35 protein-coding genes and 2 riboswitches (1 of these 37 only partly in view) are annotated in these 45,701 nt (G+C 45.4%); of the genes, 9 read left to right on the forward strand and 26 right to left on the reverse strand.

Annotated elements, in window-relative coordinates:
- Positions 1-809 carry the 5' portion of a TonB-dependent receptor gene (locus tag QE357_RS24610; RefSeq protein WP_309713888.1) on the reverse strand. Its footprint begins 1,558 nt before the window's first position, so the window shows 809 of its 2,367 coding nt (coding positions 1-809); the start codon lies at positions 807-809; its stop codon lies beyond the left edge, outside the window.
- 167 nt (positions 810-976) lie between these two features.
- Positions 977-1,238, reverse strand: a riboswitch (cobalamin riboswitch).
- A 109-nt stretch (positions 1,239-1,347) separates the two neighbouring features.
- Positions 1,348-1,620, forward strand: a riboswitch (cobalamin riboswitch).
- A gap of 93 nt (positions 1,621-1,713) precedes the next feature.
- On the opposite strand from QE357_RS24610, the gene QE357_RS24615 reads away from it, so the two are divergent.
- The 4 genes from QE357_RS24615 to QE357_RS24630 all read left to right on the forward strand — a co-directional run bounded on the left by QE357_RS24615 (position 1,714) and on the right by QE357_RS24630 (position 6,335).
- A complete protein-coding gene (locus QE357_RS24615) occupies positions 1,714-2,331 on the forward strand; it encodes a cytochrome c biogenesis protein CcdA (RefSeq protein WP_106635969.1) in 618 nt (205 codons plus the stop codon).
- 43 nt (positions 2,332-2,374) lie between these two features.
- Positions 2,375-4,516 (forward strand): TonB-dependent receptor, encoded by a 2,142-nt coding sequence (locus QE357_RS24620; protein WP_309713892.1) that lies wholly within the window; start codon positions 2,375-2,377, stop codon positions 4,514-4,516.
- A 215-nt stretch (positions 4,517-4,731) separates the two neighbouring features.
- Positions 4,732-5,103 (forward strand): DMT family protein, encoded by a 372-nt coding sequence (locus QE357_RS24625; RefSeq protein ID WP_106635967.1) that lies wholly within the window; start codon positions 4,732-4,734, stop codon positions 5,101-5,103.
- Entirely contained in the window at positions 5,097-6,335 is a 1,239-nt protein-coding gene (locus tag QE357_RS24630) for an MFS transporter (protein ID WP_309713896.1), read from the forward strand. The genes QE357_RS24625 and QE357_RS24630 overlap by 7 nt, the downstream gene beginning before the upstream one ends.
- A 339-nt stretch (positions 6,336-6,674) precedes the next feature.
- On the opposite strand, the gene QE357_RS24635 is transcribed toward QE357_RS24630, so the two are convergent.
- Positions 6,675-7,094 carry a hypothetical protein gene (locus QE357_RS24635; RefSeq protein WP_309713899.1) on the reverse strand — a complete coding sequence of 140 codons (420 nt, stop codon included), beginning with the start codon at positions 7,092-7,094 and terminating at the stop codon, positions 6,675-6,677.
- 111 nt (positions 7,095-7,205) lie between these two features.
- A complete protein-coding gene (locus tag QE357_RS24640) occupies positions 7,206-7,388 on the reverse strand; it encodes a hypothetical protein (RefSeq protein WP_106635964.1) in 183 nt (60 codons plus the stop codon).
- Between the two features lie 434 nt (positions 7,389-7,822).
- Between QE357_RS24640 and QE357_RS24645 the strand changes: the two genes are divergently transcribed.
- Positions 7,823-8,245, forward strand: coding sequence for a hypothetical protein (locus QE357_RS24645; RefSeq protein ID WP_309713903.1), 423 nt, complete (start codon positions 7,823-7,825; stop codon positions 8,243-8,245).
- Between the two features lie 187 nt (positions 8,246-8,432).
- Here QE357_RS24645 and QE357_RS24650 read toward each other — a convergent pair whose 3' ends face one another.
- The 9 genes from QE357_RS24650 to QE357_RS24690 form a co-directional block, all read right to left on the reverse strand.
- Positions 8,433-8,627 carry a hypothetical protein gene (locus QE357_RS24650; RefSeq protein WP_309713906.1) on the reverse strand — a complete coding sequence of 65 codons (195 nt, stop codon included), beginning with the start codon at positions 8,625-8,627 and terminating at the stop codon, positions 8,433-8,435.
- A 167-nt stretch (positions 8,628-8,794) separates the two neighbouring features.
- Positions 8,795-12,901 carry a malto-oligosyltrehalose synthase gene (treY, locus tag QE357_RS24655; RefSeq protein ID WP_309713909.1) on the reverse strand — a complete coding sequence of 1,369 codons (4,107 nt, stop codon included), beginning with the start codon at positions 12,899-12,901 and terminating at the stop codon, positions 8,795-8,797.
- The gene (treZ, locus tag QE357_RS24660; RefSeq protein WP_309713912.1) at positions 12,894-14,735 is read right to left on the reverse strand and encodes a malto-oligosyltrehalose trehalohydrolase; all 1,842 of its coding nucleotides are present in this window, start codon (positions 14,733-14,735) and stop codon (positions 12,894-12,896) included. Before treZ (QE357_RS24660) ends, treY begins: the two co-directional genes overlap by 8 nt.
- A gap of 2 nt (positions 14,736-14,737) precedes the next feature.
- Positions 14,738-16,864 carry a glycogen debranching protein GlgX gene (gene glgX / locus QE357_RS24665; RefSeq protein WP_106635960.1) on the reverse strand — a complete coding sequence of 709 codons (2,127 nt, stop codon included), beginning with the start codon at positions 16,862-16,864 and terminating at the stop codon, positions 14,738-14,740.
- A gap of 184 nt (positions 16,865-17,048) precedes the next feature.
- Positions 17,049-18,908 (reverse strand): malto-oligosyltrehalose trehalohydrolase, encoded by a 1,860-nt coding sequence (treZ, locus tag QE357_RS24670; protein ID WP_309713918.1) that lies wholly within the window; start codon positions 18,906-18,908, stop codon positions 17,049-17,051.
- Positions 18,909-18,962: 54 nt separating this feature from the next.
- Positions 18,963-20,594: an alpha-amylase family glycosyl hydrolase gene (locus QE357_RS24675; RefSeq protein ID WP_309713921.1), complete on the reverse strand. Its 1,632-nt coding sequence runs from the start codon at positions 20,592-20,594 to the stop codon at positions 18,963-18,965.
- A 38-nt stretch (positions 20,595-20,632) separates the two neighbouring features.
- Complete coding sequence (locus tag QE357_RS24680; protein ID WP_106635958.1) at positions 20,633-21,331, reverse strand: YetF domain-containing protein; 699 nt, start codon at positions 21,329-21,331, stop codon at positions 20,633-20,635.
- Positions 21,332-21,340: 9 nt separating this feature from the next.
- A complete protein-coding gene (locus tag QE357_RS24685; protein WP_309713926.1) occupies positions 21,341-22,033 on the reverse strand; it encodes a YetF domain-containing protein in 693 nt (230 codons plus the stop codon).
- Positions 22,034-22,289: 256 nt separating this feature from the next.
- Positions 22,290-24,413 carry a family 10 glycosylhydrolase gene (locus QE357_RS24690; RefSeq protein WP_309713927.1) on the reverse strand — a complete coding sequence of 708 codons (2,124 nt, stop codon included), beginning with the start codon at positions 24,411-24,413 and terminating at the stop codon, positions 22,290-22,292.
- 184 nt (positions 24,414-24,597) lie between these two features.
- Here QE357_RS24690 and QE357_RS24695 point away from each other — a divergent pair, with 184 nt between their 5' ends.
- A complete protein-coding gene (locus QE357_RS24695; protein ID WP_309713930.1) occupies positions 24,598-26,373 on the forward strand; it encodes a glycoside hydrolase family 15 protein in 1,776 nt (591 codons plus the stop codon).
- A gap of 95 nt (positions 26,374-26,468) precedes the next feature.
- Here the strand turns inward: QE357_RS24695 and QE357_RS24700 are convergent, their stop codons facing one another.
- A complete protein-coding gene (locus QE357_RS24700) occupies positions 26,469-26,768 on the reverse strand; it encodes a hypothetical protein (RefSeq protein ID WP_106635955.1) in 300 nt (99 codons plus the stop codon).
- 162 nt (positions 26,769-26,930) lie between these two features.
- Between QE357_RS24700 and QE357_RS24705 the strand changes: the two genes are divergently transcribed.
- Positions 26,931-27,410: a DinB family protein gene (locus QE357_RS24705; protein ID WP_309713933.1), complete on the forward strand. Its 480-nt coding sequence runs from the start codon at positions 26,931-26,933 to the stop codon at positions 27,408-27,410.
- A gap of 125 nt (positions 27,411-27,535) precedes the next feature.
- Here QE357_RS24705 and QE357_RS24710 read toward each other — a convergent pair whose 3' ends face one another.
- The 7 genes from QE357_RS24710 to QE357_RS24740 all read right to left on the reverse strand — a co-directional run bounded on the left by QE357_RS24710 (position 27,536) and on the right by QE357_RS24740 (position 36,912).
- Complete coding sequence (locus QE357_RS24710) at positions 27,536-29,557, reverse strand: BCCT family transporter (RefSeq protein ID WP_309713936.1); 2,022 nt, start codon at positions 29,555-29,557, stop codon at positions 27,536-27,538.
- Between the two features lie 202 nt (positions 29,558-29,759).
- Positions 29,760-30,185: a response regulator gene (locus QE357_RS24715; protein WP_106638194.1), complete on the reverse strand. Its 426-nt coding sequence runs from the start codon at positions 30,183-30,185 to the stop codon at positions 29,760-29,762.
- A 557-nt stretch (positions 30,186-30,742) separates the two neighbouring features.
- On the reverse strand, positions 30,743-31,162 hold the full coding sequence (locus tag QE357_RS24720; RefSeq protein ID WP_106638193.1) for a response regulator: 420 nt from the start codon (positions 31,160-31,162) through the stop codon (positions 30,743-30,745).
- 229 nt (positions 31,163-31,391) lie between these two features.
- The gene (locus tag QE357_RS24725; RefSeq protein WP_309713941.1) at positions 31,392-32,186 is read right to left on the reverse strand and encodes a DUF2490 domain-containing protein; all 795 of its coding nucleotides are present in this window, start codon (positions 32,184-32,186) and stop codon (positions 31,392-31,394) included.
- A 139-nt stretch (positions 32,187-32,325) separates the two neighbouring features.
- The gene (locus QE357_RS24730; protein ID WP_309713944.1) at positions 32,326-34,719 is read right to left on the reverse strand and encodes a GH92 family glycosyl hydrolase; all 2,394 of its coding nucleotides are present in this window, start codon (positions 34,717-34,719) and stop codon (positions 32,326-32,328) included.
- A gap of 622 nt (positions 34,720-35,341) precedes the next feature.
- Positions 35,342-36,091: an OBAP family protein gene (locus QE357_RS24735; protein ID WP_309713947.1), complete on the reverse strand. Its 750-nt coding sequence runs from the start codon at positions 36,089-36,091 to the stop codon at positions 35,342-35,344.
- A gap of 191 nt (positions 36,092-36,282) precedes the next feature.
- On the reverse strand, positions 36,283-36,912 hold the full coding sequence (locus QE357_RS24740) for a response regulator transcription factor (protein ID WP_106638190.1): 630 nt from the start codon (positions 36,910-36,912) through the stop codon (positions 36,283-36,285).
- A gap of 367 nt (positions 36,913-37,279) precedes the next feature.
- Here QE357_RS24740 and QE357_RS24745 point away from each other — a divergent pair, with 367 nt between their 5' ends.
- Together QE357_RS24745 and QE357_RS24750 are read left to right on the forward strand one after the other, a co-directional pair.
- Positions 37,280-38,281, forward strand: coding sequence for a glycosyltransferase family 9 protein (locus QE357_RS24745; RefSeq protein ID WP_309713951.1), 1,002 nt, complete (start codon positions 37,280-37,282; stop codon positions 38,279-38,281).
- Positions 38,282-38,437: 156 nt separating this feature from the next.
- On the forward strand, positions 38,438-39,574 hold the full coding sequence (locus QE357_RS24750; protein WP_309713955.1) for a hypothetical protein: 1,137 nt from the start codon (positions 38,438-38,440) through the stop codon (positions 39,572-39,574).
- A gap of 108 nt (positions 39,575-39,682) precedes the next feature.
- Here the strand turns inward: QE357_RS24750 and QE357_RS24755 are convergent, their stop codons facing one another.
- The 6 genes from QE357_RS24755 to QE357_RS24780 all read right to left on the reverse strand — a co-directional run bounded on the left by QE357_RS24755 (position 39,683) and on the right by QE357_RS24780 (position 45,655).
- The gene (locus QE357_RS24755; RefSeq protein WP_309713960.1) at positions 39,683-40,288 is read right to left on the reverse strand and encodes a fasciclin domain-containing protein; all 606 of its coding nucleotides are present in this window, start codon (positions 40,286-40,288) and stop codon (positions 39,683-39,685) included.
- Between the two features lie 23 nt (positions 40,289-40,311).
- Positions 40,312-41,049: an SDR family oxidoreductase gene (locus QE357_RS24760; RefSeq protein WP_307144136.1), complete on the reverse strand. Its 738-nt coding sequence runs from the start codon at positions 41,047-41,049 to the stop codon at positions 40,312-40,314.
- A 13-nt stretch (positions 41,050-41,062) separates the two neighbouring features.
- The gene (locus QE357_RS24765; RefSeq protein ID WP_309713965.1) at positions 41,063-43,282 is read right to left on the reverse strand and encodes a hypothetical protein; all 2,220 of its coding nucleotides are present in this window, start codon (positions 43,280-43,282) and stop codon (positions 41,063-41,065) included.
- Positions 43,283-43,360: 78 nt separating this feature from the next.
- A complete protein-coding gene (locus QE357_RS24770) occupies positions 43,361-43,657 on the reverse strand; it encodes a hypothetical protein (protein WP_309713967.1) in 297 nt (98 codons plus the stop codon).
- A 56-nt stretch (positions 43,658-43,713) separates the two neighbouring features.
- Positions 43,714-44,886: a zinc-dependent alcohol dehydrogenase gene (locus QE357_RS24775; RefSeq protein WP_309713970.1), complete on the reverse strand. Its 1,173-nt coding sequence runs from the start codon at positions 44,884-44,886 to the stop codon at positions 43,714-43,716.
- The gene (locus QE357_RS24780) at positions 44,867-45,655 is read right to left on the reverse strand and encodes an SRPBCC family protein (protein WP_309713974.1); all 789 of its coding nucleotides are present in this window, start codon (positions 45,653-45,655) and stop codon (positions 44,867-44,869) included. Before QE357_RS24780 ends, QE357_RS24775 begins: the two co-directional genes overlap by 20 nt.
- Between the last annotated feature and the right edge of the window lie 46 nt (positions 45,656-45,701).

Raw genomic sequence — 45,701 nt, forward strand, 5'->3', positions numbered from 1 at the left:
ATGCGGCGGGTATTAAAGCTCCCGTAGCTGGTCGAAAAATTGGCTCTGAAATCAGCCGTGGGTTGTTTACGAACGATGTTAATGATACCCCCTAAAGCCGAGTGCCCAAAAAGCACCGAAGCAGGGCCTTTTAAAACTTCGATCCGTTCCACATTGGCGAGGTTGGTGTTGGGTGCACTGGTGGAGATGTTATGCCGCTCATCGCGAACACCATCCACCAATAACACAAAGTTGCTGAAACCCCGAATGGTAAAGTGTTGAAAACCACCGTAGGTATTATTGGAACGCACACCCGTGGTATTTTTCATGGCATCGCCCAGATCGTCAATGCCGCGTTGTTCGATGGTTTTGACCGTAACTGAGCTGACTGACAAAGGCAAATCACGAATGGGAACGTCGATTTTGTTAAGGGCTGAAAACGAACGGTTTCGCTGACTGGTAATGGTTACTAACGAGAGCTCGTGCGTTTTTTGATTGAGCTGATAACGTAGTGGCAGACGTTCGCCGGCTTTCACCGTTACCTGAGTTTGATGTGCTTCATAACCTACCCCGCTGACGGTTAACGTATAAGTACCGGTAGGAATGTTTAGTAGCTGAAAACTACCCTCGGCATCCGTGGTAACGCCAAAAGTAGTGGCCTCCAGGCGAATGGAAATGCCGGGTAAGGGTTCTTGATTCTCGGTTTCAACGCGGCCTTCGAGTGAACCGTTTTTTTGTTGAGCGTAACTCTTTAGCCAGACGCTAAGGATAAATGCCAGGGTAGATAAAATGATTTTACTACTCAATCGTGAAGTAGAAGTGGGGAGCATAACTTTTAACAAAAAAGGTTAAAAGCTCTCGGCTTACCTTCCAGTCAATCAGGAACCAGGGAAACAGAAGAAGTCAGTAGAGTTTACGTATAGACGCGACGGTGCATGCACGGCTGTGCCTACCATCCATAAACTCCCCTTTGACGACGCTCTAACCCGTGAAAGCATGATCAGCTAAGAATAAAGGCAGGTCTCCTGACTCGTCCCCTCCCAAACGCCTTCCCATATCCTAACGACACAGTGGCTTTATTGTCAAGGAGTTTACTCAGTTGTCCGTTTTTAGTTTGCCGTTTTCAGTTAATGACCACTGAAAACAGAAAATTGAAAACAGAAAACGGAGCGGAACTTACAGTTGCACGACAGTTCGTGATTTGCACACGATTCCCTATTAATCTGCAGTTAAGCAGAACCTTTTTCCGTGGAAAAATGAAGTAAAGAACTTGAATGAAGGAACAAAAGTAGGGTATAATTCAGCCGTTTATGGACTTACGTTCAATAATAAATTTTCCAGGTGAGGTCTGAACGTTAAAAATAATCGTACTTTCGCGGCTCAATTGGTGCCTTTTCTGCCCGTCAGAAGAAGCTTAAAAGGGAATCCGGTGCAATCCCGGAGCAGTACCCGCTGCTGTAATTTCTACTTAGTTTACAGTTTGCCGTTTACGGTTTTCAATTAGTTTACTACTAACTGAAAACGGCAAACTAAAAACGGACAACTAAGTAAACTCTAAACATTAATGCCACTCCAGCGTGCTGGGGGAAGGCGTTTGGAGTGGAAAGAGCCAGAAGACCTGCCTGTTAAACATACCATTCATGCTTTCGGGAAGAAAGGCAGGAGGCTTCACATGCTTAGGAGGTGTTTCCACCTCTGTCCTGTTTCCCGTGTATACACTCAAAAGGGAAACAAATGATCAATCCTTTATTACTCGATTCGCTGGTGTTGGGCATACAACATTCCTTTGAACCCGATCATATGGCTGCCGTTTCCGTGTTGGCCAGTGAAAGAAAAAAAGGCCAGCTTTGGCGAGTCATCTGGCGGTCTTCGCACTGGGCTTTAGGGCATTCCTTTACGCTGATTCTCTTTGCCTGCCTGATTCTGCTGCTGAAATCCCAGATCTCGGAAGAGGTGGCTTCCTACGTGGAGTTTCTGGTGGGCCCTTTAATGATCTGGCTGGGGGTAGTAGCCATCCGGCGAAATTTTGTTCCGGCACCCATTCAAACGCCGGAAGAGGCCAAAATCAGCCGTTCCTTCGGAGTAGGCATGATCCACGGATTGGCCGGAACGGGAGGAGCCTGTACCGTAGCCTTGACCCTGGCGGCCAAAGATGCCAGCACCGCCGTTTGGATTATTATTCTGCAAAGCCTCGGCATTATCGTAGCGATGACTTTGTACGGTTGCATTCTGGCTTTTTCGCTGAAGCAGGTCGTGCAGCGGGCCGAAAAAGCCCTGGTAATCATCAATTATGCCGTAGGTATTTTCTCCATCCTCATTGGATTCGTAACCCTTTACGAATCTTTTCAGTAATCCTTAGCACTTTTTTCCCCTTTTTCATTTTATATATTTTTACATGCGTTTTACGCCTTATTCGCTGGGACTGGCTCTGCTGGCTCACCAGGCTTTAGCTCAAACTCCGGCTGATTCCAGCCGCAATCTTAATCCGGTGGTGGTAACGGCTACCCGTTCCGAAACCCGACTGGATCGCATTCCCCAAACGTTAAAACTGATTAATCGGGCGGATCTGGACTTAACCCCTGCAAACGATCTGACTGACCTAGTTAAAAAAACGGCGGGCGTACAGGTAATTCAGTATCCGAATCTTTCCTCGGGGGTGGGAATCCGTGGGTTCCGTCCGCAGTTTTCGGGTTTGAATCAGCGGACGTTATTACTCATTGACGGTCGTCCGGCGGGAGCGACGAATCTTTCCACGATTCAGTTATCGGCCATCGACCACATTGAAGTTCTGAAAGGTCCTGCTTCGGCTTTGTACGGTTCACAGGCCATGGGAGGGGTGATTAACGTGATTACCCGTCGTTCGAAAGGAACGCCTACCGGAAACGCTTTTGCCGAATATGGTAGTTTTCAAACGCTTCAGGCTGGCTTTTCTTCGGGGGGTAACCTGACCAGCAAACTCGATTACGATTTATCCTTCGCTTATTTTGAACGGGGAAAAGATTACAAAATCGGGAAAGACAACTGGCTACGAAATGCGTTCGGTTTTAAAAACGCCGTGAAGTATTACGCCAAGGGTACGAGTGAAGAAGTAGATGATCGTCGTGACGATGGTCAGACGCGGCCTTACACCCAATTACAGTATTACTCAGGAGCGTTGCGATTAGGATACCAGATTGCGGAAAACTGGCGGGTAGACGTTCGCGGCGAAAGATTCCAGGCTCGCAATGTTCAATCCCCCGGTGACATTGCTTACGGAATTACGGAAGCCAGTAGTAAGGATGTCGAGCGGGCTTCGCTGGAAGCTTCCTTAACCGGACAAATCGGTGCTCACCAGCCTAGTCTGAAGGTGTTTACTGCCGATGAGGCGAATAATAACTATACCCTGAATGCTTCCGGTAAACCCGTCATCCCTTACCGCTCGAATCGCACGGCAAATGCCTGGTCGGGTTTACAGGTGAAAGATGTGTGGAAGTTAGGACAGCATTCGCTGGTGCTGGGTTATGATTATACCAATGCCTCGACGCAGGGTCGCCGCTGGAGTGATGCCACAACCGAGCGTGCTCCCACGCAGCCCGATTATGCTCTGATTTCTTCGGCTTTTTACGCCCAGGCAACGCTGAACGTTGATAAACTAACGATCCAACCCGGCCTGCGTTGGGATCAGATTACTTTTGATGTCAAGCAAACCCCTTTATTAACGTCGTACCGGGCGGGGAAGAAAACCAATCCCTTCCTGAGTCCTAACCTGGGGGTGACCTATCAGTTGCCTCAGCATTTAAGAATCAAAGCGACTGTAGGGCGTGCCTTTGTAACCCCCGATGCTTACAATGTAGCGGGGTATTCCGAAGCCCGAACCACCGCCGGGAAAATTGCCGTAACCAGCGGAAACCCTGACTTAGCGAATGAAAGTAGCTGGAGCTGGGATGTGGGGGTGGACTACCAGCATCAGGGTTTCTACGCTAATGCAACGTATTTCTCTACCCAGGTGAAAAACCGCATTGCCCGCGTCGTACGGACGGTAAATGAGCCGTTTGGCAATGGGGATGTGATTGTTTCGAGAACTACGTTTATTAATGCCGCCGATTCGGATATAAACGGTCTGGAAGCGGAGGCGGGTTATGACTTTGGTTATAATCAGAAACACGCCCTTCGTCTTTTTGGTAACCTGACAACGATGTTCAAAGCTCAGGAGGTAATTGTCGGAACGGATGAATCCCGGACGGAACGGATGATTGCCAATGTGGCGAAAACCAATGTCAATTACGGACTAGAATTTGATAACCGTAAAAACCTGCGTCTGCGATTAACGGGCCGTTACGTCGGTACCCGCCGCGATATTGATTATACAGATGCCTTGAATCCGGAAATTGAGTATACGCCATTCATGGTGGTTGATCTGGTGGCTGCGTATACGCTTGAGAAAAAGCACACGCTGACTTTGTTACTCAATAACCTAACGGACGAAAACTACTACGAAAAACGCGGTTATAACATGCCCGGTCGGAGTGTTTCGTTACGGTATGCCCTTCAGTTTTAAAGTACTGCTTGTTTTGAGTATGAAAAGGCCTTTCCCATTGGGGAAGGCCTTTTGTCTTAGTAATAAACGTTTGGTAAGGATGTTAATGGTTTGATAGTTAGCTGGTTAGTAGTGATAACGTAGAAATGGCGAGCTTAAAAATGAATTAAAATACGCATTTCCGCTGGCGGATGGCTGAGAAAAAGAGTTCAGTATACAAACTCAAAACTTGAACCATGAAAGGATTAGCTTGTATTGCTCTATTAACCATTTCAAATGCCTTTATGACGCTGGCCTGGTACGGACATTTGCAGGTAAAGCAATGGCCCCAACTGGCGAAACTATCTTTATTCGGCATCATTGCCCTGAGCTGGGGCTTAGCCTTCTTCGAATACGTATTTCAGGTGCCAGCCAACCGTATTGGCTCGGACGAGACGGGAGGGCCCTTTTCTCTCTTCCAATTGAAGATCATTCAGGAAGTAGTCTCCCTGACGGTGTTTACACTGATGACGGTATATCTGTTTAAAACGGATCGACTGGCCTGGAACCATGCCGTTGGGTTTGTCTTTTTAGTAATTGCGGTGTTTTTCATTTTCAAGAAATGGTAAGGTCTTCTACCGTTACTCCGCAGCCTTCCCGGCAAAGTTTGTCGGCACTGGACAAAGCCAATTTTCTACTCGCCGACGTTCGCGATGGTATGGGCCCTTATCTGGCTATTTATCTGATGGTCAGCTTAAAATGGAAGCCTCAGGACATTGGCATTGCCATGTCCGTAATGGGTATTACAACCGTAGTAATGCAAACGCCCGCTGGGATACTGGTGGATCGTACGACACGAAAAAAGTTGTTTACGATACTGGCTTCCAGCTTAATGGCCGTGGCCGCTCTGCTTACCATCCTGCTGCCTAGTTACCCCGTCATTATGGGCGGTCAGGTGTTGATGGGCATTTCTGCTGCCTGGTTTACACCCGCCGTGGCCGCGATCACGCTTGGGCTGGTGGGCCATCAGGCTCTGGATGCCCGTATTGGTCGCAATGAAACGTTTAATCATGCGGGTAATGTTGTAGCGGCATTACTGGCGGGTATAATTGGTTACTTTCTAAGCAGTAAGGGAATTTTCGTGTTGTTGGCCCTGATGTCCGTTTTAAGCAGCTTAAGTATCTGGCAAATCAAGAGCGAAGAGATCAATGACGAGCTAGCCCGCGGCAGTGGGGAAGCCAACGAGAGCGAGGCAAGTCCATGGAAATCATTATTGGCCAAGCCTTCTCTGTTGTTTTTTGCTTTGGCCTGTGTGTTGTTTCATTTTGCTAATGCCGCTATGTTACCCTTACTGGGGCAGCGTCTCTCCCTGAAAGCCGATGCTGGAGGAGCGTCACTGTATATGTCGGCCTGTATCATCGTTGCACAAGTTGTCATGATTCCCGTCAGTGCCTGGGTGGGGAAGAAGGCTTCGTCGGGCCGCAAACGGTTGTTACTGATCGCTTTTCTGGTTTTGCCGATTCGAGGCGTACTCTATACTCTTACCAGCGATGAAGAATTACTGGTATGCATTCAGATTTTGGATGGGGTTGGAGCCGGAATTTTTGGCGTATTATCCATTCTCATCGTATCGGATTTAACGCAGGGGTCTGGTTTATTTAACACCGTTCAGGGAGCCATTGCTACGGCGGTGGGGCTAGGAGCTTCGTTAAGTAATGCGTTTGCGGGCTTTTTACTTCAACGGAGTAATTTTCAAACGGTTTTTCTGGTCCTCGCCGCCATTGCCCTCGCCGCTCTTATCCTCGTCTGGCTGGGCGTTCCTGAAACCCAGAAGTCCAGTGAAAAAGCTCAGGTTGCCTAAGCTATTACTTACCATGCAGCCTGTCATCCAGAGCGAAGCGAAGGACCTTGCTTAGTGGTCGGCTTTGCTTCTTATGGGCAAGTTTTCTATTTCCCCGCAGTCACTCGGCAGAGCCGAGCGACTGCGGTATACTTCTAGAATTCAATCATCCTTTCCTGTCATCCAGAGCGAAGCGAAGGACCTTGCTTAGTGGTCGGCTTTGCTTCTTATGGGCAAGTTTCTATTTCCGCAGTCACTCAGCTCTGTCGATCGACTGTGGGAGCTTTTGCAATGGAAAACGCCTTGATTTACCTTCCTGCAGAAATGTAAATTAAGGCATGTAAGAAAACCCGGGTTAGCTTACGAAGCCTGTCGATATGGGGTATTTCTCAGAAGCTTCAGGTTATTGAGTTCTGGAATAATCACTAGGTCATGCTCCGTGACAATGCCTCGGGCAATCCAGTTCATTACGGTACCGTGCGATTTATTGTAAAGACGGCAGTAATCGGTAATAGTTACCCATTCGCCAAGTTTGTATTCTACGCCGTTGTAAACGACAGCTCCCTTGATTGAATTAATGATGCGTTCAGCGTCGGCCGTAAACTGTTCAAACTCCAGCTTGTCTTTCTCTAGTTTTTCAAAATTTGTAACCGGAGGAACATAATCCGGTAATTGCTCTAGTTCGATCCTAAATTGATCGTTAAGCCGAATCCGTTCGTCTAAATCGGTCACATTCGTTGCTAATTTTCTGTATTTTTCTTGAAGTTCTAAAGCTGTCATGGTAAGTTCTTTTGATTATTTAATAATACGTTTTTTGTTGTAAGTCGTTGAATATCAGTAAATTAACTAACAAATATGGATATAATCTTAATAGGGGCTGGGTCTGTACGATTATCGAAGTATTTCGTTTATTTGGTCAATTTGTCTTTTGTAAGATTTTGCTTTCTTTATCGTTAAATCATATTCTTCTCGTGTGGTGTTTAAGTCAAATTGTAGGATTTCTTCCATTTGGGCGAGATGTTTTTTTAGGGTTTCTCTTAATTCTTGAAGGTCTTTTCTTTCCTGATCTGTCATCTTTGTGGGGGAGTGATGATATAAAGATCAGTAGTGTTAAGTTATTTAACAAATGTTTTCAGGTATAAATAAGCTTCATCAGGAATCGTTCGACCCTGCCGAGTGACAAGTAGAGTGCAGGTCTCTGGCCGAGAGCAGCCAAAGCTTTTTTAGGTTAGGCAAACCTTTTGCTTTCTAGTAGATTTCTTTGCCTCAGACGGCCAGAGGCCTACAGTTATACGGTCACTCGGCAGAGCCGAGCGACTGCGGAGGGCAATGACTAATTCAATAATTGAAAATATAAATAATCTTTTTACAGGAAATATTTCGAAACTTTTGGTCCTGGGGCTGTTAATGAAGTAATGAAAGAGATTTTCAATGGTGGAAGTCGTTTGATTTTAGAAGTTATGAGGATAGAATGAAACTTGAACAAGAGTTAATTAAAAAGGTACACAATGAATAAGTTTATAAATTTTATGATTTTATATGCAAGCCTGTTATTAGGTGAAACAATAAGCAGTTTTTTAATCGTTTTAGTCTACTTTAGTTTTGAAGAATTAGATTTAAAAGGTAGTTTAGATGCGGCTTTTTTATGGAATGTATGGAGATTGATATTTCATGGTTTGCCGTTTACTATGCTGTACTTTTTGATATTTAAATATATAGAAAACATTAATTTGGAAAAACCATTATTGTTTTCTATTTTTAATTTATTAGTTTATATTTCATTATCTGTTTTATCAAGGATGATTTGGGGTAATAATGTTCCATTATCTCCAACAGTAATGATGTTTTGGATAACTTGTGTATCGATTATTATCTGCCCTATTATCTTGGGTAAAATACCGTATTTTAAAAAAATAATGGAAAATTTATAATAAAAAATAAGAGTGTAATTATCCTTATATAATTCTAAACTATTTTAAGTGTCAAGCTATTAGAGCTGAATTATAACAGTTTAGGATGAAAGGTAAAATGTTACAAAACATATCAAATGAATTTTTTATAGAATAATGGATTTATTGGAAACAATTCCAATAGACAACTAATATCATGCAAAAATATTTACAACTTCTGTGGGTCTTCAGCCTGCTGAGCAGCACTTACTTTGCCCAAATTCAGGGCAAAGTCTATCAGGATGGCAACGCCAGCGGCACCCAGGATGCCTTTGAATCTGGCATACCGGGTATTCGCGTCGCGGCCCTCAATGCCCAGTCCCAACTCATCGATCAGAACTCTGGCCGATGGTAGCCAGAGCACTTTAGGTCAGGCAAACCTTTCGCTTTTGGTAGACTTCTTTGCCTGAGACGGCCAGAGGCCTATGCGGTCACTAGGCAGAACCCGAGCGGCTACGGAGATAAGGATTCTCATAAAATTCAAAAGGGCTTCATTCAAAATCGAATGAACCCCTTCTTGGTTTTCAAAAGTTACCCGCGATGGTAAGTCTCAGCCCATTTTTTCAATTGTCGCTGATGAGCTTCCGTTAATTGGCCGGGAATTAATCGCCATTTCCAGCACGCTTCGTTCCCGGCTGGCGTATTCATGCGAGCGGATTCGTCTAGTCCCAACACATCCTGTACGGGAAGTATGGCGGTTTGAGCTACCGACGAATACACCAAGCGAATGAGAACAAAGTGAATGGTTTCTTCTTTTAAAGGTCCACCCAGGTATTCTTCCAGTCGGCGATGGTCATCGGGGCTTAAATCGTTCCGGTACCAGCCTTTAGTCGTATTATTATCATGGGTTCCCGTATAGGCAATGCTTAAGGGAGAATGATTATGCACGATGTTCACCGAGTACGGCATGTCTTCGCTGAATGCAAAATGAAGCACTCGCATCCCCGGTAGCACACAGGCATCGCGGAGTTCGTACACGTCCGTTCCGATATCGCCGAGGTCTTCTGCTACGAGAGGAAGACTGCCGAGTTTTTCCCGAAGCACGTCAAAGAAAGCAGTACCGGGCCCGGGTTTCCATTCGCCATTTTTAGCCGATTTTTCCTGAGCGGGAACTTCCCAGTAACTGGCAAAAGCCCGGAAGTGGTCGAGCCTCAGTAAGTCGTACAGTTCCATGTTCTTGCTGATTCGATTGAGCCACCAGTCGTATTTTCGGGCTTTCAGAACATCCCAACGATAAATGGGCATGCCCCAGCGTTGACCATCTTCGTTGAAATAGTCCGGTGGTACGCCCGCTACACAGGTCATATTCCGCTCTTCGTCGAGATGGAAAATATCAGGATTGGCCCAGACGTCTACCGAATCATAACTCGGATAAAAGGGTAAGTCCCCAAAGAGCTTCACATTCCGAATGTTACTGTATCGCCGAAGCTGATGCCACTGCCGGAAGAAAATAAACTGAATCCATTGCTGATAAACCAGAGCCTCCGCCTGTTCTTCCCGGAATTGTTGTAGGGTAACCGCGTCGCGAAGTTTAAAGGACTCGGACCATTCGTGCCAGGGCTTATGATCCTGTTGCTGCTTGATGACTACATACAGCACAAAATCATCCAGCCATTCGGCTTCGTTTTGGCAAAAATTTTCAAACTCTCGTTTCAGTAAAGGCCGTTTTTGGTACTGGGCATAGGCCTGTTCCAGCAATTGATGCTTCAATGCCAGAGCCTGCTCAAAATCCGCCTCGGGCGTTTCCATAATTCGGTATTCCGATAAATCACCCAATAAGCCCTCGGCCTGTAATAGCTCAGGGCTAATCAGCATGGGGTTCCCGGCCCGGCTGGAAATGGAACTGTACGGCGAAAAACCCTGGTCTGCTCCGGTTGGGTTAAGCGGTAATAACTGCCAGTATGTCTGTTTACTCTTGCTCAGAAAATCAGCGAATTTATAGGCCTCAGGTCCTAAATCGCCTACCCCGAAAGCAGAGGGCAATGAAGTGACTGCCAATAATAACCCCGCCGAACGATCCCGAATGTCGGGCTGACCTTTGAGTAAAGCCAGCGGTAACTCACTGAATAAATCCTGAACGAGCCACTCAGAAGTGAGGGACGCCAAACCCAGCAGGTTTTGCCAGTTTTGAGGAGCGTCTTCGGGAATAATCACGCGGGTGTCTTTCCAGTCAATTTCCAGTACTTCATGAATGGAGCCAATCTGAGCCGCGTGCAGCGGAACCGCCACGACGTACCAGTTTTGCTTGTACCGACGGGCAAAAGCCAGCACGTGATCCTTGTAGGTACCTTCAACTGTTAAGGGCAGATAAAGTCCCTCGGTGAAAGTATCGACGTTTTCTTTGCGTTCCTGAAATAACGCATGCGTTAACCAAAGCTTGATTTGGCCCGAATAGCGGTGCTGCCATAAAGCCCGCCAATCGAGCGACTCGATGTCATTCAAGTATTGTTCCCGTAATGAATAGTCAACCGGACGGCGGTTATCAGGATCTACCAGACTTAAATCCCAAAGTTCCGTTCCCTGATATACGTCGGGAACACCGGGCGAAGTGAATTTCAGTAAGGTCTGCGAAAGTGAATTGACAATGCCCCAATCGCAAACGCTGCGATGAAATCCTTCGAAGGTCTTATAAAAATCGCTGGATTTGTTGAGTAAGGAAGACGCAAAATCCTTGGCTGCCTGCTCGTAATTTTCATTCGGTTGCGTCCAGCCAGAATTCACTTTTCCTTCCCGCAGAGCCTTGGGTAAGTATTCGTGCAAACGGTTTTCGAAATCATCTTCGTCCTGACCGGGCATGGGATGAGCTCCTACAACTGTCTGGTAAATCAGGTATTGATCGTTCGGTTCCAGCTTCGTTTGCGGGTGCATGGAAAACCAGTTACTAACGGTTTCAATCCATAGTTCTGGCAAATCCGTCAGGGCGTTGAGTCTGGCCCGTACATCTTCCCCGCGTTTCGTATCGTGGGTTGAGGTACCATTTAAGGACAGGGGCCAATGTTCCTGCCGATCCTGCATTAACTCGTGGTAGTGTTCGGAGGTAATCCCAAATTCCTCAACCGAATCACCCACTTCATTATGCCCGATGAAACGGGTATAGGTATACAACAACGTGTCTTCCACACCTTTCGCCATGAGAGGCCCGGAGAACTGCATGCAGCGTTGGTAAAAAGGCAACGCTTCTTCCAGGGTCAACGTTTTTTCGAAGGCATTAATCGAGGCTTTTTTCTCGGGATACTTTTTACGAATAGCCTTGAAAATTTCTTTGTTGGCTTGCTGTTCTTCTTCCCCCAGCGGCCAGGCGTTTCCGTAATAGCGATATACCGGGCAATGAATGAGGTAAAGAGCAATGGTGTCTTTCAATGCCTCCTTTTCTAGCGTCGGTAAGTTCAGGCTCTCATACAAACGCACCAGGTTATCCAGTTCCCCGCCCATGTGGTCGAGGAGGATCATGGCTTTTTTCTGGTGAATCTGTTCCTGCGTAGGCGTTTGATCACCCGTGAGCCGTTGGTAATACTTCGTAAAAGGTTTCTCAGCGGCCTTATTCGTAAACAGATTATTGACGTATGAAAGAAAATCATACCCCGTATTTCCCTGAATCGGCCAGCTTTCATTCAGTTTTTCGCCGGGTTCCAGAATTTTCTCAACGGTAATGTACGTTTTCGGTCCGGCTAAATCCCGAAGATGTTCGAGGTAACTGCTGGGATCATACAAGCCATCGATGTGGTCAATGCGTAAGCCCTGAAAAACACCCGTATCTACCAGTGTTTTAATGTATTTATGAAAATGCTCAAAAACTTCAGGCTTCTGAATATTCAAACAGATCAAACCATTTACCGTAAAAAAGCGGCGGAAGTTGATTTGCTTATCCGTTTCGGCATAATGACAAAGTCGAAAGAACTGGTTTTTAGCCAGTTCCAGTAACTGTTCCTTTGACTGGTTAATCTTTTTCAATTGGGCTTCAATGGCGGCCACAAGCTCTTCATCTTCCTGCAAAGGCTGAAGTAATAATTCACTCAACTGAACGCCATACAAACCATTGTCCGTAATGTCTTCGAGTTTTTGGAGCGAATCAAGTAACGTTTTTGCCGCCGGAATCTTCTCCAGAATACTGGCGTAACTGGCAGGATTAACCGGGAATTCTGATTCGTCGTATAAATTCCAAACCAGTTGACCTCGGCGATAGGCCAATTGCAACTGATTTTCCTGGATTACCTTTTCCAGCGTATCGCCCAGAAAGGGGGCCATGATCTGCCCCGGACTTACCGGGTTGTCCCAGTCAATGTCGAAAAAATCGGCATAGACCGAACGTTTGCCTTTTTGAAATACGTCCCAGATCCAGAGGTTAGCCGGGCTATAGGCCATGTGGTTCGGCACAATATCCTGTAACCACTGGAAACCTTCTTCGTGAATTTCCTGAGAAATGCGTTCAAAATCTGCTTCATTACCGATTTCCGGGTTAATGCGATGCGGATTGAGCCCGTCGTACCCGTGCGTGCTGCCGGGTGTGGATTCAAAAATGGGCGAAGCATAAATCGTGCTAACGCCCAGTTTTTTCAGGTAAGGAATAATCGCTTCGAATTCTTTCAGCGAAAAGTCCTTATGAAACTGAAAGCGGTACGTGGCGATGGGGTTATTCATGGGAATAAATTAAAATCGATTCGGGTTGAAGAGTTAATTCGCTACGGGCCTGAAGTTCATCGGGAGAAGCTTTCTCGCCACCCCATTGAGGGTCCGCAGAATCAAGACATTTTTTCCAAATGGGAGCCTGATCAGAAACAGTAATGACGTAAGGATCAGAAGAAAAATTCATGCAAATTAAAAGCTGTTGCAAACCTTCCCAGCGACGCACGACGATGACATCTTTGGCTTCGTCGACCGTGACCTCCATATCCCGTCGATCCGCTTTGCGAATCAGGGCATGGTCCTTGCGAATCTGGATGAGCTGCTTGTAATAGTTGTAAAGCGTGTGATGAATGTGATCCTGTTGTAAGCCCCACTCAAGTTTAGACTGATCGAACGTATCCTGAATGGTAGGGTCGGGGGCTTCTCCTTCGCCATGAAAGGCTGCGAATTCCCGCTTTCTTCCTTCGCGAACTGCCGTTGAAAGTTCCGGGTCGGTATGATCGGTAAAGTAGAGGAAGGGCCGGGATTCTGCCCATTCTTCGCCCATGAATAGCAAGGGTAAAAATGGACTTGTGATTACGGAGCCAGCCATTAACTTCAGCATCTCGAAGTTCGTCAACTGACTCGACCGATCTCCATTCATGCGGTTTCCGATGTGATCGTGGTTTTGAGAAAAAACCACGAACTGATGACTCGGGAACGGGTCCGTTGGGGTACCAAACGTTTTGTTTCTTCGGAAGGTGTATTCTCCTGTGTGTACATAGGCATTTTGGTAGGCTTTGGCAAAGGCTGCCGTTCCGTCCATATCGGCGTAATAGCCCGTACGCTCGCCTCCGGCTGATACCCGGAGGGCATGGTGAAATTCATCACTCCACTGGGCGTCCATGCCGTAACCTCCCTTTTCAAACGAGTTAATGAACCGCGTATCGTTTAACTCCATCTCTACGATCAGGTAATGATTTCGGCCCGTTTGCTGGGAAAGCTCATTCACGTATTGCTTGATTTCTTTCAGAATATGCACCGGACTAAAATCCCGAATGGCATGAACCGCATCAAGCCTTAACCCATCGATATGAAAATCACGGAACCACATCAATGCATTTTCAATGAAGTAGTCGCGAACGCCATCGCTCCATTCATCATCGAAATTGATAGCTTCGCCCCAAGGCGTCAGGTATTGCTTGGTGAAGTAAGGGCCGTATAAAGAGAAGTAGTTTCCATCTGGCCCCATGTGGTTGTAGACTACGTCCAAAACGACGGCAATGCCTTTTTCGTGACAGGCATTAACCATATGCTTTAAGCCTTCAGCTCCACCGTAAGAATCCTGAACGGCAAAGGGATATACTCCATCATAACCCCAGTTCCGTTTACCAGGAAATTGAGCAACCGGCATCAATTCAATAGCCGTTATGCCTAAATCAACCAGGTAATCCAGTTTGGATTCAACGCCAGCAAAGGTGCCTGCTTCCGAAAATGTACCGACGTGAAGTTCGTAGAAAATGTAATCTTCGAGGTTTGGGTTTTTCCAGGACTGGTCAGTCCAGTCATACGAGCTAATGTTGAGAGCTCTGGAAGATCCGTGAACGCCATAAGGCTGGCTGATGGAAGCCGGATCGGGAACGTGGCGACCGTCGTTGAGAACAAACTGATATAAATCGCCAGGTTTTAATTCAGGGGTGGTTAATTCCCAATAGCCAAATTTATCTTTCTGTAACGGATACATCGTCCGTGTTTGGTCCAGATAAATTTCTACTGATTCAAGCAGGGGGGCCCACACCACAATGTGGGCCTCTCCTGCCTGATTGAAATTCACCCCGAGGCTGCGAGCACTCAGGTCTATTTCTTTCATGGTTAATGAGTCGAAAGCGGGCTTTTCAGTACAACGACTGATCGGCCTTCTACGGTTATCTTTTCTCCGTTATCGTATTTTTCTCCATTCTCATCGACGTAGTTGTTGTAGCTATCCACCACTTTCACCCAGTTACCGCCCCATTTTTTCGAGGGAATCTGGTATTCAATGGGTTCATAGTGAGCGTTGAAAAGCACGTAAAAACTGTCGTCAAGAATCCGTTCACCTTTTTCACTGACCGACTTAATAGCGTGACCACTCAAATAAACGCCCAGTGATTTAGCGTAACCGTTTTGCCAGTCTTCATCACTCATTTCGTTGCCGTCGGGCAGGAACCAGGCGATATCCTCGCGATCTGTTCCCTGAACGGGCTGACCTTTAAACCAGCCTCTACGGCAGAATACGGGGTGATCCTGGCTAAACTTGATGATTTTCTTGGTGTATTCCAGCAGGTCCACATCCTGGTTATCCCAGTGGAGCCAGGAAATTTCGTTGTCCTGGCAGTAGGCGTTGTTGTTACCTCCCTGCGTACGGCCAAACTCATCCCCAGCCACCAACATCGCTACCCCTTGCGAGAGGAAAAGCGTGGTCAGGAAATTACGTTTTTGCTGTTGACGTAACTTATTGATTTCTTCGTCATCCGTTGGGCCTTCGACGCCACAGTTCCAGGAGCGGTTATGGCTTTCTCCATCATTATTATCCTCACCATTGGCTTCGTTATGTTTGTCATTGTAACAAACCAGATCGTTGAGGGTAAAGCCGTCGTGAGCGGTAATGAAATTAACACTAGCGGTTGGGCTGCGGTAATCTTCACGGTATAAATCAGGACTACCCAGGAAGCGGCTGGCAAATTCGCCGAGCTTACTGTCTGCACCTCTCCAGTAATCACGCACGCAATCCCGGTACATACCATTCCATTCGGCCCAGCCGGGGGGGAACTTACCCACCTGATAACCGCCTTCACCTACATCCCAGGGTTCTGCGATGAGTTTTGACTGCGAGATAATAGGATCTTGATAGATGACGTCAAAGAAAGAATTCAGTTTATCAACGTCGTGTAAACCACGAGCCAGCGTTGAGGCTAAATCAAAGCGGAACCCATCTACGTGCATCTCCTGAACCCAGTAACGAAGGCTGTCCATGATTAAACGCAGAACGTTAGGTTGCATCACGTTGAGCGTATTACCCGTGCCCGTGTAATCATTGTAGTAACGACCTTCGTGCAAACGGTAATAAGCCGCATTGTCGATACCTTTGAACGAGAGCGTTGGACCTTTTTCGTTACCTTCTGCCGTATGGTTATATACGACGTCAAGAATTACTTCAATGCCGGCTTTGTGAAGTTCTTTCACCATCGTTTTGAACTCGGTAACCTGCTCGCCGCGTACACCTGAACTGGAGTATTCTGCATCAGGAGAGAAGAATCCGATGGAGTTGTAACCCCAGTAATTCTTCAGCCCTTTTTCGATCAGATGGCTGTCGTTAATGAACGAGTGAATGGGCATTAACTCTACCGCGGTGACACCCAGTTCTTTCAGGTATTTGATGGTAACAGGATGTCCCAGGGCTGCGTAAGTACCCCGGATTTCTTCGGGAATTTCGGGATGTAACTGCGTAAAGCCTTTTACGTGCGTTTCGTAAACAATCGTGTGGTTGTAAGGAATCTTGGGGAACGTATCACCTTCCCAGTCGAAATTCGTGTCAATAACCACTGATTTAGGCACGTAAGGAGCACTGTCACTCTCACTGAAAGTCAGGTCTTCTTCGCCCATTTGGTACGAGAAAAGTGACTCGTTCCATTCGACGGTACCCGCTAAAGCCTTCGTATAGGGATCGATCAATAATTTGTTACGATTGAATCGGTGACCGTTTTCAGGTTCATAGGGACCGTCTACCCGATAGCCGTACAATTGTCCGGGTTGTAGTCCTGGAATGTAAACGTGCCAGATGTGATAGGCTCGTTCCAGTAAAGGAATGGTAGTAGTTTCAGACTGACCAGAAATTTCATCAAACAGACATAAATCAATTGCTGTAGCATTTTCTGCAAAAATGGCAAAGTTTACACCTTCACCATCATATGTTGCCCCTAGCGGAAAAGGAGAGCCAGGGTAAGTAGTAGTGGACTTCATTCGTTGGGTTTCGTATAGTTTAAGTTGACTATAAGATTAGCCTTGTTTGGTTGATTACGTTATAACAGGCATTTCCTAAGTACACTTTATTAGTTAAAAAACTAGTGGCAATAACCGCGTCAATCATAATTGTAGAAAATTGAGGAAAAATGGGTATGACCTCAGCGAACTTACCAAAAAGTTTCTAGTTTGTTTCCAGGGATTCACCCATGTATACTGCCACGCTCCAGGGTAATAATTGTATTGACGTATTAGCATATACGTTTTCTGGGAAAGTCTTTTCATGCGTGGATTCACTAAAACGAGTTTCGTAGGAGTGAACAAGCAAATCCCATTGTTCGCATCTATGCGGAACCTTTGCCTCTACTTGCTGATCGGACAGATTAAAAAAGGCACTCAGGTAATGCGTACCCGACGAATTTTGACGAATTAACACAAAGCCAGATTCATCAATGGTTTGTACCTGGGTAGAACTCCGGCTGAAGTTTTGAAGAATGGGTTGGGTTTTACGAAGCTGAATCAGAGCCTGATACCACTCAAGCATTTGCTGATGTTTCCCTTCTTTTCGTTGATCCCAGTCCAATACCGAATCCTGAAAGGTTTTTTTATCCTGAGGATCGGGCGGTGCTTCCTCTTTCCCTTCATTGAATGATTTGAAGTCTTCTTTACGACCCTTCTGTACCATTTCAATTAATTCCGGTTTGGAATGACTGATGAAGTATAGAAAAGGCGTTTGAGCGGCATATTCCTCGCCCATGAACAACATCGGAACGCTGGGGCTCAGCATCATGGCGGCAGCGGCTACTTTGAGTCGATCTGCACTTAGTAACATCGACAATCGTTCGCCGAGGAGTCGGTTTCCCGCCTGATCGTGGTTATCAATAAACGCGATAAACTGGTGCCCGGGTAAACTAACGGAGGAGGCTCCAAATCTTCGTTTGCGGACCTTATTGAATTCTCCACTGTGCACAAAACCATCGGTATAGGCTTTGGCTAGCTGGTCCATCCGGCCAAAATCAGGGTAACGTTTCAGTCCTTCTTTTTCATCAATGATGGAATAGAGGGAATGATGAAAATCGTCAAACCACTGAGCCGTGAAGCCCCAGCCACCCGTATCTACCGATTTTAATACTTTCGGGTCATTCAAATCGCTTTCGGCAATGAGTACAACCAATCGACCCAGGCGTAGCTCCAGTTCATGAACTTTCTCGTGAAGCAATTGCCAGAAGTTAACTGCACTTTGATCGAAAATAGTGTGAATGGCGTCAAATCGCAGGCCATCTACGTGGAATTCTTCAATCCAGTATAGGGCATTCAAAATAAAAAATTCTTTGACGGCATCACTCCAGGCACCGTCCAGATTCATGGCTCCTCCCCAGGGCGTACAGTATTTGTCGGTGTGGTAAGGGCCAAATTCTTCCAGGTAATTTCCTTCGGGACCCACGTGATTATATACCACATCGAGGTAGACGGCAATGCCTTCCGCGTGGCAGGCATCCACCAGTTTTTTGAAACCCTCCGGCCCGCCGTACGTATTTTGAACGGCATACAGAAACACGCCGTCATACCCCCAATTGCGACCGCCAGGGAATTGGGCGATGGGCATAATCTCGATGGCATTAACGCCAAAAGCTTTTAATTCTTTCAGTCGTGGGATAATGGCTTCGAAGGTGCCTTCCGGCGTAAAGGTACCAACGTGTAATTCATACAGAATCACCTCCGGAAACGGCACCCCTTTCCAGGTTTGATCCTGCCATGGGTAGGTCCGATGGTTAATGACTTCGGAAGGACCATGAACGCCTTCGGGCTGAAATTGAGAAGCAGGATCGGGGTAATGATGCTTATTTTCAGGCCGGAAAAAGTAACGAGTACCGGGTTCAATTTCCGAAAGAGTGAGCTCAAAATAACCTGATCGGGATTTAGTCATGGGTAGAATTTCTTCTTTTGGATGCACTAACTCCAGCATCATCTGCTCTTTCTCGGGAGCCCAGACCGTAAAGGTACACGAGCCATTGCCTTGATAATGAGAGCCTACTTTTTTCATAGGAAACAGTTGAAGAATTGATTATGGTAAGGTAAAGGAATAAAAAGTAAGGCGTTAATGTAAACGAATAATAATTCCCTGATCGCCGCTGAGAGCAAAGTAGCTGTCTACCTCCTGACCTTCTTCTTCGGGAAGGGTGGAGAGGACGATGGTTCCCTTAAACGCATCGTGTTCGGGTTTGAAATAAGCGGGGCGGTGCGTCAGGTTTAGTACGATCAGAAAAGCCGGAGCATTTTCATGCGTTCGCTTATAAGCCAGAATCTGTTGATCTGAATAAACCGGAATGTAATCACCAGCGGTAAATGAAAGTTCTTTCTGTCGCAGGTCAATCAGTCTTTTATAGAGGGTTAACATGGAGAAAGGGTTGTCTTTCTCTGATTCCACATTTAGACGTCGATAGGTACTGGAAAGCCGAAGCCAGGGTTTTTCGGAACTAAATCCAGCGTAGGTGGAGGCATTCCACTGCATCGGCGTTCGGGCAGGATCCCGGCTGAGGTTTTTATCGGGCATGTTCAGCCCTTGTGGGTCCTGTACTTCTGAAAACGGAATCGGAACGTCCTGCATGCCAATTTCGTCTCCGTAATAAATGGTCGGTGTACCCCGTAACGTCAGCAGTAACAATGCCGCTACCCGAGCCTGTTGCAAGCCTACGCGGCTGGTAATGCGGGGTTGATCGTGGTTACCTAGCACCCAGTTTGGCCAGCCGTATTCGGGTAAGGCTCCTTCGTACTGACTGATGGCTGCCGCCAGTTGAGTAGCATTCCAGGGAAGGTTAAGGAGTTGAAAGTTAAAGGGTAAATGGGCTCCCGAGCCGTTTTCCCCGTAATAAGTCACCAGTTTATGAACGGGCAGATAGATTTCACCGATCATCATTCGCTCCTCGTAAGCGTCCAGTACTTCCCGCATCTGGCGAACGATGTCGTGTACTTCGGGCTGGTCGGTAGAGTACACCGCTAATAACTGATCGACCGTAGCCTGATGAGGCTGATAGTCAGGGTTAATCGGATTATTACGGAAATGAGCGTCCTTCACCATGTGCCACATCACATCTACCCGAAACCCGTCAATGCCTTTTTTCAGCCAGTAATGCATGACATTCATCATGGCTTCCCGCACCTCGGGGTTTCGCCAGTTCAGATCAGGCTGTTCTTTCAAAAACGCATGGTAGTAATACTGCTGAGTGGTTTCGTCCCATTCCCAGGCGGTGCCCCCGAACATAGCAAGCCAGTTATTCGGTTCCGAACCATCGGGTAATGCATCTTTCCAGATATACCAGTCGCGTTTGGGGTTATCCCGGGAAGATTTCGATTCCAGAAACCAGGGGTGCTGATCGGAAGTATGATTAGGGACAAGGTCAAGAATCAGTTTCATACCCCGCTGGTGCACTTCTTCCAGTAATTGGTCAAAATCGTCCATTGATCCAAAAATGGGATGAATTCCTTGGTAATCAGATATGTCGTAGCCATAGTCGGCCATCGGTGAAGGATAAATAGGGGAAAGCCATACGGCCTGGATACCCAGCCATTTTAAATAATCCAGCCGATTAATGACACCTTGTAAATCACCAATTCCGTCGGCATTGCTATCCTGAAAAGAGCGGGGATAGATTTGGTAAATTATACCCGATTGCCACCAAAGTTGCTGATTTTTCACTTGAGATTGGGAGGCCATTCCGTACGGAGTCATTTCATTCAAAGGTTGTTTTGAGCCTTATCGTAAAAAAACTATTCTTCCGTCTCGATGGGTGGTAACCAGTTCTGATCTCCACACTGGGGACATTTATCTTCCGTAGTAGATTTCTCGGGCATGTGGTTCCCGCAGTTTTTACACACCATAATGTCCTCTGATTTTTTCTGCTCATCTACTAACTTTTTGTCCCAGTTAGGAATTACGGAAAGCCCAGGAATGGGAGGCTCTTCCTTAATCAACGTAAACTTGCCGTTTGCTTCCAGATAGAGTCGTCGAACCTGACCCAGATGTAAAAGTCCTTCTGAGCGGAGTTGGGCAAAGAGGCGTTCGCGGGTAATGCGACTTCTTCTCATCTGCTCCAGATTTAGGATGCCATTCTGTACCAGAATATCGATTTCATCCTGCGTAATGGCTTCAAAGCGTTCATTACGCGAAGCAATTCGGGCAATTAGCCGTTGCCCCAATACGATGATAATGGCGATGGCCACCGCCGGTAACAAGCCCCGGTCCGGGGATAACACCGGCATACCGATAGCCGCAGCCAGGGAGGTCAGGGCTGCCATTTCGTTACGGTTCATCTGAGAAGCCATTCGCCGACCCATGAAACGCATGGATACCATGAGCAGCAGGTACGTGAAAGCCATGCGGAGCAGGATTTCGAAAAAATAATCCACGGGCAGCTCGCCCATCAGAATCCGCATCCAGTCGGTAATGTGTATATCTTCGGGTTTCATGGCGAAAGTCTATAAAACGGCATCTGCCCAATCGCTGGATTGGCAGGTGGGGCAAGGGTTGGATTTCTCTGATTTAGGCACACTCTGTCCACAAAAACTACAGGCAACGGTATCATCCAGTACGTTCTGAATGTTGTGTATTTCTTCGTCGGCTACATTGGGAGGTAAAGTAGACAGACCGGGTAGGGCTTCTTTTCGCTCATAAATGCTGAATAAACCCGAAGCTTCGAGGTACACCCGTTTCGCCTGTCCCAGATTATACACACTTTTTCGGCGAAGTTCCGTAAAAAGCTGTTGCCGGGAAACGCGGTTGCCCGCCAGGCTATCCACCTGAATAACTCCGTCAATCACCAGAACGCTCACCGTGCCCTGCATGATTTTTTCAACCTTCTTGTTATTAAACCCCCAGAGAGTCGTCAGCCGTTGATACACCAGAGCACAGATCATGGCAAATATTCCCAGGGCAATTCCCCGATCTGGAGCCTGCATGGAGGGAGAGATGATGGCCCCTGTAGTTAGCATTACGGCCATTTCCGTGATGGAAAGTTGCCCATTCATGCGTTTCCCGAGAAAACGCATGATGATCAATAAGAAGAGGTAAATGAATAAAGTACGGAACAGTACTTCAAAGAAGAATTCTGGTGGGGCCATTCCCCAGAGAATTCGTTCCCAGTCGCTTAGATGAATCTCATCCTTTTTCATAGATAGTGCGGGCCGCCCGTGTGGGAGCAGAGCGGATGCTAAAAAAAAGGATGCCTATTTTATTGAGGCAGGTTGATGTACTATTATTTAATATGTTAACTTACTGATTACTAGTTAATTAAAGAAAACAATTTTCTATTACCTATTTTTTATGATAACCTCCGTCGCTATTGGGGTATAACAAGGTAAGTACTGCTTGTACTATTCAGCCTTCAACCTTTGTGTAAAAAGTCCCCCGAACAATCGGGGGACTTTTTTATTTCGTGAGGATAATACCCGTAAATGCCTCTAGTTCAGGTAACACAAATTGAACGGTGTCATTTGTATACGTAAAAGGAATGGCCTTACTTTTTCCAAGTTGCTGGATTTTGGAAGGTTTGAAAGATGACTTTAGGCGGAACGTCAGATTTCGCACGGGTAAAGGTTCGAAGTAGGTATTTCCGCTGAAACCCGTCAGGTTAACCAGGTGTAAAATCAGCCCGTCCGTCGTTTTTTTGGTGAGAGCCGCAGGGGTGTTTTCCGTAAATTCCTGAAGTATCACTTCAACCCGATCTGGAGCATTGGTTTGGATGGCCTTACTCAAATGAGGATCTAAATGATCAATAAGATCAAGTAAAATGTTTTTATGCTCCTGATAACCGTGCAGGTAATAGAGTCTTCCCAGGTTAACAGGTAACAGAGCATTGACGGCTTTTCCGTAAGAATGTAACCCTAAAGCGTAATAACCCGTGGAATCGTGGCCGCCAATGATTTCGGGTGGACCGGGGCGACCTTTAGCGAGCATGGGTAATTGTTTTTGCGTCTGTTCCGTCCAATCGTATTTTCCCAGATTGAACTTCCACATGATCATTTTCTGACCCGCTAGCCGCCTAAACATGGACTGATGAACGGGAGTGAGGTAGTAACCGCTTCCTTCGGCTTCCATCTGAGTCGTTTTCGCTCCAAATAATTCCCGTAGTGCTTCCGGGTGATCGGATAAACTCCGGTTCGTAGCCACTAAATGAGTGCCGTTGCGACTGAGTTCTTTTAGCACTTCCACGGAGGCGGCGGGCAAAAAGGTAATATCTGGCAAAAGGATCAAGGCATATTTCTTCAAATCTTCCGCTCGCTTCTGAAGCTGAGCATCCTCGATGATGTCATAAGACAAATGGGCTTCTTTCAGCATGAGCTGAATGCCCCGATACTCCTGCATGGGTAAGCCGCTGGGCCAGGAGCCGGGTGCAATCAGAGCAATTTTGGCGGTGGTTTTATACCTTCCAAAGTACTTTTCATGGGCTTTATGAAACCCGTAGACTTCCCGTATTACTTTATAGTTTCGCTCGTCTTCATAATCCTGCATATCGCCCATCATACTTAAATCGAGTCCTGACCCATTGGCGATGTTTTCATACAATCGAATCCTTACCTCGTTGGGCTCCACCGCATTATACCGCGATTGAAACGAAATCTGCTGGATACTGGCATTACTGATGGTGTGATGGGGAAAGGTATGAATAGCGTTATTCACATTATCAGAAGCGGAGTAAGGCCAATAAGGCAGGCTATTCGTCTGTGATTCATGACGGATGATGTCTACATACTCGTCCATATACGTGCAAAGAGCTACGTTTTCATTTTTGGATTTGATCAGCTCATGCAGGCCTTTGGTCCAGTCTTCAACGGTGTATTGCTTAAAGGCTAAATACTTCTGAAAAACCGGATCGGTCTTGTCCTCTTTCGTGGGCAGGGCGAGCCCTTTACTGTATTCAGCAAAGCGTTTCTGGTCGTGCTCATTCTGATCAATGCCATGATACACCCCTTCGTAAGGATTGTTCACCTGGTAACCCGGCATATTCAGGAAAATCCCGTCGATGGGAAACGTATCCAGTACTTCCGCAATAATATCAAACGCCTTTTGCTGGACGTAAGGAGCATTAATCGAAACTACTACCATGTCCGTATTGTACACCCGCTCGCCTTTGGGAGAAAGGTAACACCAGTCTGGGTGAGCCTTGAAAATGCTTTCGTGAATACGACTAAAATCAAACCGAACCATAACCTTAATACCGGCAAGGTGACATTGGTCAATGATGTCTTTCATTACCGTTTCTGAACGCAGGTACGGGTTATGGTAATGAAAATCCAGTTGCGTGGGATAGAAAGCCATGATGCCGCCGATGTTAATAATCAACGTATTGGCGAAGCAGCGTTTCAGGTCAGCAACGACAGAATCGGCGTTCAAAGTGGCCGCCTCGGTGGCGGGTAAATTGAACTGAATGGTGCGAAGATTATTGATTTTCCACCAGGGGTAATCGGCAGGCCAGCTCTTCGGCGATTGAGCCATTAAGGCACTGGCCGTAAGTAGTATGGCCAGTACGGAGGTAATAAATCGACACATCATAAATCAGATTTAGAGAGAAGTTACGAAGGTAAAGGAAGGACTGCATTTCAGGGGATTTTCCTGAGAAAAGGAAATTAGAATTCAATGAGAATACCCAAAAACGGGGGGAGCTCGCATGATCCTTTTAAAGGAATAAACACTCAATAATTAACCCACCCGGTTAACGACCCATTTATTCATCCCTATGACGCAAGCTACTATTGATCAATATGGCGTGATTGGTAATATGAATACCGCCGCTCTGGTCTCCCACTACGGATCTATCGACTTTTTGTGTTTGCCCCGCTTTGATTCACCCTCGGTTTTTACGGCTATGCTGGATGCCGAAAAAGGAGGAAATTTCTCGATCATCCCAACCCTGAATGACCTATCTTATAAACAGATTTACTTAACGGATACGGCGATTTTAGTAACCCGATTTTTTTCGGATTATGGCATTGCGGAAGTAGCCGATTTCATGCCCGTCCACGAGGAAGGTTCCCGGATGACTCTGATTCGGAAAGTAACCGCCGTGCGGGGTAATGTAGAATTCAAACTTACCTGTCGGCCCCGCTTTAACTATTCCCAGAGCGAGCATCGTACTGAGTTCGTTGAAAAAGGAGTGAAGTTCACGGCAGAAAATGATCAGATTCTTCACCTCTACAGTGACATTGAGATGAAGCTTGAAGAAAATGATGTAATTACGCTTTTTACACTCAAGGAGGGTGAAACCCAGTGTTTTATCCTTTGCGATGGAAACGATGAAATCACGGATGGAGTAACGGATTTCTGTAAAAGCCATTACGAAGATACCCACCATTTCTGGAAAGAATGGACGCAGAAATGTACATACAAAGGTCGCTGGCGGGAAATGGTCATTCGGTCGGCCATTACATTGAAGCTTCTTTCTTCGCATCAGTACGGCTCGGTTGTGGCTGCCCCTACGTTTGCCCTGCCCGAAACGCTGGGCGGTGAGCGAAATTGGGATTACCGCTACTGCTGGATTCGGGATTCTGCCTTTACCATGTTTGCTTTCCTTCGGCTGGGGTTCATCGACGAAGCCCGCACGTTTATGCATTGGGTGGAAACCCATTGCCTTGACGAACCGTTGCAACTGATGTATAAGGTGGATGGAACACGGCCCGATGATGAAGTGGAGCTCAAGCATTTCAAAGGATACAAGGATTCAAAACCTGTATTGATTGGAAATGGAGCCGTAGATCAGAAGCAAATGGATATTTATGGAGAGTTAATCGACACGATTTATCTTTTCAATAAATATGGCGGACACTTAACCTACGAATTCTGGCAAAAACTATCGGTTGAAGTCGAATACGTATGTGACCATTGGCAAACGCCCGATCATGGCATGTGGGAAATTCGTGGCAAGGAGCGGCAGTTTCTGCACTCTTTTATGATGTGTTGGGTAGCCTTAGACCGGGCTATTAAAATTGGCGAAGAACGTTCGTTTCCCTACCCGCGTGAAAAGTGGTATCACACCCGTAATGAAATCTACGATTACGTGTATAATGAATTCTGGTCGGAAGAAAAGCAGTCATTCGTGCAGTATAAAGGCGGCCACGAACTGGATGCTTCCGTTTTATTAATGCCAGCGGTCCAGTTTATTACTTCGAATGAGCCGCGTTGGCAGAAAACGCTTCAGGCCATTGAGCGAGAGTTAAAACTGGACGTTCTGATTTACCGCTATAACAATGCAGAATCGAACATTGACGGTCTGGACGGAGAAGAAGGAACCTTTACGATGTGTTCGTTCTGGTTTGTCGAATGTCTGGCTAAAGGAGGGCAGGTAGAACGGGCGAGTAACTTCTTCGAGAAGATTCTCGGTTATTCCAACAGCTTGGGTCTGTTCTCGGAGCAGATCAGTAAACGAGGCGAGCAGCTAGGCAATTATCCGCAGGCACTCACGCATCTGGCTCTGATTACCGCCGCCATCGAACTGGATCGCGTTATGACAGAATAGCCAATCTTCAAATCATACCTAAGGGCTGAGCTACTTCAAGTTAGTAGCTCAGCCCTATTTTTTGGTTCATTGATGAGTAGGGTAGGAGGGTTAACCTATTCTGCTTTTTTGAATTCCTCCAGAGCTTTCCGTAATTCATGATTATCCCGTGAAAGCGATTCAACCTGTGATTTAAGAAAAGCAATCTGGTGGAGAAGGGCATCAACCGTACGATCAGTTTCCTGCCAGGGTGCAGCCGTATCCAATGTATCCGCCTGATGCGAATAAGCCCGGCAGGTAGACGAACAGAATTTGGCAGTTGACCGAGAAGCAAAGAACGGCGTTCCACACCATTGACAGGTCTTCTCGAATACTTTAGCGTTATGTTTAAAACCTTCTCTTGATAAACGTGGCATAGTACGATCAGTTGAGGTGAAAATCTGGTGTAAATATAAATAGTTTTTGTAACGTTATTGTTACGTTATAATAATTATTTACAAATTTATGGCAATTACGTTCATCTTATTGGTATATCTATTTATGATATATATTATTTCTAACCTTTATCTACCATTTCTATGAATTATAACCCTGAATATATCCTTAACAATCTCATAGATAATCTGGAAGGAAGTAATGCTCATGTTACTTTTGAAGATGCAGTTGCGAATTTAAATCCGGTTTATCGTACAAAAGTCTACGCTGAATTGCCTTATAGCATCTGGCAATTGGTAGAACATATTCGCATTGCTCAATGGGATATTGTAGAATTCAGTACCTCTTCGGCTCATCAGTCGCCCCAATGGCCGGAGGGGTACTGGCCCAATCCTACATCAGAAATCAGCGAACAGCAGTGGCAAACCTCGCTTCAGCAAATCAAGGATGACCGGAGTCGATTTATCGATCTCTTGAGAGCTAATCGCAATCATCTGTTTACCGCCTTTCCTTACGGTGACGGCCAGCATCTGTTCAAAGAGGCCCTATTAATCATTGATCATACCTCTTATCACACGGGGGAAATTCTGCTTCTCAGAAGGCTGTTTAATAACTGGAATTAAGTATTACTACCATTTTACGCAATAGGAGCAATGCGTTTAGTGGTTATTTACTTAACATAACTATAATTATAAAACTTTTTATGTATACTATTAAGATCTTCTCTTTATTACTATCCCTAATAACATTATTCTTCTTTACGTCTTAACGTGGTATCTGTAAATATTTCATTTTTTACTTCTGAAGATAATTCCAAGAAACGTTCATACTGTTTGAGTACATCCGCGATGATTTCTTTTTCGTTGAAATATTCAATTGTGTATCCCGGGCGATTATCACCAAAAAATGTTTCAGGGATATACGACTGAGTGCCCCGAACGCCGGGAATATTCTTTTCCTGAACTAATGAAGCCGAAATCGTTTTGAGCTGACTGCGAACGCCGTAGGTAAAATCTTCAATTGATTCGTGCTTAATGGTCAGAGCAATTCCTACTGGATTTTCCTGCGGGTGAACCGTCGCCCGAATTCCCTTGCGGTTAAACTCCGAAGCTAATTCGTGTAAGGCGGGCTTCACTACCTGCTCAATGAAGGTTTCCACGTAAGCCTGATTTTTAAAAGAAAGAATGCGTTGCAGGCGATCTTTCCATAATTCTCCAGACCAGTTTCGAGTGGATGGCGAGAACGATTTGGAATAATAATAGTCATCTACCAGTAATCCCTGAATCAGGCTGTAACAAAACAAGAGCATAATCACTGCAAACGGCAGAGCTGTGATTAAGGTCATGGTTTGCAGGGATTGCAGGCCTCCCGCATTCAGTAACACCAAAGCCACCAGGGCCAATAATCCGCCCCAGGCCACCAGTTGCCATTTAGGAGACCGTTCTGCATTGGCAGTAGAAATACTGTTCATCACGAAAATGCCGGAGTCAGCTGAGGTAACGAAAAAGATAAAAATGATAAAGATCGCCAGGCTACTGGTGATCGAACTAGCCGGGAAATAATCTAAAAATCTGAAAAGTAGTTCGTCGGTTCGGGTTACCAGAGCAGTTAAAGCTCCACCGGCTACATTTCGGTCCAGCCAGGTGGCACTGTTCCCAAACACGGTCATCCATAAAAAATTAAAGGCGGTTGGAATCAATAACACGGCAATAATAAACTCGCGGATCGTCCGGCCTTTTGATATCTGGGCAATGAACAAGCCTACATACGGTGACCACGAAATCCACCAGGCCCAGTATAGAATAGTCCATCTGAAATACCAGGGCTGCACGGACGGTTCGTACGCATGGGTATTGAAGGTTAGACTTAGAAATTGGTTTAAATAATCCCCTATCCCTTCCGAAAGCGTACCTAACAAAAACACGGTTGGTCCAAAAATCAGGACGAAAAGCATCAATAATACAGCACTTATTATGTTCAGTTGACTTAAAAACTTTACTCCCTTATTCACTCCTGAGGTGGCAGAAAGAATAGAGATTGCCATAATGATTAGGACAATAGGAACCTGATAAGTAAAGCTTTTGCCCGGCACAATGCCTAGTTCTACCAGCCCTGCATTAAGCTGAACTACTCCAAAACCCAACGTAGTAGTAATCCCGAAAAACGTACTGCAAAGGGCGAAAGTATCAATGGCATTACCCGCCATTCCATTGATGCGGTTCTTGAGGATTGGGTAAAAGCAACTACGAAGCGAGAGAGGCAACTTGTAGCGGTACGTAAAATAGGCGAGCGATAGTCCCACTACTCCGTAGATAGCCCAGGCGTGAATGCCCCAGTGAAAGAACGTATAGAGTTGAGCGTCTTTGGCTCGCTGTATCTCACTATACTCAGCAAACGTTACGTCGGAGAAGTGCGAAAGAGGCTCTGATACGCTAAAATACATGAGTCCAATGCCCATTCCTGCGGCAAAAAGCATGGATATCCAGGAGAGAAATGAATACTCAGGGACTTCGTTTTCATTGCCTAAGGTAACCGAGCCGTACTTACTGAAAACGAGAGCCAGTAGAAAAAAAACGAATAAGGTAACTGACCACACATACACCCAATTCAGGTTAATGAATATCCAATCCTGCACATGCCCCAGAACAGACGCCGTTGCATCAGGAAAAAAACTGGAAACAAAGGTGACAAACAGGATGAATAGTAAGCTGGGAAAAGTAATCCCTTTATGAAAGGTAGTTTGGGCAAAGATCGATGTCAGCCTGCTCATAATCGGTACATAGGTTTAAACACGTAGGCAATGAAAACAACCGTTATCCATACACTTTGTTATGCTTCAACCCTATTAACCTCCCCTACCAGAGCGATCATGCGTAAAGGCATGTACACCTAACACTATCCCGATCAAAGAAGAAGCCCGGTGAATCGTATCCGCCGGGCCTCTCCTTTAATCAATTATCTAGCTCAATAACTTACATAGGCTTGTCGGGCAGGTGCGTTGCCTGTAACCAAAAGCTTTGTACGCTACTCCAGAAGTGTTTTAAGTCTTCGAAACTGCTGGGTTTAACCACGTATCCATTGGCTCCCAGACGATAAGCTCTATCAATGATTACCTGATCATCCGAAGTAGTTAACATCAGAATGGGTAAAGTCTTAAGTTTTTCGTCTTTTCTAATTCGTTCGAGCAAAGCCATACCATTCAGACCTGGCATATTAATATCGAGTAATAACAACGAAGGCCATTTCCCCACCTGCGTTAATAATTCCCAGGCTTCTTCACCGTTCTTGGCAAATTCCAGGGTAAAATTCCGGGGTGATTCATCAAAAGATTCCCTAAGCAAGAAACGATCATCTTCGTCATCTTCTGCGGATACTATTAAAAATGAACTTCTTGGCATAAAGCAATTACTTGATATTTAATGAATTAGAATGTCGGCGTTGGGACCTATATCCTATCCAATGATGAAGTTTGGTTAACGCTTTAACGTATTTAGATGAAATTTTTTTAAGAAACTCAGGGCAATCAGGGTCATTAATGGAATGAATCAACCACGAAACATATCTCTTCATTTATCTATTTAAGGGCCATCCCCCATTACTTTGTGAAGCTTTCCACTTCAGCACCTTTTAACAAGGTATAAACCATTGCTGTACTTATGCTCAAAACAAGATTTCTGTTTTTTATAAAATCAGGTAGGAAGTACAAAGTCTACTTGCGTAATTAGTTTAGGAAGCACACGAATGAGCCGGATCGTCTTTGCCAATGACTAAGAGATTTCAAGATTCTTCTAGTATTCATAAGTACATACCTCTATTTTTCTATAAAAAAGCGTAAAGTTCTTCCTCAGATACCTTAACTGAAGTAATCAAAGGTATAGTAATAATAAGTCATTACCAAAGAGCAAGCCGACAATTAAATTGCCTATTCACTCTCACTTAACAATTAGAATTGGAATTAGTCATTAATACGCGGAACCTGAGCACTGTGGGACCAGAACATGGTTAGTGCGGACCAAAAGCTAAGCATTCCACTGAGGTCTTCGGGCTTGCTTAGATAGGCGTTAACTCCCAGTTTGTAAGCCTTGGTCATTAACTCATCGGTGGTAAACATAGAAAACATCAGCACCGGTACGTGGTTGTACCGGGGCGATTCTTTGAGCTGAGAAAGTAACTCAAGGCCATTAATCCCCGGAAGATCATAATCCAGCAGAATTAATAAAGGGCGGTAAATAGGTTGCTCCAGATACTGCTGGGCCTGCTCAGCTGAAGAACAAAACTCAAACTGAAAAGCGGGACGGCTTCTTTCGAAACCTAGTTTTAATAGTTCCTGATATTCGGGATTATCCTCTACGATCAGTACAGTAGGTTTTGCCATGGCGTAGGTAAATAAAAAAATACTAGAAAATGATTAATAGTAAAAAACTGTGCAAAAGTAACAGGAAACTATCTTTCTGAACTCATACGCGTTTTACATTCTTTACTAAAGATCAAATAACGCCGAATACGTAGGCATTAATACTGATGAACGACTCCTGGTTGTAAGTACTGTTCGTAAGATGTCATACCCTATACAAATTAGCTTTAAACCATTACTAAGGTGCTTTTTAATGCTTACGCACGTTTTCCAGGTATACAAACACATGGATGGCATGGTTGAAGCGGTAGGTGCGTAACTGGTCGTTAGGCATACGCTGAATGGCAAACTGGTTTAAGTAGCCAAGTTCAACGCGGAGGTTCTTCCTGATGGATCTGCCGATGGCCAGGTACGTTCGGTTTTGATCAAAGTGAGTAAGTGATGGGGAAATCACGACCATAGGCTCCACACTGAGATGGGTATACCATTGTTCGTGAAAGGGATTAATCCAGCGAGCCATGCCCCGTAACCGAACGTTAAAGCGATCGGCTAATACTTCCTGCGATTCGCCATCAGAGAGAAATATGTAGGAAGTAGCCAAGGTATCGGTGTGGGAAGGCCAGCGGAATTCCGCCCGATAACGTTGGATAAATTCCCCCTTCTTTAAAGGTTTGGTGATTTGTAATTGGGGGATTATGCGAATTTCCTGAAAAAAGGTTATGGGCTGATACTGGTTGACTTTTCCCCAGTTCCACCATAACCCAATGGGAGAAAGTGACACTCGAACGGGTTTTGAAAGTTGATAATTAACCCAGGGCCGGAACACCTGCAAGAGGGGGTGTCGGAACACCTGTATATCCCGGCCATTGTCGTCGGCCTGCCGTCGATACTGATGATCCAGTTGAAAACTCCACTTTCCCGAAGTCTTATAAACGTAGTTTAATTCCGTCCAGAATACCGCCCGGTGTCGTACTTCATTTGTATACGATTGTCCATAAGCCTGCCCTCCCAAGCAGCAAAACATCAGGAATAAATAACGAATCATTTTTTATCAGGCTATACCAGTCAAACCCTCCTACCTCACTACATAACCGGGGGTGAAGCATAAAGTTATGTAGTAAGGAACTAGATAAGGTTTGAGCTCTATTCCTGAACCTTTGTCTAAACTTGAATCGTTTTTGCCCTTACTGAACCGAAGGCGGAGGCGTTGCGGTACCCCAATTTTTGTTAGGTTGGCTCCCCATGACAAACACTAAGGTGCCACCCTGCATCAGCTCATCCCGATAGAGCCAGCAATTGGTTAGCGGTTTACCATTGAAAGTAGCCGATTGTACATATACGTGTTCAGCAGAATTCTGGCGGGCTACCACACGTAACCTTTTCCCATTCCCTAGTCGGATAGTTGCCCGATCAAAAGCGGGGCTTCCCAGCTCAATAATGGGTCTTCGGTCCGTAAACCCTTTGACGTCGAATAAGCCCAGAGAGGCCATTACGTACCACGACCCCAATTGCCCCTGATCCTCGTCCTGTCCGTACCCATAGCCGTGAATAGGTTGCGTGCCGTAAAACTCGTCGCAGATGGCACGCGTCCATTTTTGAGTGAGCCAGGGTTTCTCTGAAAAGTTAAAAAGCCAGCTACTGTGCAGGTTAGGCTGGTTACCATGGTTATACATGGACTTGATTCCCGCGAAGGCATCGATTTCTTTCCCACCTCCAAACGCATTTTTCTGAGCCGTCGTAAAAATGCTGTCGAGTCGGTTATTGAATTCTTCTTTTCCAATGGTTTCAATCAGAGCTTTCGGATTTTGCGGCACAAAAAAGGTGTATTGCACGGCATTGCCTTCCTGAAATCCCCGCCAGGGTTCGTACGGATCAAAAGCCTCGATGAACGTTCCATCGGCCTTTTTCGGTCGAATCAGTTTCAGTTTCGGATCATAAAGCCGTCTCCAGCCATTGGAGAGCTTTATCAATTGCTGATAATCCTGTTCTTTACCCAAAGCTTTGGCCAGTTGGGCGGCGGCAAAAGTACTGAAGCTATATTCCAGGGTATGAGAAGCCGAAAAGTGTGAACCCGTCGAATCGGTCTGGTCTTCGCCAAGGTAAGGTACGTATCCGCGTTTCACAAAGGTCTCTACATCCCGCTTGCCCGCTCCGATGGGTCGGTTTCGTCCCAGCAGTTCATTCGCCTTAATGGCCTGATACGCCAACTGGGTATCGTAGTCGCGTATCCCCGACTGATAAGCTCCGGCAATGGCCAGCCCTACAAAATTAGTCCCGACCCCCGAAACGAAGTTACTGTTGACGATTCCATCACCAAACCAGCCCCGTTCCTTGTAAACTTCTAGCTGGGTATGCACAAAATCGCTGTAACGCTCGGGATATGAAAGAGCCCATAGTTGCGTCAGATTCCAGTAAGCTCCCCAAATGGCATCGGTATTGTAAAAGTTATGACTGAATGTTCCGTTTTTATCGCGGGGTAACTGCCCTACGGTACCATCGTGACGGGGAAAAGAGCCGTTCACATCATTGGCAACTCCCCGGCCGAGCAGGGCATGAAACAGACCCGTATAGAATTTCACCTTGTTCGTTTCACTGCCTTCCACAACGATCTTGCCTAATTCAGCCTGCCACGTATTTCTGGCTCTTTGACGAGCGGTTTCGAAAGAAAGTCCCGAAGCTTCCGCCGTGAAATTAGCCTTTGCATTCGCAATGGAGGTGTACGATAATCCTACTTTCACTTCAATAGCTTCTTTTTCAGTGGTGGCGTATTCCAGAAAAAGCCCGGCTCCCTTTCCGGTAGCTCTTTGACTCTTCCGTTGAATGCCCGAGTCCGTGAAGGCTCCCACAGCGGTAGGTTTTTTACTCACTTCTCCCCAGAAATACATCGACACCTGCCCGTTGGGATCGTAGGTTCTTACGTATTTGGGGTAGGTGGTCACCAATCCCTCAAAATGGGTATCATCTATCATGCGAACCTCGGCCTTTCTAACTTCCCCGCTTTCTCCCTGTACATGTCCGACGTCTAAAATGATTCTTGACTGTTCGTGTTTAGGAAACGTATACCGATGAAAACCCACATGAGTAGTTGCCGTCAATTCGGCGGTGATGCGGTAATCTTCCAATAAAACCTTATAGTAACCGGGCTCTGCCACCTGATTTTTTCGATCAAATCTGGATCGATAGCCAGTGTCCGGGCTTTCCAGCTCGCCGGGCTTCACCTTTAATTCACCCGTAGTCGGCATAAAACTCACCCCACCCACCTGCCACTCATGAAAATGCACAAACCCTTCAATGGACTCATGCCGGGTATCGTAACCTATTGCTTCCCAGCCCTGCTTATTGCCATAGTGCCCATTGGTGGAAGGAGCCAGTTTGGCCATCCCATGCGGCAGAGCGGCGGGTGTATAAAAAAACCAACGGCTGTGGGCGGTTCCGATGTTAGCATCTACGTAGGCCAGGATCTTCGGTGCCTTTACGGCACAAGAGGTTAACAAGCCTAACAGGCCAGCAATAACGAATGAGCGGAGGTAACTAACTCGCGTAATCAGCCGAGCCATTGAATAGCGTGTATGAGGCATACTTACTTTTTAGGTTTAGAGACGTTTCTAAAGGGAATAGAAGAAGTGCGGTTAAACGAACTCTCTTCATTGCTCATTAGGCATGATTACTAATGACATTTGCTTAAAGAAAAAAGGTCATAAACGCACTTCTGCCCCTATCCGCTCGAACCAATGGAGAAGCCTTCCTTGGAATGGGACGAACTTGACTAGAAGCTAATTAATGCTCACTCAAGAAGTGGTATCCAATGCGAAGTAAGGTTTTTCGCTTTGCTTTGAATGACAGCAGAGTAAAGGTAGTCGTGTGGCTTTGTTACCTTCAGCTTCTTTCCATCTCCTAGCCAGACGCGATGAAGTCGCGTCTTTACCTTTAACAACCGCAGTCGCTCGGCTCCAGCCGAGTGACGATCTGGTCTGGCAGGCCTCTGGCCGATGGTAGAAAGTTTCTTTTTGTTTGGGAAAGAAGTGCTGGGACCTGTTACCAATTCGCCCCCGAGCGATTGTGAGAGTAATAAGGCCCTTCGCTATGAGAATAACGGCAAGTAGGAACCTGCCGTTATCGCAGAAACGAGATGGGATCTCGCTCCAGGGGTAATTTTAACTGCTCGTCCGCGACGCTCAGTGTTACTACCGTCTTCTAAGATTAATGATGAGATAATACACCTTTGTAGTCATCAGTAATGATTAACTGCTTGATCTGATTTTTTTTCCAGGCATCGGCCCCGGGCAAAATGGGCGAAACAGGAATATCCTCTCGGTTTTGTTTCTTTTCGGCAGTTGAAATACCAAAACGTTGATCCCTCTGGGTTAGCAGGCTGTCTTCCAGTTGCCCTTCTTCTGTGAAGCCCATCATTACCATCGGATGCCCCATGGGCAATACCAGATCTTTGTCGGTGTGCCAGGTATGGAAAGTCTTTCCGTAAGTAGTCACGAGTTTCTCCATCAGCTCATGCTCGGCTGCCTGAGGAATGCCCGGGGCTATCAGACTTCCCGACTTAACTTCATAGCGATGACTATGCCAGAGCTTACGCTCTTCCTGAGGTAGAGATTTAAAAATCCGTTCAGAAACGATGTATTCAATACCCATAATTTTAGCATCAGCATCGTTACCATCATAAATAATACACTGTATTAACTCATCATTTACCTGATGGCAGTAATGATGAGCTTCCATCTGTCCTTTCATATTACCATTGTAAAAATGAAAGCCATTTAGATACATGTTCAGTGCTTTCAACGGTTTTTTATCTTGTAATAAATCCGCTCCTATTTCCAGAGCTTTATCTTTTCCTGTTTTTTCTTTACCAGGAGATTCTACGTTAGAAGATGTATTTTTTCCGCCGCAGGAAAAAACCGTAGCAATAATAAATAAACCAGGCAGGATGAATTTCATAAGCTTATGATTTTTTCTAATCAAAGCTGTAAAAAAGCATTCCTTATCTGTCAAGATAAATCAAAAATAGTACTATAATTAATTAGGCCATATAGAACATAATTAATTCTAACTAAGCTTGCAAACGATGATAATAATTAGATAAATAACTTAATCAATGATTAACATCATTAAAACCTATCGTATTCTTATCAATTCACATAATATAAACCATGTTTAATGGCAAATACAATCAAATCAACCGTTCGATTTACTTTAAACTTTTTCATAATATTCTTATAATGTTCCTGAGCGGTATGAACACTTATTTTTAAATGATAAGCCGTTTCCTTAATCGTGAATCCGTTGCATACCTGGTTCAACACTTGTCGCTCTCGCGGAGTCAGGTGAAATACTATTTTCTCATCTACAAGAATATGATCTACCAGGCTTTTCCGAATATTAGTGCTTAAGTATTGACTATTAAGCATTACACTATCGATAGCCCGTTTGATCTCCACGAGTGATTCATCTTTTGAGACGTAAGCATCGGCTCCCAATCGTAATGCATAACGAATCGTATTCGCATCATTGAGAGCCGAGACGATAATAAACTTACTAGAGTCAAATTCTTTCCGGTACTCGACCATGAAGTCCAGACCAGCCTGTTCAGGCATTAACAAATCCAGGATAATCACATCTACTTCACCGCGTCCCGTATCCCCCAAAAAATCAGCCGTTTTCAGGTAATAAGTAATCAGGGCATCCGTATAATAAGTTGATAAAATTATCTTTAATGACTCTCCAATAACGGTGTGGTCATCGATAATTGCTATAGTCATAAAGGGAACGTATATCTAGGAGTGTTAGCAAGAATTAAGTAAAGGTACACATCGCGACTAATTTATTAATATTTATTTAACTTTATTCAGTATTGATTTGACTCCTTAGGTTAATGGGTCCTATTTCATCCCCCCAAATTTAGGGGGATGAAATAGGACCCATTACGTTATTTTTATAGAATAATTTAAATCCCATCTTTGTCACAATTCAATAACATGGTGGGGTTTTTAAATAAATAACTGGCGGTTATACTTATTACACGAACCTCATAATGTTATTGAATTACTTTTAAAAGTAAATAGCGTGTATTCACGCCATCTATTCTACTCTTGACTTATTAAAAAGATATTATCCAACCACTCCGCTATGAACAGCATTACTTCAATTCTAGGGTATACTCCCAAGAAGATAGGGGTATTCAAAACCGCTTCCATGGCTGATCTGCCGAACGACATTCGACTATTCAGATCACTTAAATCCAGTTTTCCTGAAGCAACGTTGGTCTGGATTTCTTCGAAAGATTCCAAAGAACTGGTAAAGCGATTTTCAGGGGTAGTGAATGAATACATCAACTGCCCTGATTACGCGAACCATAACCACTCTCATTTGAATTTCAGCTGGTTTACAGAAGCCATGCAACAGCAGCAATGGGATGTAATCATTCAAATTGATTCGAACAAACCTTCTGTAGATAAGTGGCTTGAACTCTGGAATCCAAGACTTTTAGTAAGGTATTCCCTGGAAAGTAATTGTCCGTTTAAGCATACCTTAATACTATCATTAAAACCCGCTCTTGCTAAAGAGTGTGTACAAACGCATCTATTGAATTCACTGGGCATTCCGGCCAGTCCCAATGGATTCCAATTTCCTTCGACTGAATCAGATAAACGGGCCTTTACCCAATTGTACCCTGAACTTTTCCAGCACCCATTCGTATGCATTCATATGGAAAATCCGGCGGTGCAAACCTGGCCTATGTGTTATTATACCATGATTGCCTACTTATTGGCTGACCATGGGTATAGCCTCGTTTTTATTGCTAATGAAGAACAGCAAACCAGTATTCTGGAAATTTGCCAACACATTGAGTCTCCAACGTTCAGCTTTTTACGGGAAAACTTATGCTGGAGCAACCTGGCCTATTTAATCAATCAATCCTCATTAGTCATCGGTGATGATACAGACATGGCTCAGCTCGCCGTTCATCTGGACGTGCCCAGCGTCTGGCTGAGTACCCGCGGACACCAGCTTCAGTTTCATGAATCCCGTTCAAAATCAGTGCACATCCTCAAAGAATCTCAACCCATTAAGGAAGTGATTCATGAAATCAGTACACTGCTTCATCTTAACCAGGAGAATTTCTGGTAATCATTACATTTTTTCCAACAGTCTTTTACTCTTAAAACCTTCCAGGTTCAGTGTAGCCATAGGGAACAACTTTTTGACAAAAGTAACAGTGGCTATACTCATGGATTAAATCAATACTTTGAATTCATCGGAGCTATTGATTTTTCTTTTTACACCATGCAACCAGCATTCGAAAAACAGCTTTCGTATATTATTAGCCGTCAGCATGAAATTGTAGACGCCTGGCATGAAACATGCTTGCAAGATTCTCAGTTTAGTCACCTGGTTAATCATTTTAATTTACAGTTCATCATGGGAGAATTAGTAGCTCGTCTTACCCAGCTTCCATCGAAAGCACCTATTACTTCTTCTTTAGTAATGGAAAGTTTAATTCCGCCGGAAAAGAGGAGTATTAATACCTGCCAGTTTTTCATCCGTCAGTTACATCATTTACAGAAAGTCATTACGCGTGAACTAGAATCATACGCTTCTTCGCAAAGCTCGGAAGAAACTAATCAACGCTGGGAATTTCGTCAAACGGTTATGACTTTGATTGAAGAATGGATTGAAGAAACCTTACAGGTTTGTGCGGAAACCATGACTAAAAATTCTTCTAATTTTTTTAATCAATCGACTTTAACGGATGAACAGATTGGCATTTTGCGGGCATTCATTCATGATACGCGGGGTAATTTGGGAGCGATTAGTGGAGCATCCGTTTTATTAGGTACCGCAGACATCAGCGAATCTCAACGACAGATTTTCAATGAAGTTTTACAACGAAATGTAAAGGAAATTCAACTTGTGTTAAATGAGCTCTTTGAGTTTTGTAATGTAGGCAAGAAATCTTTACATCTGTCTTCAACCAATGTGGCCCAGGTAATTAAAGAAGTAGTAGCAGAAGTCCAAGTTAATAAACCAACGCTTGTTGCTATTCATACCTACGGTCCCGATTTGTTACTGGCAGTAACTGACGTAGAAAAACTAAGTACCATTTTACACAGAACTTTACAGTTCATTTTACTACAAATGCCTAAGGGGTCAGTGAGTATTTCTTACGCCTCTGCAATCGAAGAAAATAGCTGGACTTTAAATATTCAGTTTTCAGAATCTGGATTTTCCTTTGATAATAGAGAAAAAATACTAAGTAAGATGGGTCATACTTTTGAGTTCACTGCTAACCTTTCCTCTCGTCAAAAACTAAGCTTATATATGGTCAGAATTTTAAGTACATTATTGAATGCCAGGCTGGCTATCGAAGATAAAAAATGGATTTACATTAAGTTTCCATTGTCTATCATTGGTGGATCTTAAATTAAAACAAAAGGGATTAACTCAATAAAACTAAATCCTTGAGTTAATCCCTTCTAGTCTATATTAAGCTTTATCATCAAAATAATCTTACCTTTAAAGTAATTCTACTTAGGGCAACAAAACGGCGTTTACTACGTGAATAATACCATTTTTCTGCATTTGATCCGGTAAGTTAATAATCGCCTGCGTTCCTTTTTTATCCGTGAAAATAAGTTTCTTATTTTTCTCCACTACCATTACTATTTCGTCGGAAATGGTTTTTAATCTGGCTACGCCATTTCCCTTTGCAATGGCCTGACGGAGTTGTTGCGTTGTAAATTTACCGGGAACAATGTGCAGAGACATTACCTTCCTCAGATCGACGGCCTGATTTTCCTCCAGTAATTTTGAAACGTGAGTAGATCCATAAAAAGCAGAATCGGAAGGAGCAAAGACCGTGTAAGGCCCCGGTCCCTGTAGCGTTTGTACCAATCCCACTCCCCGAATGGCCGACATGAACATATAGAACAAATGGGAATTATTAATGTTCTGAACAATGTCTTTCTTCGCATCCATGGGTACCCGTTTCCGTCCCCCTAACTGACCCGTGGTGTCGTACGTGGCCTTCATGGAACGAGGGCCAGGCTTGGCCATTTGATTGGCTCGCTGGTCATGCTGCTGCCCGTAGGCCAGGCCCGCACTAGTGACCAGGATAAATAAGAATATTGTTTTCATGGCTAATCATGGTTTACCAGCTTTTAAATAAGCTGAAGGTGAGGTCTAATCTGTAGGTTAACGATATCACTGCGTAACGGTTGACTCAGGACAAACCCTACCGCCTGGGCAATGTCATCGGCGTGTAACATCTCTAGTTCCTGCTGTTTCTGCTTTTGCTCTTCCTCGGAAGCGGGCTGCATGGGCGTAGCTACGGCTCCGGGTTCAATCAGACTTACTTTTATACCCAGGGGATTTACTTCTTTTCGAAGGCTTTCCGTAAAACCCTGAATGCCAGCTTTGGTAGCCACGTAAACCGAGCTGCCTTCTTCCCGCACATCTGCACTCATGGAACCTATGTAAACCAGATGTCCGGCCCCTGTTTCCTTCATCCGTTTGATCGCTTCTCTGCTGCAAGCCAGGTAACCCATGAGGTTGGTTTCGATCACATACCGCCAGTTTTCCTCCTCCATGATTCCGCTGGCCGCCAAGGCCGCATTGTTAATCAGCACATCAATCCCCCCTAGCTGGCTGTCCACTTTTTTAAAGACAAGTTCGATGGCCCGGGGCATACTGACGTCTGCTACGCAACCATGGGCCGAATGGCCGCTTTCTTGAATGGCCTGTAAGGTTTCCTTTAGTTCATTTTCATGACGTCCTACAATGAGTACGTTGGCACCCTGAGCGGCTAATAAGACAGCCGTCGCCCGGCCAATGCCCGTAGTTCCGCCGGTAATCAGGATGCGTTTTCCTTCCAGAGAAGTAGGTTCGATGGTGTTCATAATGCATTCGTTTTTAGCTCCAATACGTAAGGGTTACTTCTGTTCCACCGCGTAATTCATATTCCCGAAAGGTGTGGGCGTGATCTTCGTTACAAGGCGTAACTTCGTTCTTGTCCTCACCCACCAGGCATTGGGTATAAGGTAGAATTCCTTTAGGCGATAAAAGGCGAAGTTTGCAAGTACCCAGGTCGCTACCGCCGATCACCAGCGTTACTTTTCCTTCTTTGGATGATTCACTCAGAAAATCGGCCCGGAAAACGGGATATTCCACAAAGATTTGAAAGGGAACTTTCGGGAAAGAGTGGTAAGCGTAGCTAGTTAAGACAAAAGCCATCGCTGCTCCATACACTTCCTGGCCTACCTGTCCCGATTGTTGCCAGCCGCTCCGCAAGTCTTCAATGGGAATACTCAGGTTCCGCATGGTAGTCCCTTCTTTCGGTTGCATGCAAATCAGAGCCGGAGGAGTCTGATCAGGGTAAAAAAACTGGCCCCGGTGCAAAAGATATTTGCCGTATTCGGCCAGTAAGTAATTCAACTCGCGGGGAGCTACCTGATGCACTTCCTTGACATAAGCGGTTAACGCCGCCAGCGATTCCGCCTCTTCGTAAGCGGAGATATATTCGGCATCTCGCAGAGGCGACAGCCCCATGAATATAGAATAGTCTTTCCCGTACCCGAAGTCACATTCCCATAACCACATCTTGGCCAGTATATTCGCTACACAGAGGTAACTCAGTTCGAGATAGGTTCGGTTATTAGTGATCTTCCAGAGCCGGGCCAAGGCAACTCCGCTCATGATGGTATTATTAGACTGATAAAGCAGACTGAACTCCAAGTTTAGTAGTCGCTGGGCCGATTTTTCTGCTTCTTCAAGGTAGATTTCTTCTTTCGTAAACTCATAAGCCTGAAGCATTACGTGTATGTATAGACCCGGCACATCATGCTCACCGCCGGCTCCCGGCTCGGTTTCGGCTTTCATCACCGAGAAATCATTCATGTAATAGAAAACCGGCCATTCATAATTGAAATGGTGAGCGGCTTTTATCAGGTAAGATAACGATTCAAAAAAAATGGAATGAGCGGCTTCATGCCCAAAACTTGCTAATCGCCCCGTGTTTATTAATATATGCAACAGATACCAGGAATCAATGATTTCAGGTTTTTCCTCCTCACTTAGCTCTTCGTCGGGTTTCTTGAATTTTACGCCGGGAAGCCAGCGGGTAAGCACCTTTAGTTCTTTCTTGAAAAACGTAGGTATACTCCGCATCAAATCCTGAGATAGAGCGTAAGAGGTGGTTTGCTTCCATTGTTCGTACTCCAGTAAAGGAATCAGAATGGCCAATTGAACCATACTTTCCGGTGGCTTCTCGTACGAATCTACGTACGCATTGAGGTATACCTGTTGATTGATAATCTGTTTACAAGCCTTCGAACGGTTTAAGCTTATCAGGGTTCGCTGAGCCCGGCTTGGCCAGTCTACATAACTGGTTGGAGTTTTAGGTAACTGGTCATAAATAAGAGCTAAGGATTCAATAAACTCCAGCGGTTTTGCCAGTTGTGTAGCTTCCGAAGCCTGATTAATCACCAGAAACGCATCCGAAAGCAGATACGTCTGATCGGCTTTCAAAGGGGTTTGACTAGGAGGTAAGGCAAAGCCTAGTTCCGGCCATTCTCCTCCCACGCAGTTAGTAGGCTCGGTGTGCGATGACTCAAAATAGGGATTTAACGAGGTAAAATTCTGTATGTACAGGGCACTACCAGCCCCCGGTAGATCAAAATAAAGTAACCCCACAGCCGGTCCTTTCTGAGCAATTTTCACATCGACTTCCGACTGCGGATAAAGGTCTCTGGGTAAGGCACTTAAAAATAATTTCTGACGCGTCTTTAGCTGATTCGTGTAGCGTACAAGTCCTTTTTCGGGATCAATGATGGCAAAGCTTACCTGAAAAAGCCCTAAACTTCCCTGGATCGTAAAGCAGATCCGCTCCGTTGTATATTCGGTGATCTGACAGGATTCAAAACCTTGCGGATCAAAACAGGCCCGAATGGCAAACTGCGGGCCTTCGGGATAAGCATAAATGATCCAGAGTGAATTAGTATCGACCAGGTAGGTCCATTTTCCCTTACTATAAAGGAAAGCCAGCACTTGCTGATTTTCACTTTCGAATACGGCTTGTATACCGGCGGCCCACTGGGAGACGCCGGAGGTAGTAGAGACGGTGGTACTAGTCATACGTTTATTAGGTTTAGCAGAAATCTTCTTGTTTATTTCAGAACGACGATGAAATAAACGGCTACTAATCAAAGACTTCTAAGCGTACTTTTGAATTTCTGCCCACAGATCCGGGGCATCGGCTTCGCTAAAGGGCAGGTATTGAACTTCCGTGAAATACGGCGTCCCCTGCCCCGAAGCGAAAACCGCATAATAGGCATTCTGGGTGTCTCGCATTACGCCAGCCCAGGTGTCTTCGGCCAGTGGTAAGGAAGGTTTTTGAAAGTCTTCGGCTGTGGTTAGCAATTCCAGAACCTTTTTAGCGAAATCATCGATTGAACCTACCATCTTTTTATCATCAAAAAAGGTAGATCCTGAGCGTTGGATAGGTTTCATACTAAAGAGCAGATAGGATTAAAGGCTGGACAGGAGATCAATCATGAATCAAAAGCTTAAGGAGTAAAAACGGCCCGCATGCAGTGATCGCGTTTTTCGTAAAACAGGTCATAGGCTTTCTGGCCGTCTTCCAGTCCTACCTGATGCGTAATGAGGTACGATGGATCTACTTTGCCGTCACGTACGTATTCCAGCAAGCGGGGAATGTATTTCTGAGCGTGCATTTGTCCCATCTTGAAAGTCAGTGCTTTATTCATGGCCGCTCCCATGGGAATTTTATCAACGAAACCACTGTAAACGCCAACGATGGACACCGTTCCGCCTTTGCGGCAAGCCATGATGGCTTCCCTTAAAACAATAGGCCGATCATTCTCCAGCCGCACCCATTGCTTCACGCGGTCGTAGTAATAGCCGGGTCCTTCGCCAAAGGCTTCCATTCCTACCGCATCTATACATACGTCAGGGCCTCGACCGCCCGTTAACTCTTTCAGAGCTTCCTGAATATTCACTTCCCGGTAATTGAGCAAATGCGTAGCTCCGGCGTGAGCCTGGGCAATGCGAAGTCGTTCGGGGTGACCGTCAATAGCAATGATGCGTTCGGCCCCCAATATACGTGCACTCTGTATGGCCATTTGACCTACGCCGCCGCATCCCCATACCGCCACCACCATCCCCGGTTTTATACCGGCCATATCAGCGGCCATGAAGCCCGTAGGAAAGGCATCGGAACAAAAAACAACGGATTCGTCTGAAAGTCCTTCCGGCACTAAAAAGGCTCCCTGATCGGCAAAAGGCACACGGATGTACTCGGCATGGCTACCAGCATACCCGCCGAAAGCATGAGAATACCCAAAAATGGCCGCTACCGAATCCCCATACATTTTCTCTAACAGATGAGCATTCGGATTGGTGTTATCGCATAAAGAGTAGGTCTGTTCCTGACAGTGCTGACATTCACCACAGGCAATCACCGAACCGACGACAACCCGATCCCCTTTCTTTAGCTTTTTTACTTCAGGACCTACTTCCACAATCTCCCCCATAAATTCGTGGCCTAATACATCCCCCGCCATTACCGTAGGGACATAGCCATTAATGAGGTGCAAGTCCGACCCGCACACGGAAGACATGTGGACGCGAACAATGGCATCATGAGGATTAATAAGTTGAGGATCAGGAATCGTTTCGACTCTTAAGTCCCGAATACCGTTATAACAGAGGGCTTTCATAGGCAGTTTGATAGGTAGATGGTGAACCCGTCACGGACTTTCCGGACGGATGAGCTTCGCTAACAGGCAATTCTCCCGTTTCAAAGAATTGTTTAAACCGACGAATATCTTCCTTGACCATTTGCTCAAAAGCAGGGTTAAGCCAACCCGCCAGAGCGTGCCCTACGTAACCCACGGGTGGTTGGTAGGTAATGTGTACGTGTACTTCCGTGCCCCGATCACCGGGAGCATCGGCAAAGTATACCTCACCCACGTGATCTACACTGGCCTCTGCAACCGATTGCCAGTGAAGCCATTCTCCTTCCGTTTCGCCGGTAATGTCGGCATCCCATTCAATGAACCCTACCCCGCCCGGCAAAGGTGCCTCCCAGTGCGAACGATGCGAGTCCAGGACCGTAACCCGACTCAGATGCTGCATAAAACTGGGTAGGTTTTCTAACTGCCGCCAGTAGGCATACACGTCCGCTCGGGGCCGATTGATGGTCAAACTTCGCTTAATGGTCAATGGCTTTGGATTGCTTTCAGCGGTATTTCGTCCCACGGCTTTATTCACGGGACAATACCCGGATAAGCCCCGAAAAAGCAGGTAAGCCCCCGCTCCCAATACGGCCCAGCGATTCAGAGGTTTGCGAAAGGCATACGTTGTAAGAAGAGCTCCACCGAAAGCGGAAACCATTCGTTCCGTAGAGCCGATGTTTACTTTACCAGATCCTCTAATGATAGGTTCCAGACGCTCTTTTTCAAAAGAATAATCATGAATTGAATTCATAATAGATTCAAATAAAGGTTTCACTTAAAAACATAACAGAGCGTTA

Source organism: Siphonobacter sp. SORGH_AS_0500 (assembly GCF_031453245.1).
Taxonomy (GTDB): domain Bacteria; phylum Bacteroidota; class Bacteroidia; order Cytophagales; family Spirosomataceae; genus Siphonobacter.

Excerpts from the sequence above, each read along its gene's own strand:
- QE357_RS24640 (WP_106635964.1), bottom strand. The coding sequence starts at position 7,388 with ATGACAGATCAGGAAAGAAAAGACCTTCAAGAATTAAGAGAAACCCTA.
- glgX (WP_106635960.1), bottom strand. The coding sequence starts at position 16,864 with ATGAAGTCCACTACTACTTACCCTGGCTCTCCTTTTCCGCTAGGGGCA.
- QE357_RS24755 (WP_309713960.1), bottom strand. The coding sequence starts at position 40,288 with ATGAAAACAATATTCTTATTTATCCTGGTCACTAGTGCGGGCCTGGCC.
- QE357_RS24615 (WP_106635969.1), top strand. The coding sequence starts at position 1,714 with ATGATCAATCCTTTATTACTCGATTCGCTGGTGTTGGGCATACAACAT.
- QE357_RS24745 (WP_309713951.1), top strand. The coding sequence starts at position 37,280 with ATGAACAGCATTACTTCAATTCTAGGGTATACTCCCAAGAAGATAGGG.
- QE357_RS24765 (WP_309713965.1), bottom strand. The coding sequence starts at position 43,282 with ATGACTAGTACCACCGTCTCTACTACCTCCGGCGTCTCCCAGTGGGCC.
- QE357_RS24750 (WP_309713955.1), top strand. The coding sequence starts at position 38,438 with ATGCAACCAGCATTCGAAAAACAGCTTTCGTATATTATTAGCCGTCAG.
- QE357_RS24695 (WP_309713930.1), top strand. The coding sequence starts at position 24,598 with ATGACGCAAGCTACTATTGATCAATATGGCGTGATTGGTAATATGAAT.
- QE357_RS24725 (WP_309713941.1), bottom strand. The coding sequence starts at position 32,186 with ATGATTCGTTATTTATTCCTGATGTTTTGCTGCTTGGGAGGGCAGGCT.
- QE357_RS24735 (WP_309713947.1), bottom strand. The coding sequence starts at position 36,091 with ATGAAATTCATCCTGCCTGGTTTATTTATTATTGCTACGGTTTTTTCC.
- QE357_RS24675 (WP_309713921.1), bottom strand. The coding sequence starts at position 20,594 with ATGACTCCGTACGGAATGGCCTCCCAATCTCAAGTGAAAAATCAGCAA.
- QE357_RS24685 (WP_309713926.1), bottom strand. The coding sequence starts at position 22,033 with ATGAAAAAGGATGAGATTCATCTAAGCGACTGGGAACGAATTCTCTGG.
- treZ (WP_309713918.1), bottom strand. The coding sequence starts at position 18,908 with ATGAAAAAAGTAGGCTCTCATTATCAAGGCAATGGCTCGTGTACCTTT.
- QE357_RS24625 (WP_106635967.1), top strand. The coding sequence starts at position 4,732 with ATGAAAGGATTAGCTTGTATTGCTCTATTAACCATTTCAAATGCCTTT.
- QE357_RS24635 (WP_309713899.1), bottom strand. The coding sequence starts at position 7,094 with ATGACAGCTTTAGAACTTCAAGAAAAATACAGAAAATTAGCAACGAAT.
- QE357_RS24770 (WP_309713967.1), bottom strand. The coding sequence starts at position 43,657 with ATGAAACCTATCCAACGCTCAGGATCTACCTTTTTTGATGATAAAAAG.
- QE357_RS24715 (WP_106638194.1), bottom strand. The coding sequence starts at position 30,185 with ATGCCAAGAAGTTCATTTTTAATAGTATCCGCAGAAGATGACGAAGAT.
- QE357_RS24760 (WP_307144136.1), bottom strand. The coding sequence starts at position 41,049 with ATGAACACCATCGAACCTACTTCTCTGGAAGGAAAACGCATCCTGATT.
- QE357_RS24720 (WP_106638193.1), bottom strand. The coding sequence starts at position 31,162 with ATGGCAAAACCTACTGTACTGATCGTAGAGGATAATCCCGAATATCAG.
- QE357_RS24730 (WP_309713944.1), bottom strand. The coding sequence starts at position 34,719 with ATGCCTCATACACGCTATTCAATGGCTCGGCTGATTACGCGAGTTAGT.
- QE357_RS24775 (WP_309713970.1), bottom strand. The coding sequence starts at position 44,886 with ATGAAAGCCCTCTGTTATAACGGTATTCGGGACTTAAGAGTCGAAACG.
- QE357_RS24705 (WP_309713933.1), top strand. The coding sequence starts at position 26,931 with ATGAATTATAACCCTGAATATATCCTTAACAATCTCATAGATAATCTG.
- treZ (WP_309713912.1), bottom strand. The coding sequence starts at position 14,735 with ATGAAAGAAATAGACCTGAGTGCTCGCAGCCTCGGGGTGAATTTCAAT.
- QE357_RS24680 (WP_106635958.1), bottom strand. The coding sequence starts at position 21,331 with ATGAAACCCGAAGATATACACATTACCGACTGGATGCGGATTCTGATG.
- QE357_RS24740 (WP_106638190.1), bottom strand. The coding sequence starts at position 36,912 with ATGACTATAGCAATTATCGATGACCACACCGTTATTGGAGAGTCATTA.
- QE357_RS24700 (WP_106635955.1), bottom strand. The coding sequence starts at position 26,768 with ATGCCACGTTTATCAAGAGAAGGTTTTAAACATAACGCTAAAGTATTC.
- QE357_RS24620 (WP_309713892.1), top strand. The coding sequence starts at position 2,375 with ATGCGTTTTACGCCTTATTCGCTGGGACTGGCTCTGCTGGCTCACCAG.
- QE357_RS24780 (WP_309713974.1), bottom strand. The coding sequence starts at position 45,655 with ATGAATTCAATTCATGATTATTCTTTTGAAAAAGAGCGTCTGGAACCT.
- QE357_RS24630 (WP_309713896.1), top strand. The coding sequence starts at position 5,097 with ATGGTAAGGTCTTCTACCGTTACTCCGCAGCCTTCCCGGCAAAGTTTG.
- treY (WP_309713909.1), bottom strand. The coding sequence starts at position 12,901 with ATGAATAACCCCATCGCCACGTACCGCTTTCAGTTTCATAAGGACTTT.
- QE357_RS24710 (WP_309713936.1), bottom strand. The coding sequence starts at position 29,557 with ATGAGCAGGCTGACATCGATCTTTGCCCAAACTACCTTTCATAAAGGG.
- QE357_RS24645 (WP_309713903.1), top strand. The coding sequence starts at position 7,823 with ATGAATAAGTTTATAAATTTTATGATTTTATATGCAAGCCTGTTATTA.
- QE357_RS24690 (WP_309713927.1), bottom strand. The coding sequence starts at position 24,413 with ATGATGTGTCGATTTATTACCTCCGTACTGGCCATACTACTTACGGCC.